The following is a 57671-nucleotide window of genomic DNA, read 5'->3' as shown; positions in this document are numbered from 1 at the left end:
TGGATGTGGGTTATCGGCGCTTTGAACGGTTCAAGGAATCGACCTTCAGGCTGAACAAGGTGGTGGCGCTGACGCCCGCCGATCTGGCCACGTTCAGTTTCCGTAACAAAGTTCACATCAAGGGCGTGAACTACCTGGTGGGATCGATCAAGCTGGCGCTGATGAAGGATCAGCGAGTGACGCCCGCCGAAGTGGAACTGTGGCGGGTGTGACTTGTATAATTGTCAACTTTTGTTTAAATATTGAGGGAAAATTGCTGCAGGAAAAAGAATTAAGCATTATTAATCAATATAAAACATATGAAAAAGCCGCGCAATTATTTGGTTAATTTCGAGGTTAATCCTGGGTCTGAGTTGCATCTGAGGTTTTCGAAAAAGAGCGGACTTTTGGAAATACGTGGGGTAAAGAATGGGAACAGAAAAGCCATAGAAAAAATACATATTATAGCTAGCTATTCCAGAGAGAAGAATGAAAAAATAATGAATTCTACTACTGTAGATATTAATAGTTTTGATATTAATATCAATGATGCATTAATCAAGTCATTTAACATGATTTTTGCATGTGATACAAATTCATTGATAATTGATCAAAAAAAAATTTGTGTTTCTTGCTTAAGTATATTGTCATTCTCAACAACTAATAATGAGTATTTTCACAATCCCGTAATGTCAATTGTGTTTTCATTAGAGCTTGATAATGCAAGCAATCCAGAAAGAATATCTTGGGCTTTCTTTATTAAGAAAATTTCGGCTATGAAAAGTTTGCCCTCTGATGCTATAATTGGTTTTATCGTTGATTCAGAATTAAACAAAATAAAACAAATAAACCAAAGGCAAGAACCAATATTTGCTGAAGATTACCTTCCAAAAAATGTTGTAATTATTTACGCAAGTTCCGATAATGGAAAGGAGTTTTTAGCAAATAAACTAATTAGTTCCGCTGATAAAGCGGCAAAGGATTTGATGACCGAATTAAAAAAAAATAATTCAGATCTTTCTGGGATTCCAGGTCCTGATTCTCCTATATTTTTACGGAAAAGTAGAAGGTAAATAAAAAGAGAGAAATGTAAATAAATAGGAGTGAAGGTGTTTAATAGTTTAATTTGGTGGGCTGAAAAAATAAGGTGGCCAGGAACCCCGGCCACCTTGATCATTCATCCTTTAAATAAAAACTAAGCTCCTAATGTAGCCACAAGCTGGTAATACCAACCCAACGACCTAGAAAACGGCAAAAATTTATATTAAGCGGCTCCCAGGGTATCTTCTTTGGCTGTTTTGAACAGCTTATCAAAGACGTGAATTTTTTCCTTCCTTCTTTTCTCACTCAGGTGAACGTATTTCATTGTGGTTTGGATGTTGGCATGTCCCATGTATTCTTTCAGGGTTACAACGTCGCCCCCCAATTCGATGAACAGCGTTCCGAAGGTATGGCGGGCGGTGTGGGTTGTAATCTTAAAATCCACTTCGGCGGCCTTGCCTATTTTATCCAGCAAACGATTGGTGTAGGGTTCTGAATAGGTTTCAAAAAGAACACCTAGTGACGTTGTGATCAGGGTTCGCGCCATCGGGTGTAGTGGGATCCGGACAACTTTCTGAAACCGCATGGTTTTTTTAGGCATGAGCACTAGCCAGTCACCTTTTATGTTTTCGTGGTTCACGGCTTTTGCGTCCGAAATGCGAAGCCCGGTAAAGCAACTGAACAGAAAATGGCGCAGAACCACCTGCCAGCTTTCGGGGGTAGTATTGCTCCGGAAAATAGCCATGAGAGCCTGAAGCTGTTCTTCCGTCAACACGTTGGGGTGAGTTTCCGGGTGGGCTACTTTTACCACCTTAAAGGGATCATCGAAGACATTCCCGGCCGCCAGCGCCCGCTTTACGTATGTCCGGATGTTTTTCATGTGGCCTTCGACGGTGCTGGGAATGTTGCCACGTTCGGCCTTCATCCAGGCCCGGAAATTTTCAAGAAGCTTTGGGGTAACGTCTTTGAAGGGGAGGTACAATTCTTTAGATGCAGGATCCGGCACCTGGTCACTTTTTATTTTTTTAATCTGCTTTGCCTGTTCCTGTTTCCAGAACTCTTTCAAGCTGTTCAGGCTGGCCATGTGGCCCTTCCGGCTGCCTAATTCAATCTTTTTACGCTTGTATCGCTCCAGGCAGTCATTTACGGCGAAGGTGAAAAAATCTTTCCTGGAGGTGAAGTTATTGTAGTCTTTGAGAAGCTGGGCAATTGTCAGAACTTTTCCCGACAGGCGGTATTCCTTAAAAATGTCGTTGATCTTCCCCACTTCCGTATCGATGATCATTCGGAAGTCGGAACAGTCTTTATCATCTTTTTTTCGGGGAAGAATCTTTCCGGCCTTTTTGTCGAAATAGGAGGGTGGCCAGGCCAGTTTTAGGGGAATTCGGTCTTTCTGGCCATCCACATTCACATAGATGTACAGTGGTGATGTACCGTCTTTTCTAACGTGGTCGTCCTTAATAATGATCTTTTTTACGTAGTTCTGAGTGGTTCCCATTCGGATCAAATTAGGAATAGAGAGGTGGGTGAAAACAATTCGGAACGGCTTTAGGAAACGCAAAACGCCCAATACGTAGCGTATTGGGCGTTTTTTGCTTGTTTCGTGCACTCGTAGGGATTCGAACCCCAAACCTCCTGATCCGTAGTCAGGTGCTCTATCCAATTGAGCTACGAATGCGTTTTCCCGTGTTGGGACTGCAAAAGTAAAACAAAATTGCTAAGAGTCAAACCAGCAACTGGAAAATTCTGCCTTATTTTCCCCGAAAAACCGGTTTTCGCTTTTCCAGGAAGGCCTGAATGCCCTCGGCAGTGTCATCCGAATAACCCAATTGATTCTGATACTGAGCTTCTTGCTCCAACTGGGTCGCCAGGTCGGACATCATGGATTGATTTAAGGCAATTTTCATCAAACCGATGGCCTGTGTTGGAGCTGTAGCATAATAAGCCACCGTTTCGGCTACAGCAGTGTCTAGTTGTGAAGCCGGAACCGAGCGAGTGACGAGTCCCAATTGGAGGGCTTCCGGCCCGAATACTTTCCGACCTGTGCTACACAATTCAAACGCTTTCTGAGCACCCACCATCCGGGGCAGAAAATAGGTCGAACCGGCATCCGGCATCAGGCCGATCCCGACAAACAGCAGGGCAAAATACGCTTCGTTGGCGGCCACGATCACATCACAGGCCAGCGCCAGCGAACAACCGGCTCCAGCCGCAACCCCATTCAGGCGGCAAACCACCGGTTTGGGCAGATTCCGGATGGCCTGCACCATCGGATGGTACGTTGTCCGGAGTAGTTCTCCCATCGAAAAACCGCCCGGAGCCTGAAACCGCCCGGCAGCTTCTTTCAGGTCAGCGCCGGAACAAAAAGCCTTGTCGCCCGCACCCGTCAGCACCACTACCCGCACACTTTCGTCGGCTCCCGCGGCTTCTATAGCCCGGGTAATTTCCCGGATAAGGGGTGGATTCAAGGCATTATGCACCTCGGGCCGGTTTAAGGTGATGCGGCAAACTCCGTCAGTAGTTGCGTAAAGAAGGTGCTCGAACATAGTAAGAGAAGACGGTTTTCAGTTTTCGATATTGAATCTTTTTTTTTTTAAATTCAATATCGAATATCGAATGATGAATAGCGAATAACGAAGTAAAAAACCGTGAACGGAGAAATGCCATCACACCAGCAATACGACCGTCGCCAGGCTGATGAGCAGCCCTAGGCTCATGCCACCGGCAATCTGGGCGGGGGTGTGGGCGTTCAGGTGGAGCCGGGCACTGGCCAGCAGACCGGCCAGCACAACCAGGGATAGCAATGGATACAAAAGAGAAGGTTCACCGGTCTTAACGGCAATGGCGAGGATCGTGCCAACCATGCCACTGACCCCAACGCTGTGCGCGCTGATCTTCCAGAACAGACTGATCAGACCGACAAGTGTTACCGATACAGTAATGCCTCCCATTACAATTCCAATTTTAGGAATCGCATTTGAAAACTGGTACGCAAAGAGAAGGGTTGTTGTGGTGTAAAGTAGGGCAGTCATGAAATACGGCACTCGCCGGTCATGTAACTCGTTCATGTGCAGGCTACTCACAAAGCCGGTGCGGTACAGGAAGTAAATCAGGAAAGCAGGGACCAAAAAGGTGCAAATGCAGATGAGGAACAGAAGACTCGGCCTGAAGTTGGGCCCGTATGCATCAACTCCCAGACTCGCCGGTGTACTATACAGTAAAATACTGAATAAAATTGTGGGCATCAGGAGCGGATGAAAAACCGCCGACAGGACACGGGCCAGCGTGACGCTCACGCTTTCAGTTTTCGATTTTCGGTTTTCGGTCAACCGTTGCTCTTCAATCATTGAACAAAATTAACAAAGCATACCGATATGAACGCACGATCGCGTCAAAACCGTATTGGAGGCCCGGCGTATGTTGAAAACCGAAAGTTGTCAAAGTTGTTTCCGCAAGCGGGCCACCGGAATGTTTAATTGCTCACGGTATTTGGCAACGGTTCGGCGGGCAATGTTGTAACCGCGTTCATTGAGCATCTTTTCCAGCTTATCGTCCGAAAGCGGATTGCCTTTGGGCTCATGATCGATGAACTCTTTCAGAATATTTTTCACCTCGCGGCTGCTGACATCCTCGCCCGAATCAGTGGCAATCCCCTCCGAGAAGAAGTATTTGAGTGGATAAATGCCAAACTCCGTTTGCACCGCCTTGCTATTCGCCACCCGCGAAACCGTCGAAACGTCCATGTCAATCAGGTTGGCAATGTCCTTCAGAATCATCGGTTTCAGTTTCGTTTCGTCGCCTTCCAGAAAAAAATCATACTGGAATTTTACAATGGCATTCATCGTCTTAAGCAGGGTTGCCTGGCGTTGCTTGATGGCATCGATGAACCACTTGGCGGCATCAAGCTTTTGCTTGACAAACGAGACGGTTTCTTTCAGTGAGCGGTTGTTCTTATTGCTTTTCTCATAGGTGTCGAGCATTTCGGCAAACGACCGGCTGATGCGGAGTTCGGGAGCGTTGCGCGAGTTGAGTGTCAATTCGAGTTTGCCACCGTTGTTGGTCAGGATAAAATCCGGAATCAGGTACTGGATGGCGGCATCTTCACCTTCGCCCGAACCCGGTTTCGGATTCAGCTTCGTAATCAGTGTAATGACTTTCTTGAGTTGTTCTTCGCCTATGTTCAGGCGCTTTTGGATCTTATCGTAGTGTTTTTTCGAAAACTCCTCAAACAGATCTTCGATGATCCGGATCGCCAGCGGAACGGTCGGGTCGGATGGATCCTTGCGTTGCAGTTGCAACAGCAGACATTCCTGGAGCGTCCGGGCTGCGATTCCGGGCGGGTCAAACGTCTGGATGCGTTTCAGAACGATTTCCAGCTCTTCCGTATCGGTGAAAATGCCGTGCGAAAAGGCCAGGTCGTTGACGATGGCCTGCATCGAGCGCCGGATGTAACCGTCATTTTCGATGCTGCCGATCAACTGCATTCCAATAGCTTCCTGCCGTTCATCCAGGTTCAGATACCCAAACTGCTGCATGAGCGTGTCGGTCAGCGTCGAGCGGTTGGCCACCGGCATTTCGCGCTCTTCTTCGTTGTAATTACCGTCGCCCTGCATTTTGTACCCGTTGTAGTCATCTTCATTCAGATAGCTACCCAGATCCACTTCGTCGTTACGCTCTTTGTAATCGTCTTCATAATCGTCGGAAAACGGGTCTTCGGCACTGGGTTCGTCATAGTCCGTATCAAGCCCCTCTTCCAGCGCCGGGTTAATTTCCAGCTCTTCTTCGATACGGGTTTCTAGTTCGGCCGTCGGAATCTGCAACAGTTTAATAAACTGAATCTGCTGCGGAGACAGCTTTTGCTGGAGGGATTGGGTAAGGCTAAGTCTTTGCATAACTAACTACGCTAAATTCGGGCACCATGGCCGCCAGATGCCGTCATAGGTTGGCCGGGCTATCAAATTCTAGACCAATGTTAAAAAAAAATGTTTTACAATTTGCGTTTTTTTGATAAAATCGATGTAAGTAATTGATAATCAGTGGTAAAATAAATATTATTTATCGGTTGCAAATGATTCAGTATAGAACAACTCGCGTCATTTTTCATTGAATGGCTTACCTTTGCGACCGTCTTTCACATTTGTTACCATTCGGAATGAGTCTTTTATCGGTTAAAAAATTACTTGCATCGGATACGACCGGTCATACCGTCACCGTCAAAGGGTGGGTTCGGACCAAGCGGGAAAGTAAAAACGCCATTTTCGTCGCCATCAACGATGGTTCGACCATTCACAACATCCAGGCCGTCGCTGAACCGGGTCAGTTCGGCGAGGAACTTATTCGGCTGGTGACCACTGGGGCCTGCGTGGCCGTGAGCGGCACCCTGGTCGAGTCGCTGGGGTCGGGTCAGAAAGTGGAAGTGAAAGCCACCGAAATCCGGGTGCTGGGCCCCGCCGATCCGGAAAAATACCCGTTGCAACCCAAGCGGCATTCGATGGAATTTTTGCGGGAAATCGCTCACCTGCGCCCGCGCACGAATACCTTTAGCGCCGTACTCCGCATCCGGCACGCGCTGGCGTTTGCCGTTCACAAGTATTTCAACGATCACGACTTTTTCTACCTGCATACCCCCATCATTACGGCTTCGGATGCCGAGGGCGCGGGCGAAATGTTCCGCGTCACGACGCTGGACCTGAACAACCTGCCACGGACGGAGGAAGGAGCGATCGACTTTAAGCAGGACTTTTTTGGCCGGGAAACCAACCTGACGGTTTCGGGACAACTCGAAGGCGAACTTGGGGCATTGGCTTTGTCGAAAATCTACACGTTCGGACCCACCTTCCGGGCCGAAAATTCCAACACCACGCGCCACCTGGCTGAGTTCTGGATGATCGAACCCGAAATGGCTTTCTACGAACTGGAAGACAACATGAATCTGGCCGAAGACTTCGTCAAAACCGTCATCGGCTACGCGATGGAACACTGCGCCGATGATCTGAAGTTTCTGGAAACCCGCCTGATTGACGAGGAAAAAAATAAACCACAGGCCGAACGCAGCCCGATGCCGCTGCTCGAAAAACTGTCGTTTGTGGTCAATAATGATTTCCAGCGGTTGACCTACACGGAAGCAATCGATATTCTGCTGCAATCAAAACCGCATAAAGAGAAGAAATTCCAGTTTCCGGTGGGGTGGGGCATCGACCTGCAATCCGAACACGAGCGCTATCTGGTCGAGAAGCATTTCAAAAAACCGGTGATTCTGACCAACTACCCGCGCGAAATCAAGTCCTTTTACATGAAGCAGGACGAACCTTCGCCGGCAACCCCCGGCCCCACGGTGCGGGCGATGGATGTGTTGTTCCCCGGCATCGGCGAAATCATTGGCGGTTCTCAGCGCGAAGACGACTACGAAAAGCTAATGGCTCGCGTACACGAAGTCGGTATCGATCCGGCCAACATCTGGTGGTTTCTCGAAACCCGGCAGTTTGGCTCGGCCCCGCACGCCGGTTTTGGCCTGGGCTTCGAACGGCTGGTGCTGTTTGTGACCGGCATGAGCAACATCCGTGATGTGATTCCGTTCCCCCGCACCCCCAAAAGCGCCGAGTTTTAACGGCTGGAAATTCTAAATCCAGGCTGCGATGAGTTGAAGGAAGCCCCTTCTGACTCATCGCAGTTTTTTTTTGCCATGCCTTCAATGGGCGGTTCTGCGGCTTCTTGTCAATACCGGTGTACGTACACGCCACCCCGTCTCCTGCACTTTTCCTGATTTTCCTGGCAACGACGTATTTCATTAGTGTATTATACCAACATAGTTGTTACTAACTATATGGCCATAGTGATTCAATAGATCATTCTTAAAAAAGGAAAATATTGAATCACTTAGGTTATAAAATAGAATAGATAAACTAATGAAAGTTGATTAATAAATTGTTAAAAGGCTCATTTAATTGATGATAATGCACAAACATATTGATGCGATAGTTTGCATTTATTCTTTATGTAAAAACCACAAAATGGTGAATATAAATTTATAAAGTTTAAATATAATTTGGCTATAACGTATGTTAAATCATTAATTTTCAACCTGTTTATATGTTTTTGATGTCAACTGATAGGATTTTATCAAAAATCAAATAAAATGCCTTGTCATTTGTTTTAATAAATTTTTAATAAATAAATTTAGTAGCGCTATTCACCGATAGCGTCTTGTCTTAACCAAACTAAATACATGATGAAAAAACATTTATTACTAAGCCTGATAATGGCTTGTATGACCTGGGTGTGTGCCCATGCTCAGGATCGAAAGGTCAGTGGGGTCGTTACGTCTACCGAAGACGGCTCTCCCTTGCCCGGTGTGTCGGTGGTCGCTAAAGGGACCACAATGGGAACCAACACCGACGCCAACGGGACGTATACACTCAATGTCTCGGGCAGTAATCCGGTTTTGGTGTTTAGTTTCGTCGGCATGCTGACGAAAGAGGTCGAAGTCGGTACACGGGCGACCATCAATGTTTCGCTCGAATCAGATGCCAAGCAACTCCAGGAAATCGTGGTAACCGCGCAAGGGATCGTCCGTGAGAAAAAGGCACTGGGCTATTCCGTCAGCACGGTGGAAAGCAAGCAGATTGCCGACCGGCCGCAGCCCGATGTAGCCCGGGTGTTGCAGGGAAAGATTCCCGGCGTCAACATCACCGCGACTTCGGGGGTGTCCGGTACGGGCACCAACATCAACATCCGGGGGTTTTCGTCCATCACCGGCTCCACGCAGCCCCTGTTTGTGGTCGATGGCGTTCCGTTTAACTCCAGCACCAACTCCCGGGGTGGCATCACCGGCGGTGGGGGTGGGTTTACGGGCGGGAGCCAGTCAGCTTCCAGCCGGTTTCTGGATCTGGACCCCAACAACATCGAGAACATCAGTGTGCTGAAAGGATTGGCCGCTACTGTGACCTACGGCGATCAGGGCCGCAACGGCGTTATTCTGGTGACCACCAAAAACGGCACCCGGAAGGCGCGGGCCACCCAAGTTTCGCTGACGCAGTCATTTTTTACCAACACCGCTCACCTGCCGCGCTATCAGAATGATTACGTCGGCGGTTTTCAGCAGAACCTAGGGTATTTCTTCAGCAACTGGGGGCCGACCCTGGAGGAAGCGGCAATTTATCCGTCGCAAAACACCAATACGGCCCTGACCAACCACCCGTACGCGTTTTTGAGCGTGGCTTCCCTGCGGTCGGCTATGGCGCCTTATGTCGCGTCGGTGAGCCCGTATACCATGAAGGTGTTTCCCAACAACGTGAAAGATTTCTTCCGGACTGGAAAAATTTACAACACCTCGGTGAACGTCTCGGGCGGGGGCGAGCGGGTTAGCTACAACGTTTCGGCCGGTTATAATAAGGAAGAAGGCTACATTCCGGAAAACGGGCTGACGAAGCTGAACTTTGGGTTTGGTCTGAATGCGCAGTTGAGCAAAAAACTTACCCTCATTTCGTCCTTCAACTTTGCCCAGACCGACCAGTTTTCCCCTCCTCTGAACGCCGGAACCGGCAACAACTCGCTGGGCGGTTTTCCGTCTATCCTGGCCAACGTACTCTACACGCCCCGGCAGGTGGATTTGATGGGTTGGCCGTTTGAGAGCCCGGTCGATGGCAGCACGGTATATTTTCGGAGCGGAAACGATATTCCGAACCCGCGCTGGATGCTGAAAAATTACAAAACGAACGGTGTCGTCAACCGGATTTTTGCCACGACCACGCTCAATTATGACATTGCCAAAGACCTGATGCTGGTCTACAAAATCGGTCTGGATACCTACACCGAAAATCAGGAGTACAAATTCAACAAGGGTGGGGTTGATTTTGTCAATGGATACTACAATACCTACGACGTACAGAATACCATCTGGGACAACAGCATGATTTTGTCCTACAACCGATCCCTGGGTGAAAAGGTTACGCTGTCGGGCCGGATTGGTGGTAACATGCGGAACGACGTAACGAATGCCATTTTTGTGGCTAGCCAGAACCAACTGGCCCGTAACCTGTTCCGGCACAATAACTTCATTGACAATACGTCCATTAACGGAACCGTTGAGCAAACTCGAATCGGTGTTTTCGGCGAGATTACGGCCGATGTCAACGACTTCCTGTTTTTAAACCTGGCGGGCCGCAACGACTGGACTTCGACGGTAGAACCGGAAAACCGCCGGATTTTCTACCCTTCGGCCAGTATTTCGTTCGTACCAACCTCGGTTTTTGAAGGCTTGCAGGCAGGCGGTTTTGTCAATTTCCTGAAACTGCGGGCCGGTATCGGAACCTCGGCCGGTTTTCCGAACCCCTACAGCACCCGGAACGTGCTGAACCAGAATGCCCGGGCCTGGCTGACGCCCGCCGGAACGACCGTACAGACACACTCGGTGGACAATACACTCGGCAACCCGAACCTGAAACCGGAACTGCACACCGAAACCGAAATCGGACTGGAAGGACGGCTGTTTAACAACGCCCTGACGTTCGATGTAACCGCCTACCAGCGCAATACCCGCGACCTGATTACGAGCACCCCGCTGGATGCCTCGACGGGTTACACGGCCACCACGATCAACATCGGGAAAATCCGCAATGAGGGGATTGAAATCAGTGTGTCTGGAACGCCCTTGAAAAACAGCAATTTTTCCTGGGATGTTACCGGTGTATTCTCACGAAACCGGCCTAAAGTGCTCGATCTGGGCGGAACGTTGCAGGAGGTGCAGGTCGCTGGTTTTGGTGGATCGCTGGGCAACTACGCCGTGGTGGGGCAGCCGTTCAACATCATCAAAGGAACCGGTTTTCGCCGGAACGAACAGGGGCAGTACCTGATCGACGGCGGGGGATACCTGCTGGCGACCACCTCACCCGTAGTACTGGGCGATCCGAATCCGGCTTTTACGACCAGTTTGATCAATGAAGTTACCTTCAAAGGTATTTCGCTGAGTGTGATGATGGCTTACCGGCACGGAGGGGCGATGTATTCATCCACGGCCGGGGCTTTGCTGGGCCGAGGGCTGACCATCGATACGGGCACAGAGACAGGTTACGACCGCGCCCAAACGCTTGTTGTTCCGGGGGTTAAACTATCTGATGGTACGCCGAACGACATTCAGATCACGGCTTCCGACTTTTATTTCAACAACTATTATTTCTTCGGCGACGAAGGCCGGATGTACGACGGTTCGACGATTCGTTTGCAGGAAGTTTCGTTGTCGTACCAGTTGCCCAAGAAAATTTTGGGCAAGATGTTCATCAAAGGAGCCTCGCTGGCACTGACGGGCAATAACCTCTGGTACCGGGCCATCCATTTCCCGAAAGGCCTCAATTTCGACACGGACAACCTGGGATTGGGGGTCGGCAACGGCCTGGGCTTCGAGTTCCTGACTGGCCCAAGCTCCCGTCGATTGGGCGGAACGCTGAAACTGACGTTCTGATCGCGGTAAAACCGCACTTTCGGTCTCACTCATTAACGAATCTATATCATGATTAAGAAACTAGGCACAATTCTGCTGGCGTTGTGTATGGTCGTCCTGAGTTCGTGCGAACTGGATCTGCTCGACAATCCGAACGCCGTCACGACCAGTAACACCGACATCAATTACCTGCTCAATCAAATCGAAATAAGCTACGCCGGGCATTTCAACTCCCTGAGTGACCCCGGTATGCGCCTGACCCGGATGCTGAACCAGGGATCGGCCATTTACGACAATGCCGTGTCGCCAGCCAATTACGACGGCGCCTGGAGTACGGCCTATGCCGGTATTCTGACGGATGTGAAAACACTCATTCCGCTGGCTGAAGCCGGAGAACTGTTTGTGCATGCCGGGATTGCCCGGACCCTGCGGGCTTCGGTACTCGTCAATCTGGTGGATGTGTTCGGTGATGTGCCGTATACGGAAGCCATCGACGCAGCCAACTTCAACCCGAAAGTGGATAATGGTGCCAGCATTTACAAGACGGCGCTGGAGGAACTTGACAAGGCCATTGCCAATTTTGCCGCTACCTCGAAAGCCGGTGCTTCAAACGACCTGATGTATGCGGGAAGTACCGATAGCTGGACGCGGTTTGCCAACACGCTGAAGCTCAAAATCTACCTGAACCAACGGCTGACCGATGCGGCCGGTTCGACGGCGGCCATCAATGCGCTGATTGCGGGCGGAAAGCTGATTTCGACGGCAACCCAGAACTTTGCGTATAAGTACGGGACCAACCTGACTAACCCCGACACGCGCCATCCCCGGTACGGCGGACAGTATTCGCCGACCGGCGGGGGCGACTACCAGTCGAACTCCTACATGGGTACAATGTATGCTGCGAAGGGATTTCCGGACCCGCGCATGCGGTTTTACTTCTACCGGCAGACCATCAAAAACCCGACCGATGTGAACGCCCTGCGGTGTATTACCAACTCAAAGCCGGCTCACTACTCCAGCACGGACGTGTATTGTCTGCCGACCACGGTGGGATACTGGGGCCGCGATCACCTGAGCAACGAGGGTATTCCACCGGATGGTTTGCTGCGGACGGCCTGGGGCGTTTATCCGGCGGGCGGTTTATATGATAACGACGCGGGTGTGCCGGTTTCGCTGGGTGCGGGCGGTGGAGGTGCCGGCATTCATCCCATCATGATGCGTTCGTTTGTCGATTTCATGCTGGCTGAATCCGCCCTGACGCTGGGCACCACCGGCGTAGCCAAAGACCTGCTCAAGTCAGCGATTGAAAAATCGATGGCCGACGTTCGGACGGTGGCGCTGGGGACCAACGAAAGCAGCAAAATTGCAACCTTCGAAGCCGCTAACAACATCGTCTGGGCCACTGAGGTCACCAAGTACGTTACGAAGGTACTGGCGGACTATGACGCAGCCACCACGACGGATGCTAAACTGAACATCATCGGTACGGAATACTGGCTGGCTCTGCATGGCAACGGTATCGAAGCCTATAACCTGTACCGGCGGACTGGGAAACCCGCGAACCAGCAACCCGCGCTCGATCCGAATCCGGGCGCTTTCCCGCGTTCGTTCTATTACCCGTCGTCGTTCATTACCCGGAACTCCAGTGCGGTGCAGAAAAAGGATTTGACGACACCGGTTTTCTGGGATAATAACCCGAGCGGTTTGCTGAAATAACCGGTTTTCAACAGAGAAAAAGTTTACAGTTTATAGTTTACAGTTTTTAGTTACCTGTATAAGTAGTTGACTTTTAGACTGTTAGGTTTGACTGCGAACCGTAAGCCAAAAACTGTAAACCATAAACTAAAAACCATTCACCACTTAAGACAACTAATTATGAAATATTTCACCATTCTTCTGGGCATGATCCTGTTGGTGGGAGCCTGCAAAACAGAAGTTGTTGACAAGATCGATGAACGGAATATGGAACAGGGCGGTTACATCCGGACCGTCACGCCTTACCCGGTCGTCAATTCGACGTTCAGTGTGAGCAAAGCCAACATGGGCGGCACCAAACTGGAACTGGTGGCCGAGGCCGTGACGCCCGACTATGGCGCCATGTTCGCTTCCTATGATTTGTCCATTGCGTTTGTCGATGCCACGCCTGCCAACGGCACCAAAACGACGACGGCCGTGGCGCTAAAGTCGCTCGCTGCATCGACGTTTGCGAAAGACGCCCAAACCGGCTATCCCCGGGCCACCATCACCGTAACGGGTACCGAAGCCCTGACGGCGACCAAGCTGGCGTTAACGGACATTTCGGCGGGTGACTATTTCACCATCACCGGCGTCATGAAACTGACCAACGGCAAATCGTACACGGCCAGCAATACCGGTGTTAACATCACGGGTGGAGCGTTTTACAGTTCCCCGTTCTCCTACCGGCTAAACGTAGCCAACTAGCGGTCGGAAAGCGGTAAAATAAGAAGGGGCTGCCGTTGCATAATGGCCGCCCCTTTTTTTGCCCCTGTCAGTGCCGGGCCGTCGCTACGGTCGCAGACCCTGACAGCGGGTAAGCTAACTTTTTCCTACCCCTGTCAGGGTTTGCAACCGGCACCCGACACCCAAACCGTCCCGGCCCGCGTACCCAGCGGGCTGCAGGTGAAGGGGAATGTAGAGTAGGCGGTTTTAATTCAACGTCTCCTTCAGCCAGCTAAAAAACTCCCGTTGCCAGACCAGCGCGTTCTGGGCCGTCAGCACCCAATGGTTTTCGTCGGGCAGGTAGAGCAACTTACTTTTAATGCCCCGCAACTGAGCCGCCTGAAACGCCTGCAGGCCCTGCTCGATCGGGACGCGGTAATCCCGACCACCCTGGATAATGAAAATCGGCGTGTCCCATTTGTCCACGAAATTACTCGGTGAGTGTTCGTAGGTCCGCTGGGCGGATTTGTTTTTCGTGTCCCAGTACGGCCCACCGAAATCCCAGTTGACGAAGAAGAGTTCTTCAGTTGTGCCGTACATGCTCCGGAAATCGAAAATACCGTCGTGCGAGATGAAGGACTTAAACCGCTTGTCGTGTTTTCCGGCCAGTGCATAAACCGAATAGCCACCAAAGCTCGGCCCGACGCAGCCCAGCCGGTTTTTATCCACGAACGGTTCTCTGGCCACATCGTCGATAGCGCTCAGGTAATCGTTCAACACCTGCCCGCCGTAATCCTTGCTCACCTGCTCGTTCCATTCGGTGCCGTGGCCCGGCATGCCCCGGCGGTTGGGTGCGACCACGATGTAGCCCTGCGACGCCATCAACTGAAAATTCCAGCGGTAGGAGTACGTCTGCGTCAGGGCCGACTGCGGACCGCCCTGGCAGTAAAGCAGGGCCGGGTATTTTTTGGCGGGATCAAAACCGGGTGGATAGATCACCCAGACCAGCATTTGCTTGTTATCGGTTGTGCGGACCATCCGGCGCTCGGTTTTGCAGATACCGGTATTTTTAACGCCCTCGTCGTTGACGTGCGTGAGTTGTTTGAGGGTTCCGCTCGCCAGATCGACCGTGTAGAGTTCGGTTGGGTGGTTGATGTCGTTGCGGGCCACCACCAGCGTATTGCCCGATTGGCCGACGATGGCCGTAATGTCGAAATCACCTTTGGTCACTTGCCGAATCACGGGCATCATTTTCGTCCGACCCGGATAGCGAACTTCAAACAGTTGAATCGTGCCGTCGATAGGTGCATTGAAAAACAGTGAACGGCCGTCGGTGCTCCATTTGAAACTATTGATGTGAAGGTCGTCCCGTTGCTGGGTCAGGTTCATTTTGGTGATGCCGTCCCAGACGATCAAATCCTGTTTGTCGGATTCGTAGCCGTCGCGTTTCATTTGCAGCCAGGCCAGTTCGCCCTTCGCGTTATACTCCGGGCTTACATCATAGCCCTTGTTCTCTTCGGTCAGATTTTTGGTCGTGCCGGTCGCCAGGTCGTATTCGTACAAATCCGTGTTGGTGCTGACGGCATAGTCGGTGCCGGATTTCTTTTTGGTGACGTACAGAATCCGTTTGCCGTCGGGATGCCAGATGAAATCCTCGTCACCCCCGAACGGTTTTTGCGGGCAGTCGAATTTTTCGCCGGGCATGATGTCTTTGGCTTTACCCGGTTTTCCGTCGACCAGGGGAGCCACAAACACGTGATCGTATTTCCCGTCTTCCCAGGTGTCCCAGTGCCGGTAATTCAGCGAGGTGTACATGTAGGCATTCGATTTTTTCAGGTCGGGGTATTTATCGGTGCTGGTAATGTCTTCAATCTTAACCGCTTCGCTGCTAATCAGGTGTTTGCCGTCTGACGAGATTTTGGAATTGGGCAGCAATTCTCCGGCATTCGGAATCTCGGTCGCCAGGCCACCCGCCAGCGGAATGCGGTACGTTTTGCGCACACTTTTATTTTCTTCTGCATTGGGCGTGCTGACGGCGTAGACCACGAACTGTTTGTCTTTGGAGATTCCCAGGCCCGATACCCGGCCCCATTTCCAGAGCTGTTCGGGGGTAAGTGGAGTCTGCGCCTGTACGCCGAGGCTCATGAGCAACAGCGCGCCGGTAAATCCTATTTTCATCATATTACTTTGAAGCGTTTACAGGGTTATTCGACCTTCAAACATACGGATATTCCCGGATTTTTGGTCTGCCTGATCGCAAAGACATGGGTGTTTAAGTAGCCGAAATCCGGAGTAAAAAACTCGCAAAAAATGCACTCGGTAAATTGTATATGCAATAAAAACAAGTTGTATGTTTACGTCCTTTTCATGGGAGAAGCGCACCGGATTTCGTATTTTTGAAAACGGAACCCGATTCGGCGGCATCCCGTAAATGGGTGTTAGACGCTTTTAACGGTTTTCCGCATGAAATACGTGCTGGGCATTCTATTTGGGGTTTGGGTAGGTGGAAAGGCGGTTTGGGCGCAGGGGTACCAGCAGGTAACTGGGCAGGTGGTTGATCAGAAAACCGGCAAACCGGTGGTATCGGCCTATATTAGTGTGGCCGGGAAAGCCTGGGGTACCCTGGCAAATGCCGACGGCTGGTTTTTGCTAAAATACCCAAAAATCGACGCCCAAAAGGAAGGAATAGTCGCAGCTCCGGGCTATCAGAACGGCTTCATTGCGTTTCGGAATCTGAAACCAGCCGATTCGGTGAGGGTGTCGCTGGAAGCCATCGAGCCCATTGTGCTGTCGTCGTCTTTTCGCAACCGCACCGATGCCCGCATGCTGGTGTTTGCAGCCCTAAAAGCGATTCCGGCGAATTTCCAGCCGACACCAACGGTGCTGACCGGTTTTTACCGCGAGACCTTGACGGCCGATACGGTTTGCTGGAATGTGCGGGAAGCGGTGTTGAAAGTCGAAAAGTTGCCGGACGCGAAAACCGAATTACCCGAGAAAGTGAAACTGGTGAAAGGCCGTCAACTCGTCCGCGAACCGCTACCGAAATGTCTCGAAGGGTACGCCTTTCCAAACGGTGCCGCTATTGTCACGCGCAGCATGGAGTTAGGACCACCTGATTATTGGACCGGGGACAATTTAACTGACTATGAATTTCGGCTGGATTCGCTCCTGACCGGTTTTGATGACCGACCGGTTTACCGGCTGACGTTTGCTCCGGTGGCGGGTCGGCGGGTGCGGGCGGCCCGGACCGGCGAGTTGCTGATCGATACCGTCAGCCGGGCCATTGTGCGAATAACCTACGAGTTTACGCCCGAAGCCGCCGGAGAAGTACTAAAAACCAGTTTGAAATCGGTTTTTGATAACCTGACTGGTCGCTCGAAAAAAGAAGTAAAACGAGTATCGAGCCACAGCCAGTATCGCCGTTGGAACAACAAATGGTATTTGCAGGATTCGCGGCTGGTGCTCGAAACGCAGTTTGTCGTGCCCCATGCTGACCCGGTTTTGGCGTCGATTTGCCTGCATTATGTGACGAATGAGTACGCGAAATCAAATGGACAGGCTGTGAAGGAAACGGAGCTATTGCTGACTACCGACCACCTGCCGAAGCAATCTGGGCAGTATGACGAGCGGTTTTGGGGAACATTCAACACGGTGTTGCCTACGGCCACCGAACAAAAAATAGGGAAATGATCGATACAACAAAGATGAGCGAGACGGAAACGCTGCAACCGGTGGAGGTGCTGAAGCAATATTACGGCTACGACCGGTTCCGGCCGATGCAGGAAGAGATTGTCCGGACGCTGCTGGAGGGTCGGGATACGCTGGTGCTGATGCCGACGGGTGGTGGAAAATCGGTCTGCTTTCAGGTTCCGGCGCTGATGAAACCGGGTGTCTGCGTGGTAGTTTCGCCCCTGATTGCACTCATGAAAGATCAGGTCGAGGCCCTGTTGCAGAACGGGATTCCGGCGGCTTATTTGAACAGCACCCAGAGCAGCCGTGAACAGCGCCAAATTGAGCAGGATTGTCAGGCCGGGCGGCTGAAGCTGCTGTATGTGTCGCCCGAAAAACTGCTCTCAGAGTCATTCTTTGTATTTCTGAATACCTTGCCCATTAGTTTCTTCGCGGTCGATGAAGCGCACTGCATCTCATCCTGGGGCCATGATTTTCGGCCGGAATACACCCAATTGGCCCTGCTGAAAAACCACTTTCCGGATGTGCCCGTGGTTGCTCTGACGGCTACGGCCGACAAGCTGACCCGGCAGGACATCGTGACCCAACTGCACCTGGACGATCCGGCGGTTTTTATTGCTTCCTTCAACCGGCCGAACCTGAGCCTACGGGTGTTGCCCGGTCTGAAACGGATGCAGCAGATCGAGCGATTTTTGGCCATACAACCCGACAATTCCGGAATCATCTACTGCCAGAGCCGGAAATCCACGGAAGCACTGGCGGCCAAGTTGCAGGAAAAAGGCTATCGGGCCGGTTTTTACCACGCCGGCATGAGCGCCGACGACCGTGCCCGTGCACAGGAGGAGTTTGTGCGCGACGATATTCGAATTATCTGCGCGACGATTGCCTTTGGGATGGGCATCGACAAATCCAATGTGCGCTGGGTGATTCATTACAATATGCCGAAAAACCTGGAGAGCTTTTACCAGGAAATCGGACGGGCCGGACGCGACGGTTCGGCGGCTGAGACGCTGTTGTTTTACAGCTTTGCCGACGTGGCGAACTGGAAGGAAATGCTGTCGGAAAATGCCCCGGTCAACCTGGGCCTGCAAATGGCGAAGCTGGAGCGAATGCAGCAATACGCCGAAGCCCACTCGTGCCGTCGGCAGATTTTGCTGAGTTATTTCTCGGAAGAACTGGCCGACGGCTGCAACAACTGTGACGTTTGCCAGAATCCGCGCGTGATGTTCGACGGGACCGTGTTGGCCCAGAAAGCCCTTTCGGCCCTGGTGCGGCTGAAAGAGCAGGTGCCGATGAACACGCTGATCGACGTGCTGCGGGGCTCGCGCAACCAGACCATTTTGCAGAACAACTACCATTTGATCAAAACCTACGGCGCGGGCAGCGACCTGAAGTTTGACGAATGGCGGAGTTATCTGCAGCAACTGATCAACATCGGCGTGATTGAGATTGCGTACGACAACCACTATTTTCTGCGAAAAGGCATCCTGGCCGATGCGGTTTTGTTCCAGAACCGGAAAATCGAGCTGATCAAACCGGAGGAAGCGGCCCAACGCAAAGCCGAGCAGAAGCCGAAGACCAAAACCGAGTCGGCTCGCGACGACCTCTTCGAGCGGCTGCGTCAACTGCGGAAACAACTGGCCGACGAACAGAACGTGCCGCCGTACGTGATCTTCACCGACTCCACGCTGGAAGAAATGAGTCGCCTGCGCCCGACGACGCCCGAAGCCTTCCGGAACGTCAGCGGGGTCGGCGACCGGAAGTTGCAGGTATTCGGAAAACGCTTCATGCAGGAAATTGCCAGCTTCCTGACGGGGCAGGCCCGCGAAGGCACGAACCTGAAAGGAGCCACCCACCTGATGACCTTCGAACTTTACGAGCGTGGCCTGACCGTTCACGAAATGGCGCAGGAACGAAACCTGTCACCATCGACCATTGTCATGCACCTGATCTACCTGTCGAACAACGGTTATGAGGTGGATTTGGCGTCGCTGATCGACACCGCCGAGCGGCTGGATATCGAACGCGCGCTGGCCCGTGTGGGCGTGGAAAACAACGCGTTAAAGCCGGTTTACGACTTCTTGCAAGGGCGCTATGATTACGCCAAAATCCGGATTGTGGCCGCCCTCCAGGGACGGATTCTCTGAGTGGTCTATGGCATTAGTAGAATGGCCGTTTAGTAATTTATATAGAACCGTAATTTGGTAAAGTCCAGAAAATCAACTAGCTTCGTGTTATTGTCTTTTTATTAAACCGTGACCGTCGTGTTGACGTAAACAACAACTAAGTCTGTTTTGATAAAAGAAGCTAGTATTTTACTCATGCTGTCGGCGCTCAAACCCATGGAGTTGGCGATGGCCAAAGACGTCAATTCAAGAGAGTTTACGTCCTATTCCAACGGCACCGTGAGTGTCCGATTACCCGGTCGATCCACCATCCAAAGTCTACAGCCGGTTCAATTCTGCGGGGAGGATGTGCCCCTTAAACAATCTAATGTTACCCGTCGCTGGGTAACGGTTTTATTGCAGCAATCCCGCCACCGGGATTACCTGCTCCGGCTTCGGAAACGGGCGGTCAAGTTCTTCCCGATTATCGAGCCGATTCTGGTGAAACATGGTATTCCCCGGGATTTTAAGTATTTGCCGTTGGTCGAAAGCGATCTGTCGGGTACCAGCACGTCGCCCAAAGGGGCTGGCGGGTACTGGCAGTTGATGCCCCAAACCGCCCGCGAATTTGGGCTAGTGGTTCGACCCGGCCACGATGAGCGTCGTGACCTGCGCCTGTCGACCATGGCCGCCTGCCGGTATTTGAAGGAGTTACACCGCGAACTGGGTTCCTGGACGTTGGTCGCAGCCGCTTACAACAGCGGGGTGACGCACGTACAGAAACGTATGGAACGGCAGGGTGTCCGGAGCTATTACAATCTTCGGCTCCACCGCGAAACCGGCACCTATCTGTACCGCGTATTAGCCTACAAGGAGTTGCTGACCCGACCCCGGATTTACAGCGATATGCTATCGCCCGCCGTTCTGGCTGATTTAATCCGGCCTTTACCGGGCGAGCGCTTCCAGCCGGGCGTGATGCCGTTTGTCAGCCCGGGCTCAGAACCTGGTGTTGAACCCGAACCGACCTGGGGGCCACGCAGCCGAAACCTGTTGGAAGAAGCGCTAGCACAAATCACCGGCGATGATGCGGAAGATTTTAGCGAAGAACCCGATGGTGCTTCTGGTTCAGCTTCGATGACGGCTTCGGCGGCTCCGGTCCCGGCGTCTGCTACGGTTCTGCTCGGCTTGCGCGTGTTGCGGTTCCGCCGTACGCGGCTGTACCAGGTTTTCCTGGCGGCCAAACGCCGGGTCCAACCTTTGTTCGACTGGGATTGGGTCTAGCCGTTGTAGACCAAAAATTTGAAAAGGGGCCATCGGCCCCTTTTTCGTTTTGAGGGTATTTGGCAATGGGCCAAATGATCAAATTACGCGATTCAATGAAACCGCAACCGTTGAATCTGGTTTAACCGGTAAAACGTACACCTGTAATCAACTCAACGAATGAAAGCGGAAGATCCAACTCAGAAAGTACGTGACTCCATTGCCGAAGCACCCCAGGGACACGTCGACGATACGAACCCCGAGCAGAAACGAAATGTGCCGGAAGATGGTCCCAGCGGTGAAAATACCCAAAATAGCGGGGAAAATGGCGGAGGTCTCTGGACCAGTGGGGGAGAAGTAACCTCGGGTACGCCTTACAAATACGACGAAGACGAGGAGTGACAAATCAATAGTTATCGATAGTTTGAAGTTTATGGTTTACGATAACATTCTGATGAAAATAGATGCTTGTCGATAACTATGAACTGAAAACGATAAACAAACTTCACTGACGAAACACAGTATGAAAAAGATCATGATGGCTCTTGGCGTGCTGCTACTGACCGGGAGCGCAGCCGTGCAGGCCCAAAGCACAAGTTCTGAAAATAATGCGAATAATTCGGCCCAGAGTAAATCCGGTACGTCCAACTCCGGCAGTACGAATGAGGCCAAATCCAAAACAACCGTGACGCGCACCGTTACGGGGGCACGTTCGGAAAATACAAGTCCGGAAAGTAATAGCACCGCCGATCGTTTCGGAAAAAATAAGCAGACCAGCCGTGAGAAACGCGACCTGCCCGCTTCCGATGCCGACGGTGGAACCAGCGTGATTAAAGGACGGCCCAAGGCAGACCCGAAAACCAAGGCGAAACGCGGCAGCGACCGTTCATTTGGGAATACGGGGAATAACTAGAAGGGCAGCGTCTGATAGTTATTTAAAACCCATTCCGGCCCGGCGCTGGGATGGGTTTTTGATACAATACGTCGACCCCTAACGTTCCGTAAGCCATGAAACTGAAAAATATCGTTGAGACTATCCGGCAGGGAATCGACCGGATGAAAGGCGAAGAAGCCGTTGATAAGACGTTTTGCAGCCAGAATGTTTTGGCAGACGAACTGGCCGCCCGGAATGCCTTCAACCAGGCCAGAGAGCGGTTGTTTGCCATAAACCGCTGGTCGAATCTATCGAGCCTGACGGCGGATTTTATGCTGCATGATTCGGATGGCAACCCGAAAACCGGTCAACCGGAGATTGGTGATTCAATCAGAATCGACTTGCCCGGTCCGGTGCCCGAAAACTGGGTGCGGGTGGTTGAACTCGTCGACGAAGAAAACAAGGCTGGCTTTACGGCTCGTCCCTGCGCCGATCCGCGTGAAACCGGTGTCGAAACCGAACACTTTTTTACGGACGAAGCCACCAGCACCTTCTGGCTGGAACGGCAGGGAACGGCTTTGGTGGCCTGTCAGATCGGTGAAAACGAGCAAACCAATAACCACGACGAACAGGCGGGAGGCCGGGCCGTCGTGAATACGGCCATCGCCGGAACGGGCTGGCTCTTTTATCAGAAAATTCAGTGGAAAACGCTGACCGATTACCTGGTAGGGATTTAACCGGGCTGGCCAATCAAAGCTGAATTGACTTATTTATCGAATCTGTTTGTATTATTACGGGTAAAAGTGCATTACCTGTCCTAATCATTGCCGGCATGTTTGCTATCCCTGTTACCACTTTGACCAGCCTAAACGCCTGGACTAATTTGCCTCGGGACCCGGATGCGATCCGGTTTCTGGAGAAAACGGTTTTGCCGCCTTACCTGAATGCCTGCCGGTGGTTTGCCGGGAAAGCCCGTCAGCAGGAGCAGTTCCGAATTCAACATAGTCACGAGGTTCCTTTTGCGTCCGGGGAGAACGCTTTCCTGCTAATCGTCGAAGTTACGTATGCCGAGGGCGAGTCGGAACATTATTTATTACCGCTGTCGTTTCTGGCTAACGGTCAGCCAGGTACCTCGGTTGTCCCTGAAAAGGGCATTCTGGCGCGCGCTGTGGTGGATCAAAAACCGGGTCTGCTGGTCGATGCCATTTACGACGAGCGGTTCCGATTGGCGTTGTATGCTGATCTGGTTACTCAGAACACTCTTTCGCAGGAGGCTGGGCAATTGACATTTCACCGGGGGCGCGGGCTGGCGACCGAGGATTGGGATGTTGACGTTACCAGCCGGGTGTTGCCGGTTGATTCGAGTAACTCCGCCTTAGTCTATGGCATTCCGGGGCAGGGCGAGAAATATTTTCTGAAATTATACCGAAAACTATTTCAGGAAACCAATCCGGAAGTCGATCTGGTCAGTTTTCTGACGGAAGAAAGCCATTTTACGCACATTCCGGCTTATGCGGGGAGCATCGTCTGGGAACAGACCACCATGCCGGATATGACGTTGGGGATGATGCAGTTGATGATTGATAACCAACAGGATAGCTGGAGCCAGACGGGCGATTACCTGAATGATTTCCTCTACGCGGTGCCAAACCGGCTGTTTACGATCCGGGAAGAGGTGTTTGATCGGGTGGAATTGCTCGGCCGGCGGACGGCCCAAATGCACCTGGCCCTGTACAGCCCGGACACGACCGACCCGGCTTTTGTGCCCGAACCGTTCACCGACGACTACCGGGACTTCATCATTCGGCGGTTTGAAAGTTTGCTCGAACGCCGGTATGCCATGCTGATCGATAAGTATACCGAACTCGATCCGCTGGCGCAGCGGCTGGCCTGGGTGTTTATGGAGGCTAAAGAGATGATTGATGAATTTGTCGATGATTTTCGGCACCGTCCCCTCGATTCGCTCCGCGTTCGGATTCACGGTGATTACCACCTGGGGCAGGTACTGGCAACGCCCGACGACTTCATCATTATCGACTTCGAGGGTGAACCGGAAAGCAGTATTTCGGAACGAAAAATTAAACACTCGCCCCTGAAGGATGTGGCCGGGATGATCCGGTCGTACCATTACGCAGTGAGCGCCAAACTGTTCGGAAGCCGGGAAACGGAACGCATCGATCCCGATCACTTGCAACGGGTTTCGGACCGTTGGTTCAAGCTGATTCGGGACACCTACATGGATGCCTATCTGGAAACCGTGGGCAATCCTCATCCGCTTTTCCGAAACAGCAATGAATTTAACTTTTTGTTACTGATCTACCTGCTTGAGAAAGCGGTTTATGAACTGGGTTATGAAATCAGTTACCGGCCAGCCTGGGTAAAAATTCCGTTGAAAGGCATCGTCGATGTCATTGGTGAAATTGAAAAAATCCGCATTGCCGATCCCGCCCGAAATTCGGATGTTCCATTGTTGCAGATGGGGTTGTTGCAGACGAAAAAAGAGTAAGTTTGTGGGAAACGAAATCGGTATGGAAATAACCAGTTTGGATCAGTTGGATTTAACCCGGCAGTATACCTACGCCGACTACCTGACCTGGCGGGTGCAGGAGCGGCTGGAGTTGATTCGAGGCTTTATCTGGAAAATGTCGCCCGCGCCTAATCGCCGGCATCAGGAAATTGTCAGTAATTTTCATGGACTGATTTGGTCCCACCTTAAAGGAAAACCGTGTCAGGTCTTCACGGCTCCGTTCGATGTGCGGTTGCCCCGGACCGACAAAGTCACAAACGAAACCATCACGACGGTCGTACAGCCGGATATATGCGTGATCTGCGATCCGGCAAAACTGGACGAAGCCGGGTGTCTTGGTGCGCCGGATCTGGTGATCGAAGTGTTGTCGAAAGGCAACACGAAGCGGGAAATGAAGGTGAAGTTTGAAGCGTACGAAGAGGCCGGGGTTCGAGAATACTGGGTCGTGCAGCCGGAATACGATAACGTGCTGGTCTATACGCTGAACGAACAGGGACGTTTCATCGGGCAGCATCCCTACGACGAAAGTGACTGGATTACGCCCACAATTTTCCCGGATTTGCAGATCGACCTCCACGAAGTCTTTGCCGAATAACACCATGCCGGACCAACTTTAGTCTTCTTAAAAAGAACAATTGATGGTGATTGAGGGTATGGTTTGTAAACCGTATGCGGCTGGCCAGGGTGAAAGCCCGGAAGGAAACGCAAACCGCTGGTGAAAATTTTTCTATCTTACACGCGCTAAACGAATGGCTTTTTATGGCAAAAAGGACCACCAAAACCAGCCCTATACCTGAAATGACACCGGAAACGCAGTCAGTGGCGACACCCGCTGCGGAGTTGGCACCGACGACCTATAGCCGGTTTACCGAATTTGATATTTACCTGTTCCGGGCCGGTAAACACACCCGACTGTACGACAAACTGGGTGCCCACGTTGTGGAATTCAACGGCGTGGTCGGGACGTATTTTGCCGTTTGGGCGCCGTCGGCCCGCTATGTGTCGGTGATCGGAAATTTCAACGGCTGGAACAAAGGAAGCCACCCGCTAAACGTCCGCTGGGACAGTTCGGGCATCTGGGAAGGCTTTATTCCGCACATTGGCCGGGGCGAGGTGTATAAATACGCCATCACGCACGACAGTGGCCGGGAGTTAGAGAAGGGCGATCCGTACGCACTCTGGTGGGAAATACCGCCCAAAACCGCATCGGTTGTCTGGGATACCTGGTACGAATGGAAAGACGACTACTGGATGCGAAACCGGGGCCGGTTCAATTCGCTCAATAAACCGATGTCGGTGTATGAAATCCACCTGAATTCGTGGCGACGCGATCCGGCGGACCCCACCCGTCAGCTTTCGTACGGAGAGATTGCCGATGCGCTCGTGCCGTACGTAAAGGAAATGGGGTTCACGCACGTCGAGTTCATGCCTGTTATGGAGCACCCATACGATCCGTCGTGGGGCTACCAGATAACCGGGTATTTTGCGCCGACGAGCCGGTTCGGAACGCCCCAGGATTTCATGCAGCTCATCGAACGACTGCACCAGGAAAACATTGGGGTTTTTCTGGACTGGGTGCCCTCACACTTCCCCGGCGATGCCCATGGTTTGTACGAGTTTGACGGCTCGCACCTCTACGAACATCCCGATCTCCGGAAAGGCTATCATCCGGACTGGAAAAGTTACATATTTAATTATAGCCGCAACGAAGTTCGCTCGTTTTTACTCAGCAACGCGCTCTTCTGGCTCGACCGGTTTCATGCCGATGGGCTGCGGGTCGATGCCGTAGCCTCCATGCTGTACCTGGATTATTCCCGGAATCACGGGGAGTGGGAGCCGAATATCTTTGGGGGGCGGGAGAACCTGGAGGCCATTTCCTTGTTCAAAGAACTAAACGAAGCTGTGTATCGCGAATACCCCGAAGCCCAGACGATTGCGGAAGAATCGACGGCGTTTCCGGGCGTTACTCGGCCAACCTACGCCGGTGGTCTGGGCTTTGGTATGAAGTGGATGATGGGCTGGATGAATGACACCCTGCGGTATTTCCAGCGGGACGCCTTTTACCGGCGTTGGCACCAGGACGAACTGACGTTCAGTACGGTTTACGCATTTTCGGAAAATTTCATGTTACCCTTCTCGCACGATGAAGTGGTTTATGGCAAAAAGTCGCTGATCAGTAAAATGCCGGGCGATGAGTGGCAGCGGTTTGCCAATCTGCGGTTGTTGTACGCTTACATGTTTACGCACCCTGGTACCAAACTGCTGTTCATGGGCAGCGAATTTGGGCAAACCTCGGAATGGAAATTTGAAGGGAGTCTCGACTGGCATTTGCTTGACTATGCTCCGCACCAGGGCATGAGCGAATGCCTAAAGGCGTTGAACAAATTGTACCGCAGCGAACCAGCTTTGTACGAGCAGAGTTTTGTGGCCGAGGGCTTCGAGTGGATCGACACGATGGACCGCGAAAACAGCATCCTGGTATATGCCCGGAAAGGAACAAGGACGAAGGAGCAGGTAATTATAGTGCTGAATATGACGCCCATCCCCCGAACCGACTACCGGGTGGGCGTTCCGGTGCCAGGTACCTGGGTCGAACTGTTCAACAGTGATGATAGAGCGTTTTTCGGAAGCGGTTTGCTGAATGGCGAACCGCTGGTGTCGACCCCCGATACCTGGCATGGCCGCCCGCAGTCCATTTTGGTGACAATTCCGCCCCTGGGTGCGGTGGTGCTGAAGGTTCAGAACAATTGACGAAGCGATCAGGCCATAAAACCGTCCTTGTGGTGCGGTTTTATGGCCTGATTACTGCTCAGGTTGTTGGGGATAGCTGCTCAGTTGGATAACTTGTTGCTGATGATGCTCCGCCAGCCGTTTGTGCATTCGGATCAACTTGTTTTTACTCCCGGTGCATTTAGCATCTACCTCGCCAGCGGCCTCGTACAGCGAATTTCGTTTTTTGCTGTCTTTTGCTTGCAAAAGCAATTTATTGATGTGTTCTAATTCCTCAAGAGTAGGTTGCTGAATTCCCGCCGTGAGGGTATGTTTAATCTTTTCGAGCGTGAGATCATCGGGTGTAAACTTGTCGTTTTCCAGTTGAGAAATCGCCGACTGAGTAATGCCGGTTTCAGCCGCCAGGGCGGCTTGCTTCATCTTGCATTGGGTCCGGATGCGTCGGAGCCATTGGCCGAACGTTTCTTGGGTGGACATACCGTGAGAGGGTTGGTGAACTTCTCCTACCTAGACGTGGGCCGAACAGAAAAGTAACGGCAAGAAAAAGGAATATAAGTAAAAAAAGCGGAAATTTTTTTGGTTGCTGATAAGAACTTGATTAGTAAGGGTTTTATGCCTGTCATACTGGATAAACGGCAATAAAATTTTCATAAAAATTACTTATAAAAAAAATGAGGATTACTTATATTTTTCCATTAAATTTGTTTGTTTATGCAATACAATCGCTCGAATTTTGAGCCGTCCGAAAACCCCGTATTGAAACGGTTCATACTGGTATCCTTTCGACAAATAAGCAATGAAACGTTTGTCAATTGACGAGTTAAAAGCGAAAACAAACAATGGATTATCGTCAAATTTAGAAGCTATCAAAGGCGGTAGTGCTTCTAATTGCCATTGTGATTGTATGGAAAAAGCTATTAAACAGAACCCTGATAATGCAAACAATGGATTAATTAGTCTCTTTTGTACTATTTATTGCTTATTTTAATCTTTAATCAACACATTAATTTGTTTGCATAAGTAACTAAACAGAATTAATTAAAAATATATTAAACACTCCTTTTGTGGTTTTTTTGATTAATGACTCATTAAGAGAATTTGACAGAAGAAAAATACCAAAAAGATTAAAGTAAAGGTCTGATTAATATTAATTTTTAATTCTGTTTGGTTACTTATTTCTTACAAATGATGTTAAAATCTTGTAAATATGGTAATGAACGGCATTCTTAAAAATTATTTAAATCCATTTATAAAATTTAAAATATATCCTAACTTTAAACTAATAATATATTATATATGCACTGTGTGTTTTTTCTATATTCTTGATTTATCTGTATATGAGTTAAATATTTATTTGTCAACTCTTTTAGATATAGGGTTTTACCTGAAAAGGACAAGCTCATATAGGGTATCTCCCGAAATAATAATTCTGACGTGTATTGTAGTGCCTTTAGCTGAAGAAATATTATTTAGGTTGGGATTGGTATTTACGCCTTTGAATTCGTCTTTCTTGATTATTGGAGTTTTTTTTTCAATTACCTCATTTTGGTTGACTGAAGAGAACTTGACTTTATACTTAGGATGGGTAAAGTCATATCTACTTTTTTCTTTTCTATTTTTTTGTGCTTCTTATATATTACTTAGACGTAATGCAAGTAACATGATTAATTATTGGAATAATAACTTTAAACGTATATATGTGTTTTCATTAATACTATTTGCTTGTGTACATATAAATAACTATGTTGTTGTTGATGTATATAAAGCCATTTTTTTTAGTCCTTTGATCTTGTTTCCACACGCTATTGCCGGTTACAGCTTCAGTTTAATTAGGCTTAGATTTGGATTGTTATGGAGCGTTTTTGCACATATTATTACAAATACTTTTTCTGCATTTTTGTATAGTCAAACTCTGTAGGTATTACGTAAATATGTCTTTATTCTTTGCATTGATGTTTGAAAAATGAATAGACTACTTGAGTTTGCTGTTGATAAGACCTTATGGCAAGCAAATCAGATCGAATTGGCGGATACCATTCGGCTGATGCTTTATCAGCACCATCCTGCCTGGTTTGAACGATTGGATTATGACGACGATCGTATCTTTCTGGAACCGGCTTTTTTTTACTTTTTTTCTGAAAAATCGTTCCTCCCATTACCGCTTGAGCAATTGATCTACGGCTATTTGCCGGAAGCCGATCGCCCGAAACGGATAAGCTGTTTAACGGACCCTTTTGGGTTTACCTACTTACCGAATGTTGGCGTACTTAAAACCGGAGTATCAGCTAAACGAATTGACCTTGAACTAAAAGGCCGACACGCTATTTGTCATGCGGCATCGGATAGAGTTCTCGATATCATGCCCATCGACTATTTGAAGGGTTCTGCTTTAGCTTTGTGCGATCATCTGCCTTTTATTCTGTATACTGAGAATGGAAAACCGCAGGACTTTGCCGAATCGGCTTCCAGTACAAAGGTTTCTCAACGGTTAAGTCTTGAACGCGCAGCCACCCTTCTGCAAAACCATGCGCCTTTTTTTTGGCACTTGGTTGAGCAGTCAACCCGTGAATTGGCGGTTTTTAATAGTCCAATGCTTCGATCGATGGGAGCGGTTTCCTACCTGGGAACGGCTTTTATAAACACGGAAGGTCAGCCGCATGATGAAGTATTTTTTATTGATGATCTGGCGCATCAAATTGGGCATATTTTGTTCTATTCGCTGACGCTAAAAGTGGATGATTATTTAACAGTGCCCAAGACAATTCTGTTGGCCGAATTGACAGGAGTCTCGTACGACAAGCGGGAGGTATACAGCGCTTTTCATGGCCTGTTTACCTATACCACCATCCTGCATTGCTTACAAGCTTGTCTAGCCGCCCAGGTCTGGTCTGAGCGCCACCAACTGGAAGCGGTGGCGCGCATGGGGTTCTATATGGCGAAATTCGCGCTGGATTTGAGCTATATGGACGACCCGCGCATTTTTACCCCAGTCGGTCGACGCTGGTATGAGGCTTTTCGGGAAGGGTTTAATCACATCGATCGGTTCTGGAAGTCAGCCTATCAGAGTTTTGATTACAGCTCCCAGCCCTATATTTTCAATTTTCAGGCATTTCTTAAAACCAATTTTCAAGGCGCTTTTGTATGAGACGAATCGTGTTACTGCTGCTATTCCTTGCTTACGGACAAAAATTGCTTGCGCAAGCAGATTATGGGTATACGAATCTGAAAAAGTCAACCGAAATCCTGACGAAAGCGATCCGGTATCTGGGCACCGAATCCGATACCCTGAATCTGTTGATTACGGCTTCCGGCTTGGCGCACGAAACCGGTCATTTTGCCAAACCGGATTTGCGGATGGACATGAAAGAAACTGACCGGATTCGGCTCTACAAAGGATCAACGGTTTTTTATGTCGAAAACGATCTCAACTACAAAGGCAAAGACTACCAGCGTCAGCTTTTTTACAACGCCCTTACCGACAGCCTCTACGCCAAAGACTACTTTAGCCGGGGGCGCGTTTACCGGGGCCCGCTGACCGACCGACACACGCCTTTTCTGGAAGCAGCCACCGCGCATCCGGCGGTTCTGCTCCAGATGGCCCGGAAAAACAGGGCGTCGCTCCGGTTTATTGGCAAAGAGGGCGCGGTGGATGTGATGACCGTCAGTTTGAACGGCGTTTCGATGGCGTTGTTCATTCAGCCCTCCGGCGAACTAAGCAAGGCTTCTTACCTCGATCACGATAACGTGTATGGCGACAATGTGCACCAATTCAATTACCAGGATTATCAGAAAACGGCGTCCTACCGATTTCCGACCCGGTTTGAGGAATACGAGTTTGGCGGACTACGCAAAGAATTGACCTATGCCTACGACTGGCAACCGTCGTATCAGTTACCGACCAATCAGGTCTGTCCGGCTTGTCAGGTGCCCCGCCCGGCGGACCCGCTACGTTCGTTCGCAGTAAAATTCATCGGGAAAAACCTGTATGCGATTGATCTCACGGATTTCAACAACCGGGTTTTGGTTCTCCAGACGGGAAAGTCCCTTGTAGTATTCGAGGCTCCCATTAGTTACGAAGTGGGAAAAAATGTTGTGCAATTGCTGCGGAAGCAGTTTCCGGGCAAACCGGTCTCGCACGTGTTCGTGACTCATCACCATCCTGATCATGCCGGGGCTATTCGGGCCTTTGCCGAAGAAGGCGCTACTATCCTGACCTCGTCGGGCAATAAAGCCTTTTTTGAAAAAATGGTCGGTTATCCGCATCTCCTGGCTGGCTCCGGCGAACCGTTCAATAAACCGAAGCAAACGCTCCGGTTCGAGTTGATTGACAATCAACGGGTTTTCACGATCGGCGACGGGTCGTTTTCGGTCTTTTTTACCGACAAAACGCAGCATACCGACGAGTATCTGATGGCGTATTTCCCGGCAGAGAAAGTCCTTTTTCAGGGCGATTTATGCTTTTTTGAACCCGGCGAAGAATCTCCGGCCTCGGTTCGGGAGATGGCGGTTTATCAGCTCATCAAAGAACATAACCTGGCAGTCGACAAGATCTACAGTTCGTGGCCCATTCACGGCTACAAGGAATTCGGAACCTGGAGTGATTTGATGCGCAAGGTAGCGTTGGCAGAAAAGAGCAAGTAAACCGAATTCTCCGATTAGTCCTGCATGGCCCGTAAATACCCTTTCTATAAACAGTTGGATCTGCGCGACTGCGGGCCAACCTGCCTGCGCATGGCTGCCAAATTTCACGGGCGGAACCACTCCATTGAAAAGCTGCGCGAACAGGCGCATCTGACGCGGGAAGGCACCAGCCTGGGAGGGCTCGCCGAAGCGGCTGAGCAGATCGGTTTTCAGAGCCTTGCACTGACCGTACCCTATGAGATGCTGACCACCGAAGTGCCCCTGCCTTGCATTGCTTACTGGCGGCAACGGCATTATGTGGTGGTCTACGAGGCAACTCCAACTCATGTGCTGGTAGCTGATCCGGGACATGGGTTAATTCGCTATACAAAAGCGGATTTCATGAAAGGGTGGATTCCTCAGAAACGGCTCCAGGACGATTCGGAAGGGGTTTTGTTGTTGCTGGAAACCACTCCGCAATTTTTTGAAACCGAGGATAGCCAAGAGGCAGACCGTCGGAAGGGATTCTATTTTTTGCGTCCCTACTTTCGGCCCTATAACCGGTATATCATGCAGTTGCTGCTGGGGCTGTTGATCAGTACCGGGTTGCAACTCGTTTTCCCATTCTTAACGCAATCGATTGTCGATCAGGGAATCAATACCAGCAATTTGCATTTTGTATACCTGATTCTGGCGGCCCAGTTGATGCTGTTCGTGTCGGAAACGGCCGTTCAGATTTTCCGAAACTGGATTTTGTTGCACGTCACGAGCCGAATCAATATCCGGTTGTTGTCCGATTTTCTGATCAAACTCATGCGACTACCGATTGCGTTTTTCGATGCCAAAAATATCGGCGATCTGCTTCAACGCATTCAGGACCACAACCGGGTACAGGCTTTTCTGTCGGCGACCACCTTGACCACCGTGTTTTCGGTGGTCAACTTACTGGTTTTTGGGGTGATTTTGGGCTGGTTCAGCCCGCAAATATTCCTCACATTCTTGGTTGGCTCAACCCTTTACATAACCTGGATCATGCTGTTTATGAAACGCCGGGCCGACATCGACTACCGGTATTTCGATCAGGCTTCGGGTAATCAGAGCAGCACGATTCAGTTGATCAACGGAATGCAGGAAATCAAGTTGAATGGGTCCGAGCGACGCCGTCGGTGGGAGTGGGAGGCTATTCAGGCGCGGTTGTTCAACCTGTCATTGCGAAGTCTCTCGCTCATGCAAATGCAGACCAGCGGGGCCGGTTTTATCAACGAAGTAAAGAACATTCTGATTAGTTTTCTGGCAGCAAAGGCCGTCATCGACGGACAAATTACATTGGGTATGATGCTGTCGGTGCAGTACATTCTCGGGCAGTTGAATGTTCCGATTACCAATTTCCTGGGCTTTATCCGATCCTATCAGGATGCCCGTCTAAGCCTCGAACGATTGGCCGAAATCCACCATAAAACCAACGAAGAAAACCCTTCGGCTGAACCCATCCGGGAGTTGCCTCGGTACAACCACCTGACGCTAAGGCAGGTTTCTTTCCGATATGGGAGTCGGTCTGCGGAAAATGTACTCGAAGACATCAGTCTCGATATCCCCGAGGGCAAGGTAACAGCCATTGTCGGAGCGAGTGGGAGCGGAAAAACCACCTTGCTAAAATTGCTCCTTAAATTTCATGACCCGCAATCCGGAACAATTCGGGTGGGAAACCGCCCGTTGGCTGATTTTAGCTACAACTTTTGGCGGAGCCAGTGTGGGGTGGTGATGCAGGAAGGGTTTTTATTTTCGGACAATATTGCCCGAAACATCAGCGAATCGGACCCGAACGGTGCGGTAAACAAAAACCGTCTGGAAGAGGCCGCCCAAATTGCCAACCTTGGTCAATGGATCGACGAACTTCCCAACGGCTACAACACCCGAATTGGGGCAAGCGGCATGGGCATCAGTGGCGGACAAAAACAGCGGATTCTGATTGCTAGGGCTGTCTACAAAAATCCAGCCTTTTTATTTTTCGATGAAGCGACCAGTGCGCTAGATGCCAACAATGAAGCGGTGATTATGGACAACCTGGAGCGTTTTTTTGTCGGACGAACGGTGGTGGTTGTTGCCCATCGGTTAAGTACCGTTCGGCAAGCTGATCAGATCATTGTGCTGGAAAAAGGCCGGATTGTGGAAGTCGGAACGCATGATGAACTGACGCATCAAAAAGGGTATTACTATACGCTGGTGAAAAATCAACTGGAATTAGGCGTATGATGGATCAATCGACCATTACTGAAGTTGATCCTGACTTGGATGATCGAAGTGAGGAGGTGCGCGATTTTATCCGTGTGATGCCCCATTGGATGATCCGGTGGGGAACGCTGGTCATTTTTCTAGTGCTAAGTTTTTTGTTAGCAGGCACTTACCTGATTCATTATCCGGATCTGGTTCAGGCTCCTTTGGTACTGACGACAACGAACGCGCCGAAAAGCATACTGGCTAAAAATGATGGCCGGTTGATGAATCTGTTCATAACCGATAAACAGAACGTAAGACAGGATCAGGTACTGGCTTTTCTGGAAAGCACCACCCAACCCGAAGAAGCCTTGTCGCTGGCGAACGAACTGGATAAACTTTTTCTTTATACACAGCAGAAACGGTGGGAGCAGGTCCTGGCGTTCCGGGCCGTAAAATACCAGCACCTGGGCGATTTGCAGGGAAGTTTTCAGCGCTTCGTTCAAAGCTTCATGCAGTTGGAAGCCGTATTGGGGAATGGAAGCAGCCTCAAGCGTCGGAAACTTTTGCTGGCAGATTGGCAAGATCTACGACATCTGTATAATAATTTGCTCGATCAACAGCAAATCCAGCAACAGGACTATGAACTGGCCCGAAAGGAACTGGGGGTTCAAAAGAAGTTACTGGACGATAAAGTCATTCCGCCCCTGGAATATCGACGCGAAGAAAGCCGTGTGTTAGCCAAACTGTTGCCGCTGAAACAGCTTCAGACCGCCTTGACACAAAACCATACTGCCCAATCGGCTAAGCAACGGGAACTGTTGGAGCTAGACCGAACCATTGCCGAACAGGGTGCTTTGTTTGTCCAGGAGTTGAATGCACTACGTAGCGCTATCGAGTCCTGGAAACAACGGTTTGTGGTGGTCAGTCCGATGGCCGGTATTCTCTATTTCAATTCAGATTTGCAGGAAAAACAGGCCATTACGGCCAATCAGGAACTGTTTGTAATTGCCACAAGTGATGCGGTGAAGTACACCGGGTTGCTTAATCTGCCACAAAATAACCTCGGAAAAGTCAAGATCGGCCATTGGGTGTTGATCAAGTTTGCGGGTTACCCTTTTCAGGAGTTTGGTATCGTAAGAGGGCAAATAAAGCAGATCGCCGATGTGCCGGATCGAAACGGTGTTTTCTTGGCAAAGGTGGCCCTGCCCGACGGGTTGCAGACGCAATATCATAAAACGATCCGGTACCGGACCGGCATGGTGGCAACGGCCGAAGTTATTACAGAAGATACCCGGTTGATCGAAAAATTATTCTTTGCGTTCAAACGGCTCATGACCCGGTAGAGAAAAATTGAAAAGTCAGTTAAAAACAAAATAGTGCCTTTTTCAATTATCCACTTAACTTTGCAATACAAAGTTATCCACCTCATGAGAAAAATAGTAACGTTTGTCTTCGTTCTCTTCTCCGTTACCACATTCGCTCAATCGCCGACCGCCAGCCGTCTTAGCAGCGGGGTCGACATCGGAGCAGCTTTCAAAAAAGACTATTGGGTGCCGTCCCTGACGTATTTCGAAATGCTGAACCTGGACGCTAACCAGATTTTCTCGATTGGCTGGACGGCTCGTCTGGGGGCTTTCTACGGCGATAACCTTAATTACACCACTGCTCCGTCTCGCTTAACCCGGGAGAAAACCGGTTTTGCCGCGTTAGGTGCCCCGCTGGTCGAAGCCAACATCGACACCATGCGGTTCGACTGGGTGACCGTCACGACCGTCAATTTTGGATTGCGGGCGCAGGTAAAACTGGGGCCGGTGGAAGTCGGAGCCGGAGCCGATCTGATCGGCTTTGGTTTTGGTAAAAACCGGGAAGGGCGTTACCGGTCGGCTACAGGCCAATTCAACGCGGCAAGCTCTGACCAGGATGTGGATTCGTTGCTGAACTTTGTGAATCATCCCCGGCAATACGCACAGCCCCAGCGAGTCAACGTCAGGCTCCTGGGTGACAATGACCTCGGCTCGCTTTCGACGGAAGTGTACGTGCGTTTGCGGCTGATGCGCCGGTTGGGCATTAAGGCGGGCTATCACTGGATTACGACCGAGATGCGGGCCAGCAACAAAAACGTTGTCGATAACAACCAACGCTTCCGTAACCGGGCAACGATGACGTACGTGGCGCTGACATTTCCGTTTTTCAAATAGAAAATTCGACTCGATAAATCAAAAAAGGTGCCTGAATTCAGGCACCTTTTTAGTTACGCTTCCACCGGTTTTAGGCTGAAATAAGTTTCATAGACGGCTTTGGCTGCTTCGTTGTTGCGGGTCTGGAAACGATCGAGGTACTGGTGCAGGCCGGTTTTGAATAACTCGGCAGTTTCCGTAAACTCGATTTCCGACCGCAGCTTGCTAAGTGCCTTTTCGGCTTCGTTTTTGTACCCGTTGGCAATCGGATTGCCCGAAATCTCGTATAGCGACAGTTCAGCCTGCCGGATGCAGTGAGCCACCGAACGCGGAAAAAGTTTGTCGAGAATCAAAAATTCCACAATCGGCGATGAGCTGATCATTTTGTACTGCTGCCGGTACATATTGTACGCACTAACTGACTTTAGCACGGCCGTCCAGATCATCAAATCCAGCGTCGAGCCAACCGAACTGGCGTCGGGCAATAACGTGAAGTACTTGACATCCAGAAACCGGGACGTTTTATCGGCCCGTTCCAGAAACCGCCCCACCCGCCCGAAGTGCCAGGCTTCGTTGCGCGTAATTGTACAGTCGATGACGCCGTAATAGTGCTGGCAGCCGTTTTTTACATCATTTAGAAACTCCTGCAACCGGTTCAGGTTCGACTGGCCTTTTGTCGCCGTGTCCCGCACGCGCAGGTAAAGCTCATTGATATTCTCCCACATCTCCTTCGAGATGCTTTCCCGAATGGTTCGGGCATTCTCGCGGGCGTTATTAAGGCAACTGACAATGGAATTCGGATTCCGTTTGTCGAACGTCATGAAATCGATGACGTTCTCGCGGGTCGGTTCCTGGTAGAAGTTGTAAAACAGGTAGTTATCGGCGGTCGCAATCAGCAGCGGTTCCCATTGCTCGTCTACGTTGGGCGGCAAATCCAGTGCGAGATTAAAATTAACACTCATAAAACGGGAGTAATTATCGGCCCGTTCGATGTAGCGGTTCATCCAATAAATAGAATCAGCAACGCGACTAAGCATACTTTCAGAATTAAATAGAGGTTGTACAGGCGTAAAGATAAATTTTTATCGGAAAAAACCGGCTTTCCCGAAATTATTATCAATCAATTTATTCTCACGTTCTCTCCCTATTTTTGTAAAAACTAACACCCAAATTTCAATGAAACCTATTCTGTTGACCTGTAGCCTTTTACTAACAACACTTGCCCTTTCCTACGCCGGTTCAAAATCCAACCCAACGGTTGCCGACCCCGGTCGGTTGTATGAAGTCCGGATTTATTACCCCACGCCCGGCAATTACGAAGCCATTGTAGACCGGTTTCGGAAATACACCCTAAAAATTTTTGAAAAACACGGCATGACCAATGTCGGCTATTGGGTACCAACGGATGCGTCGCAGGAAAAGCTGATTTATATTCTGTCGTATCCGAATCGGGAAGCCCGCGATGCCTCCTGGAAAGCCTTTGGAAGCGACCCGGAGTGGAAGGAAGTTGTTGCCAAAACGGAAGCTAACGGCAAAATCGTCGCAAAAGTCGACCAGATTTTTATGACCGAAGCCGAGATTTCGCCCAAACTAAAACTCTCCAAAGAACCGGGCCGGGTGTTTGAAATGCGGACGTATTCACCGGCTCCCGGTAAACTGAATGATCTGCTGGCCCGGTTTAAAAACCACACCATCAAGCTGTTTAAGCAACACGGCATGACCAACGTTGCTTACTGGCTGACGACGCAACCCGACGAAACCGGCCAGTCGAAACTAGTGTACATCCTGGCGCACCCCAGCGAAGCCGAAGGGAAGAAGCATTTCGAAGAGTTCCGAGCTGATCCGAAATGGGTAAAAGCCAAAGCCGAATCCGAAAAAAACGGCTCACTGACGACGAAAGTAGAATCGGTTTACATGAAGCCGACGGACTACTCGCCGATTCAATGAACTAAAGAGCGAAAGAGTAAAAGAGTGAAAGAGCGATTTGCTCCGCAAAAGTTAAAATCTGGCGGAGCATTTCGCTCTTTCACTCTTTTACTCTTTAGTTCTTCCGTTCACGTACGCTTTCTCCGACGGCAACCGATCCTGATCTGAGGAAGAGCGGGCTTTGGTGGCCAGGTTGGAAACGGAGAAAAAACCGTTGCGGAACTGGGTGTATTCTTCTTCGGTCATGGCCTGACGGGCCGCCAGTCCTTTTTCGTACCCATCGTTGAACGACGCAATCCGGCTGTCGGTGCGGGCCAGTTTACGGTCTTCCAGTAAACGGTCGATTTCGTTGATCAACTGCTGTTTCCGTTGCCGTAGTTCGTCGAGCGATGGCAGCACCTCCAACTCGTGGTCCATGATGTTCTTTTGCGTCAGGTGTTTGGCCACCTCTTCCTGAGCGAATTTGTGCTGTTTTTCCAGCCGCTTGCGCCGACGACGCAGCCGCCACAAACGCGGGTCGGCCTGGAGCCACCGAAACCAGAATTTCTGCAAAACCGGCAGGCCAATTCCCAGACAAACCGCCCCCGCCAGTGCAAAAAGCACCCCGCTCAACACGAACGACAGCAAGGCCCACGGGCTGTTGACCAGTTGCAGGTTCAACTCGTCGGACTGCTGTAATTGTTGCTCGATGCGCTGCAATACCCGCTGATCGGCCACCGGATTCGGGTTGGTGGGGTCGAGGGGCGTGGCGTTCAACTGGATGTTTTTGATACTTTTATTAATGGCCTCTTTCAGCTTGTCAGTGCGGTAGGCATCGTACCGGAACCAGCCGAGAATGATCAGCGTAACGATGGAAAGAATGGCTAGTCCCATCTTGAACCAGCCGTAGCGTCGGGCGGCTTCCGGCGAGGAGTTTGAAATGTACGGTTCTTCCACCAGACGGTCGTAGGCCGGTTTTAGCAGAATCGATACCATCGCCAGCCCGACGGCGAACATCCAGGCTTCGGTATTGTTCCGGATGTTCAGGGCGTAGGCTACAATCTCATGGGAAATAATCAGGTCCCCGGCGACGAACGAAATCCCGGCGGCTACGAAGATCAGGCCCGCAAACAGCGAATATTCGGATGCGGTTTTCTGCCGACGCTCCTTTAATTTTTCCCGCTCATGTTCAACCGACTGGAGTTCGGTTTCGAGCCGTTCCACCTCTTTCCCGGCCAGCGTTGTCTGCATGACATGCTCCTGCAACCGATCGTAGGCCGACCGGCGCAGAGCCGTTGTGTCGGCCAGTTGCTGATCCAGTTGCCGAATTTCGTCCCGCTTGGCTTCAACCCGTTCGTGGATCCATTCGTCGCTAACCTGGCTCGACAGGTACCCTTCATAGGTCTGGCGGTCGGTTCCTTCGACCCCGCTCGTGTATCCGTGCTGAAAATCCCGGTTGTTTGCCGGCTGTTGTTCATTCATGTTGTCTATCGTTTCTTTCACTTGTTAACCCAAAAATAGCCTTTCGCCGGTTTGAAAACCGGTTCTGTCATCGACGGTGGAAGAGGTTTGGTTTATTACTGCTTCTTGCATGAAAGCAGGCTGGCTACTTTATTCCCGCAAGTCTGATCGTCAGTAGATTAACCTCATGTTTCCGATTTTGTGTTTTTGATTTGTCTTTCTTGAGGGTTAACAGGGTCGAACTATAGCTAGTTCAGCCGGAAAGATACGCGTTTAGAGCTGTTTCTTCAGTCAGTTTGACCAATGGCTTTTTGAAAAAACCGGTCTTGAAGGCATATTATTGTCAAACAAGCCGGATTTATGAATGGTTCAGCCAATATTTGCGGTTCAGAAGGCGGGGGGCGTTCCTTTGTTTGTCTTCCGTTCGCCGTTTTTCGCTGCTCAGGCCGGTTTTTGCAGCAGAAAATACGTGTGCCCCTCGTTGCCTTCCGGAACAAAATAGTTCTCTATAAGAGTAAAACCGGTTTCGATAAACCATTGTTGGTACGAAACCGCATTGGTATGGCTCCAGAACATCGTTACATCCGGCCGAATCCAGCCATGGCTCAGGCCGGTCCAGTCGGTGGCTCCGGTAATACACAGAAAATAGCCGCACGGTTTCAACCAGTTAAACACCGATTGAATCACGGCAGGTTGTTCGGCCAGGGGAAGGTGAATCAGCGAATACAAGGCCAGAACGCCGTCGAACGAAGCTTCCGGGAAATCCAAACCGGCCATGTCGGCGACTTCGAAGCGGGTCGCTGGGATGTTCTGCCGGGCCAGCTCGATTTGGTAGGGCGAAAGATCGATGCCCCGGTAATTCGTCAACGGACTCAGAAAAAGGGCCGTCGGGATGCCGTCGCCACAGCCCAGTTCCAGTACATGGCTGTTGGGGGGCAGTCGGCCGACCAGGTCGGCCAGCCAGGGCTGGTAGCGGTTTTTAGTGTCATTTTCAAAAAAAGTACGATATGCGCCACCTAGCTGATCGTACCCGCGTCGAACGATTTCCTTAGGATTATCCATGCGCGCCAGCGGCCGGTTTTGTTTAAGGAGTAGTGGAAGAAGCAGGAACTCGCACGCCAATCAGCCGGAACGCCAGCAGCGAAACCGCCAGTAGAACCGCAAAAATCACGCTGAGCCAGATGTTGTAATAGATGATGGCGAGCAGACAGACTACGGACAGAATAAGGGCAATAGCGGGTACGTACGGATAGAAAGGAGCCAGGAAAGGCCGTTCGAGATTCGGTTCTTTTTTACGAAGCTGAAACAGGCTAACCATGCTGCTGATGTACATAAGCACGGCGCCAAGGGCCGAAAGGATGATGATGTCGCCGGTGGTGCCCGAAAACAACGCCACAAAACCGACAATCCCGCCCCCGATCAGTGCCCAGTGGGGGGTCTGAAACCGGCGGTTGACCTGCGCCAGAAAACCGGGCAGGTAGCCGCTGCGGGCCAGGGCGTAAATCTGGCGGGAATACCCGATCGTGTTGCAATGGAACGAGGCAATGAGGCCAAACAGGCCCAGGCTGGCGAAGATCTTCGACCACGGGCTGTTGCGCCCCAGCACCATCGCCAGCGTTTCGGGCAGCGGGTAGTCGATTTCACTCAGCAAACGCCAATCACCTGCACCCGCCGTCAGGATCATAGTACCCAGGGCCAGGATCACCAGCGTTCCGATGCTCAGCAGGTAGCCGCGCGGGATGGTTTTCTTCGGATTCTTCACCTCCTCGGCCACCATTGCGACGCCCTCAATAGCCAGGTAAAACCAGATGGCAAACGGCAGGGCGGCAAACACCCCGCTTAATCCAAACGACTCGTTATGCGCCACAACGTTTTTGGTTTCGTAAGCCGGGGTAACCAGTGCCATGTAAACGAGCAATTCCACCACGGCCAGCACGGTAACCAGCATCGAAAAATTGGCCGATTCCTTGATTCCCAAGATGTTGATGGTGATAAAAACGATATAGGTCACCACGGCTACGCCCAAAACCGGTAATGCCGGGTTGAGAAAGTGGGCATAGGCGCCCAGGGCCGCAGCAATGGCGGGTGGGGCCATCAAAAAGTCGACCAGGGTGGCAAAACCGGCAACGAAAGCCGCCGTCGGCCCGAAGGCCCGTCGGGCGTAGGAAAACGGCCCACCTGCATCGGGAATGGAAGTGGTCAGTTCGGTATAGCTGAAAATGAAGGCCAGGTACAGAATGGTCACCAGCACGGTGGCAACCAAAAAACCGAGTGTTCCGGCGACGGCCCAGCCGTAGTTCCAGCCGAAATATTCGCCCGAGATCACCATGCCGACGGCAATCGACCACAATTGGTCGGTGGTGATCACTTTGCGCAACGCCGGTTGCCCCGCCGATTCATCCGCCTGAATCGGAGCAGAGCCTGTAGAAGACTCGATCATTCAAGAATAAAAAAAGAAAAGGAAATAGTACAAGCCTGAAGGCCAGTACACTATCAATTTGGGATCGCCCTCTAAATAAAAGCCATTTTGAAGTTTAATCCAAAAATACCTGTTTCAGAACGGCCCATAATTTTCGCTTTAATTTTTGGTCAGCTTCGATGGCTGAAAGCGGATCGGCCAGCAGGAAGGTAATACCAAAAATGCGGATCGGCTCGTAGCGATCCATCTGGATGTTCAGGTGGATGGTTTTAAACGGTACGCCGAAGGAGATGAAGTGATGCAGCTTTTTGTTCTCCAAAACCGCATGAAAATCCACCAATCCCGACCCAGCCAGGTTCAGCATATCGATGTCATCGATGCTCAGCTTAATGGCTTTCAGGATATTTTCGAGGAAGATTAACTCACTGGGCGTTAGTTCCTCATCGATCAACACCAGCACTTTCGGTTTTTCCGCAACGGTTTTGGACGAAATCGGTTCCACGAGGGGCGGGGTCGCAGCCGGGGGAGTGGGTGTCGCGGTTTCGACCAGTGTAACCGGGGCGGGTACTGGCTCCGGTGTGATGATGGGCTGAGCAGGTTCTGGTTCAACTAAAATAGGTTCAGTCAGAACAGGTTCAGGTTGAATGGGGCCAGCCTGGATAGGTCCGGCCTGGATGGGTCCGGCCTGGATGGGTCCGGCCTGGATGGGTCCGGCCTGGATGGGCTCGGTCTGTATTTCAGCCACACTAGGCTCATCCACAACCGGTTCGGGTTGGACAATCGGAGCGTTAGCCGGTACGGTTTTCCGCACGACGGGCTCCGGTTCCGGCGACTGGAAAAGCGTATCCTGCTCAAACAGATAGTGGTAAGCACTTTTTTTCATTTGCCGGTTTCCAGTTTATACCATTGCACAGGCGTCAACGGTTTGCGCCGACCATCGAACGTCTTTTGTTCCGGGCCGTAGTATTTGACCAGGTAATCCAGCACCGCCGGTTCGGATTCGCCCAGGTCCCAAAGCTTCTGCGTGCGCTGCATCCAGCGAATTTTTTCCTTCCAGCCGTCTCGCGTAAACCGGTTTTGCAGAATCAGTTTGCTCGAATGGCAGGCCGTGCAGTGGCCCACAATAAGGTTCAGCCGTTCGTCGACGACCAGGCCGGTATTCGGATCATGTTTCAACGAATCGGTGGCGGTGAACCCGGTTTTTCCAGTGACCGGCTTTTCCGAGGGCGTCGTCAGGGCCGAGAGCGTCAGCCACCCGGCTAGTACAACCGCTATTCCCGTGAGGATTTTTTGTATTTTCATATAATCTTACCCTTTTGCGGCACCCATCAGCAGCAGGGCCCAGCCCGCCAGCATCAGCAAGCCGCCGATGGGGGCTACCGCGCCGAATTTCGTAATGCCGGTAAAGCAGATCGCATACAACGAACCACTGAAGATTAGAACACCGAATAGGTATGCATAGCCTGCCCAGCCGTAGAATTTTGCCGAAGCCGCCGAAGTAGCCGGAAGTTGCAGCAAAATTCCAATGGCAACCAGCGCCAGGGCGTGGTAAAACTGGTATTTGACGGCTGTTTCGAAGGTGTCGGTGCGTTTGGATAGTTCGAGCGCGGCTCGGAGGGCATGGGCGCCGAAGGCCCCAAGCGCAACGCCAAGGAATCCCAGAATGGCTCCCGATTGCAGAAAGAATTTATGCATGATAGCGATTTTCAGTTTCGTGACCCAAATATCGCACTTCCGACCCGTACCATCGTACTTCCTTCCGCAATTGCGATCAAATAATCGCTACTCATGCCCATCGAAAGCTCCTGAAACCGGACGTTGGGGCGCTGCACGAGACTCAGCCGGTCAAAAAGTTGTTTGAGCGACTGAAATTCCCGGCGAACCTGCGCTTCGTCGTCGGTGTTGGTTGCCATGCCCATCAGGCCCACGATCCGAACGTTTGCAAGCGTTTCCAGTTCCGGACTTTGGAGCAGCGACTCGGCTTCGGCTTCGTCAAAACCGAACTTGGTTTCTTCCTGCGCGATGTGAATCTGAAGCAGGCAGTCGATCACGCGGGCATGTTTGGCAGCCTGTTTGTTGATTTCCTGTAACAGCTTCAGGCTATCGACCGAATGAATCAGGCTGACGAACGCAGCAATGTACTTGACCTTGTTGGTTTGCAAATGACCGATCAGGTGCCATTCCAGGTCGGCGGGCAACTGGGGCTGTTTCTCGACCATCTCCTGTACCTTGTTTTCGCCGAAACGTCGGCAGCCAGCTTCGTAGGCTTCCTGAAGCAGAGCGACGGGCTTGGTTTTCGTAACAGCAATCAGCTTGGTGGCTTCCGGCAATCGGGCTTCGATGGTTCGAATGTTATCGGCTAAAGTCATGTTTCCACAATTTAATTGCAAAGATAGAATCATCTTGGCAGGGGAGAAAAGGAGGAATAAAACGGAAATCAATCTTTCCGTCTCACTTCTTTCCTTTGGCTCCTAATAATAAAGAAACATGGGTCGTTGTATGGAAAAACTAGTGGAATCATGTACTTTACGCCCACAATGCTTATTCCATTAAGTACTACTATTCATGGAGTCGTATAACCAGGACCGACGTAATAACCGTAAAAATTACTTATTGGTGGCCTTAGGCATTCTGGCCGCCCTGAACTTGCTATTGCTTTACTTTTATTACCAGGAAAGACAGACCAACAAGCTTCAACAAACGACGCTGGCCGACAAAACGCAGGAAATGTTGATTACCAAGGCCCGGCTGGACTCGATTTCGACGCAACTAGATGCCAAGATTTCCGAGATTCAGTCGTTGGGCGGTCAGGTCGATTCGTTGCTGAAAGTGAAGGAGCAATTGGAAGCTGATAAACGCAACCTGCGGAATGTGGCGTCTTTTGATGCAAAAAAATACGAAGGTAAAATCCGGGAATACCTGGCCTTGCTGGGCGAAAAAGACAAGGAGATTGAACAATTGAAGGAGGAAAACAGCATCCTGACTTCGCAAAACCAGACCTTGACGGAGGAAAATACCAGCCTGAAAAACGAACGACAGGCACTGGCAGATACCGTCAGCCGCTACTCCGAGCAAAACCGGGAGTTATCCGAAAAGGTAACCCTGGCTTCGGCCCTGAAAGCGGAAAACCTGGTTGTAAACGCCATCAACCGGCGGGGTAAGGAGAGCGACGGGGGCGAATACCGCGCCCGGCGGATTGAAAAAGTGAAAATTTCGTTTCGGCTGGCGACCAATCCGTTGGCCCAGGAAAACGAGAAAGAGATCGTTCTGCGTATCCTGGATCCCAGTGGTTCGGTGATTTCGGATATGGCCACCGGTTCCGGACAGTTTATTTTCAACGGACAGGAAATGGTCTACACCGCCAAACAGACCATTACTTACGACAACAGCAGCCAGCAGGTGACGTTTATCTACGGCCGGGGCAACATCCCGTTTAAGGAAGGTGCGCACCAGATTGAGCTGTATTCAGAAGGCTTTAAAATTGGTCAGGGTGAGTTTACGGTAAAATAAACCGAGGTAACTATAAAGCACGAATGGCGAAAGACGGAAGCGGTTTACAAAAAAACCGGCTTACCTCTTTCGCCTTTCGTGCTTTATAGTTACCTTTGCGTCCTCATTTTGAAATCTTTATCCATTTAACACAATTATCATGCAGTTCACAAAGAACTATGAGACGGTGTTCATTTTGACTCCCGTTTTATCTGAAACCCAGATAAAGGACACCGTCGACAAGTTCCGCAAAGTGTTGACCGACAACGGCGCGGAAATTGTAAATGAAGAAAGCATGGGTTTGCGCAAGCTTGCCTACCCGATCCAGCACAAAAACACGGGGTATTATTTCCTGTTTGAATTTACGGCGGAAACGAAAGTGCCCGAAGCCCTGGACGTGGAATACCGTCGGGATGAGCGCATCATTCGTTACCTGACTACGGTGCTCGACAAACACGCGGTTGCGTATAACGAGCGTCGCCGGAAAGGACAACTGGGTAAAAACAAACAAACCGAAAAAGCAGGAGAGGAGGCCAAATAATCATGAGTCTGCAGAACGAACCCGTTAGCAAAAACGAAAACCGCAAGAAATACTGCCGTTTCAAAAAGTCCGGTATCAAGTATATCGACTACAAAGATCCCAACTTCCTGTTGAAGTTGCTGAACGAACAAGGCAAAATCCTGCCCCGCCGGATCACCGGTACGAGCCTGAAATACCAACGCAAAGTGGGTCAGGCCGTCAAACGGGCGCGTCACCTGGCCTTGTTACCCTACGTAGGCGATTCACTGAAATAAGTTTATGGTTTACGGTTTATTGTTTATAGTTGATTCAAGCAAGAAACTAGGAACAATAAACCATAAACTAAAAACCATAAACTGCCAACTCATTTACCATTATGCAAATCATACTGAAAACCGACATCGCCGGACTGGGTTTCAAGAACGATACCGTTGACGTAAAACCCGGCTACGGCCGTAACTACCTGATTCCGCAAGGATATGCCGTCATGGCCACGGAATCAAATAAAAAAGTGGTGGCCGAAAACATCCGGCAAGCTGCCCACAAAGCCGAAAAAATCAAGAACGACGCCCTGGCAACAGCCGACGCCCTGAGCCAACTGACGCTCAGCATTCCGGCCAAAGCGGGTGAAAGCGGCAAGATTTTCGGACGCGTGACCAACACGCAGGTAGCCGATGCCCTGAAAGAAAAAGGCTTCGATATTGACCGTAAGAAAATCACCATCGACGAGGTAAAAGTGCTGGGTTCGTACAACGCGACGATCAACTTGCACAAAGACGTCAAACAAGCCGTCAAATTTGAGGTTGTTGCTGAGTAATCGTATTGATAACCAGAAGGTTATCAGGTGAAATAAATTGGAGCGGTTCGGAGTTTTTCGGACCGCTTTTTTGTTAGTGTAGTATGGACTTTCGTACTGAACTGACACCGGAAAAACTACCGGTTTTGATCGGGCCCGATGCCCGGATTGTGACCCTTGGATCCTGCTTTGCCGAGGTGCTGGGGCGGCAATTGACCGACAACAAAGTCGAGGTGCTGAACAATCCGTTCGGCACGTTGTTCAACCCCGTATCCGTCGACAAATTGCTGCGGGCGGCCATTCAGCAAACCGAACCCGACCCGGAACTGTACGTCGAACGCGACGGCTTGTGGTTCCATTACGATTTTCATTCCTCCTTTTGGGGTCATACCCGCGAGGAGTTACAACGTCGGTTGGCCGTCTGCCTGACCCAAACCGGCGAAGCGCTGCAAAACGCTGACTGGTTTGTGCTGACGCTCGGCACCGCTTTCGTCTATCGCCATCAGGAAACCGGTAAGGTCGTGGCGAATTGCCATAAAATGCCCGGTTTTCTGTTCGAAAAGTATTTGTATGCCTATGAACATGTTCAAAGCACACTGACCGGGTTGGTGAAATTTCTGAAACGAACTAACCCGAACCTGCAAATTCTGCTGACGGTTAGCCCGGTGCGGCATACAAAAGATTCCTTACCGATGAATCAGGTGAGCAAGTCGATCCTGCGGGCGGTGAGCCACGAACTGACGGTTTGGCACGAGCCGGTTCATTATTTCCCGGCTTACGAAATCATGATGGACGATCTGCGGGATTACCGGTTCTACGAAGCCGATCTCATTCACCCGAACGCGGTGGCCGAACGCTATATTTTTGAAAAATTTGCCGATTGTGCCTTTGATGCCGAACTTCGCCGGTTCATCACCGACTGGCAGCAGTTGAAAAAGGCACTGGCGCACCGGCCTTTCCATGAGAGAACCGACTCACACCGCCGGTTTCTAGAAAATTTATTGAAACAACTGGATGCGTTTGCCCACCGGGCCGATATTTCGCAGGAACGGCACGAGGTGGAGCGCCGTCTGCGATCTTTCCAGACGATTGACCCCGGCGCGAACCAGGCAGCCTGATTTGCTGTTCACCCAACAGAACCAAGACGTTATGTCGACTTACAGACTGACCAAAGAAACCGTATTGAACGCCCTCGGGCACGTCGAAGAACCGGATTTGAAGCGTGATCTGGTCACGCTCAATATGGTGAAAGACATTGAATTAGGGATCGATCAGGTCCGGTTTACGGTGGTCCTGACCACCCCGGCCTGTCCGCTGAAAGAGTTGATCCGGAAGCGTTGCGTCGATGCGATTCACACTTACATCAGCCCGGATATCGAAGTGACGGTCAACCTGACGGCGGATGTGAGTTCGACGCGCTACAACGCCCCGGTTTTACCGGGTGTTAAAAATATTATTGCCATTGCCTCCGGGAAAGGCGGAGTTGGTAAATCGACCGTAACGGCCAATCTGGCGGTGGCGCTGTACAAATCTGGGGCGAAAGTGGGCATCATCGATGCGGATATTTTCGGGCCGTCGGTACCGGTGATGTTCGGAGCTGAAGACATGCGTCCGGCCGTGATTCAGGTTGAGGGCAAGAACATGCTGCAACCGATCCGGCAATACGGCATTAAACTGATGTCGATCGGTTTTCTGACGCCCGCCGACAACGCCATTGTCTGGCGCGGCCCGATGGCGAGCCAGGCCCTGCGGCAGTTTTTTGCCGATACCAACTGGGAAGAACTGGATTACCTGCTGATCGACCTGCCGCCGGGCACGAGCGACATTCATTTGACCCTCGTACAAACCGTACCGGTAACGGGGGCCGTGATCGTCACGACTCCGCAGAAAGTGGCGCTGGCCGATGCCACAAAGGGGCTGGCAATGTTCCGGCAACCGCAGATTAATGTGCCGGTTTTGGGCGTTGTCGAAAACATGGCGTATTTTACCCCCGCCGAATTGCCCGATTCGAAATACCATATTTTCGGAAAAGGTGGAGGGCAGGAACTGGCCGACAAATTCGATGTGCCATTGCTGGGCCAGATTCCGCTGGTGCAAAGCATCCGGGAAGCGGGCGACGACGGAAAACCGGTCGTGACGGAAAATGACCCGGTGACTTCCGGCGCGTTCCGGGCGGCTGCCGAAGCCCTGGCGCAGCAGATTTCGGTCCGCAATGCGACGCTGGAGAAAACGCAGCGCGTGGAGATTGCCCGGTAATCGGCCGGTTTCATTGGATTTAACGGCGAAAAAACGTATTTTTACCATCAGTCATTTGACCACCTTTTGTGAACCTAAGCATGGGAACTGAATTGGAAAACGAATTATTACTTGATCGTGTCGAAACGGCTTTGAACACCATTCGGCCCTACCTGGAAGCAGACGGTGGCAATGTGAAGGTGCTCGAAGTGACGAACGATAAAGTAGTCCGGCTGGAACTGGTCGGCGCGTGCGGCTCCTGCCCGATGTCGGCGATGACGTTCAAAGCCGGGCTGGAAGAAGCCATTCTGAAAGCCGTCCCGGAAGTGTCGCGAGTCGAAGCCACGAACCTGACTCCGGCGTTTTAACTGTGTAAGAGCTATGGCAGCGTTATCCGAAGTGATCGTCTCCAATCCGAATATCATGGGAGGAATACCAGTTTTTTCCGGGACGCGTGTGCCGATTCAATCTTTATTTGACCACCTGGAATTGGGTATCTCCCTGGATGATTTTCCGGCTGTAACGAAAGAACAAACCGTTGCGGTGATTGCTTCCTGGCTGTTTCGCTAAATCAATACCACTTTTGAGGATAGAAGGCTGCTCTTTTACGAAAGAGCGGCCTTTTTTGTTACTTTGCGCCATCGTACCCACGGACTTTAGTCCGTGTGAGTTGATATTACCAATTAGATAGAATAAACTCCCAAAACACGGACTAAAGTCCGTGGGTACTTGTAATGAGAATTGGTATCTTCTTCGGTGGCCCGTCGCGTGAGCGGGAGGTTTCCTTTGCCGGCGGTCGCACGGCCCTGACCCATATTGACAAAGCCCTGTTTGAACCCGTGATGGTGTTTGTCGACGGGCTGGGCAATTTTATCCTGATTCGGGAAGAGTTGTTGGCTCAACCCTCGATCCGGTCGTTTTATCCGCAGCAAACCGACCGTCGGTTCAGCGTGTACATCGAGTCGTTGGCCGGTTTGTCGGCTGAGGAACTGGAGGAACAAATCAACGCGATCGGGCTGCGGATTCAGCCGCAGGAGTTCAGCCGGTTTTTCGATTTTGCCTTTCTGGCGATGCACGGCCCCGATTGTGAGGACGGCGGCATTCAGGGTTTGCTCGAATGGTACAAGATTCCGTACAGCGGGCCGGGCTTGATGGGTTCGGCGGTCGGCATCAATAAAATCCTGCAAAACGAACTGATTGCACTGGTCAACGGGCAGGAAAAGAAAACCGCCGTCATCAGCCGCCCGGCCTGGGACGAAGCCGACAAAGCCAGTTTCTTTGAATCGCTGCAAAGCCAGCTTGGGCTGCCCATCGTTGTGAAAGCCCCGCACCAGGGCTCGTCCATCGGCGTGGTGATCGTTCGCAACAACGATTTAACGACGTTCATCAAGGCCGTCAATCAGTGCTTTTTCCGACAAGAGATTGATCTGGAAAGCTGGAAAACGTTCTCGGACGAGCAAAAAACCGCCCTGGTGCAGGCGATTACCGAATTGGACTCCGGCATCGGTTATCCGGTGATTCTGGAAGAAACCGGCGAAGCGATTCACCACCCGGCGGACTTGCTGGCGAAAGCCGATTCCTGGGCCCAGGCCGGAAACGGGTCGCTGGTCATTGCGTCGGTCAATTCCGAAGACGATGTACTGTTTGAAGAGTTTATCAGCGGTCAGGAATTTTCGTGCGGGGTGATTCAGGACGACGACGGAACCGCCGTGGCCCTGCCGCCGACGGAAATTTACAACGTCACGAGCTTCGATTTTAAATCCAAATACCAGTCGGGCAGCACCACCCGCAAACGGATTCCGGTGCAGACGACGCTCGAACACAACCGCGAAATCCAGGTGAACGTCGCTAGTGTCTTTACCAAACTGGGTATGAACGTCTGCGCCCGCATCGACGGTTTTCTGACGCCCGACGGCCCGAATGCGCCGGGTCGCGTGTTGCTCCACGATCCGAATACGATTCCCGGCATGTCGCCTACCTCGCTCATCTTCAAGCAGATGGCCGAAATTGGGTTGAATGTAACGCAGGCCATCACCTATTTCATCCGTCAATCGTTACGCGAACGCATCCGAACCGGCAAGAATACCGTCCGCTTGCGGCAGCAACTGGCGGACCTTGATCAACGCATGGCCGACCGGCAATTGCTGCACGTGCCGACGGAGGAGTTTGTCGTGGATGGGGCCCATGAAGACCTGGAAGCGACCTGGGCGGAAGCCAAAGCCTGGTACGGCTTGCACGCGGCTCAGGGCCAGACCCGGCCGGTGGTTATGCTAAAAACCAGCCAGGCCCGGCACGAATTATCCGTGAATTTGTTGTTTAAGGACTCGGTGGCCGACGTGCTCGAAGCGCTCGCCCAGCCGGTGCATCCGTTGATTCTGGAAACCCGTGAACGGGCCAAAGCGATCACGGAGCGGTATTCGTAAACAAACACTTTAGCAATGAATTTAGAAATAAGCGGAAAAACCGCCTTGGTGACCGGCTCGACGGCCGGCATCGGGCTGGCCATTGCCCGAACGCTGGCGCAGGAAGGAGCCGAAGTGATTCTGAACGGCCGGAACAAGGAACGAACCGACGCTCTGGCCCGGAAGATGATGGACGAATTGCCCGGCACCCGGTTTCGGGCCGTCGCGGCTGATTTTAGCAAGGTGGACGACATCAACGCGCTGCTGGCCGACGTTTCCGAAGTGGATATACTGGTGAACAACGTCGGCATTTTTGAGCCGAAGGAGTTTGCCGACATCCCGGATGAAGACTGGTTCCGGTTTTTTGAGGTTAACGTGATGAGTGGCGTTCGGCTTTCGAGGCACTATTTTCCGGCGATGCTGGCGAAAGGCTGGGGGCGGATCATCTTCGTATCGAGCGAATCAGGCCTGCAAATTCCGACCGAAATGATTCATTACGGTATGACAAAAACCGCGCAACTGGCCGTTTCACGCGGTTTGGCCGAATTGACAACCGGCACCGAAGTGACCGTGAACACCATTCTGCCCGGGCCAACGTTCTCGGAAGGCGTTGGTGATTTCATTGGTAACATGGCGGCCATGAACAAGGTGACCGTGGAAGAGATGGAAAAAGACTTCTTCAAACACGCACGGCCCACGTCGATCATCAAGCGGTTTGCCACCACGCAGGAAGTGGCCAATCTGGTGGCCTACCTCGTCAGCCCGCTGGCATCCGCGACCAATGGCGCGGCCATTCGTGTCGACGGGGGGGTGACGAAGACGATTGCCTGAGGGTTTTCAGTTTATGGTTTACAGTATACAGTTGGATTCGCTGCATGAGAAATGCGTTTCCGCCCGGAAAACCGTAAACTGAAAACCGTATACCGGTCATGGTTTATGCCCGTTCTTCCCAAACCTGGCAGAGATTGACAATCACTTCCACGGCTTTTTCCATGTCCTGCACCGAGACCCATTCGAGCCGTGAGTGAAAGGCGTGTTCGCCCGCGAAGAGGTTGGGGCAGGGCAGACCCATGAACGACAGCCGTGAGCCATCGGTGCCGCCCCGGATGCTCCGGCGTTCGGGCTGCAGGTCGCTCCGGCGGATGGCTTCGAGCGCGTTTTCGACCACGGCGGGGTGCTGGTCGAGCACTTCTTTCATGTTCCGGTATTGCTCCCGAACGTCGAACGTCGCGCTGGAGTTGGGATACATGGCCAAAACCGTCTGCAACTGCTTCTGTAGGTAATGCTCTTTTTCCTGTAAACCGCTCACGCTAAAGTCGCGGATGATGAATTCCAAAACCGCCTGATCCTGATTGCCTTCCAGGTGGCCCGGATGAATAAAGCCTTCGTGGCCTTCGGTGGTTTCGGGCGAAAGCGAATCTTTGGGCAGGGAAGCCAGCAGATCGGCGGCAATCTTCAGCGCATTTTCAAGCTTGCCTTTCGCAAAACCGGGGTGCGTGCTGACCCCCTGAATCGTGATTTTGACCGCATCGGCCGAAAACGTTTCGTCTTCCAGCGTGCCCCGCATCTCGCCGTCGATCGTGTAGCCAATGGCCGCGCCGAGTCTTGCCAGATCGACTTTTTCGGTGCCGCGACCGACTTCTTCATCCGGCGTAAACAGCAGCCGGATCGTGCCGTGTTTAATTACGGGCTCGTTGAGCAGCAGTTCGGCAGCGGCCATGATCTCGGCTACGCCCGCCTTGTTGTCGGCGCCGAGCAGCGTGGTGCCACTGGCCGTGATGATGTCGTGGCCGATCTGGTCGTTCAAATCCGGGTGGTCGGCCAGTCGGATGACCTGCGTCGGGTCGTCGGGCAGCACGATGTCCGTGCCGTCCCAATCGTGGTGGATGAGCGGTTTGACGCCCGCGCCGGTCACGTCCGGCGAGGTGTCCATGTGGGCGCAGAGGCACAAAACCGGCACGTTCGGCTTGCCAGTATTGGCCGGAATCGTGGCATAGACGTACCCAAATTCGTCCAGTTCGGCATCCGAAACGCCCAGTTCGTGGAGTTCGTCCACCAGCAGACGGCCCAGATCTTTCTGTTTTTCGGTCGAGGGATTGGTGGTGGAACGCGGGTCGGATTGGGTATCAATCTGGACGTACCGTAAAAACCGGTCGACAACGGAGGTATTTTGCATAGGGTGTGGTTTTTCGCCGTGGCGTTTAATTCATGAATTCCTGTAAAATGGTCAGGGCAGGGGTTGTGCTGAAAAACGCTTCCGCAGGAAGCTGAAAGCCTTTTACAACCTCACTTTTGAGCAGCCCCTCACCACCCTGAAACCGGAGATGAAAAACACCATTAATGAGGACAAACTGTTCGACGGTTTTTTTAGTGGGATCAACCAGCCAGTATTCCCCTACGCCGTGTGCTTCGTAATCGGTGAATTTAATCGTACGGTCAATTTTTGCCGTTTTGGGCAACAGGACTTCGACGGCCAAATTCGTTGGTTCATACCGTCGCCAGTTTAGATTATACCTCCAGGGCCAGTTTGAATTCCGACGTCATATGGAATTTGATATCCGGGTTGTTCTGCATGTTCATGCGCAGAATCCAATCGGATTCGGCCAGAAAAACCGGGTTCTCGTCTTTGTCGTAGGCAATCGCCAGCCCTTTCAGCCGGATGAATTCGTCGAGCTTCTTCCGGTCGTCGGAGGTGAGCCAGCAGGCTTTCGAGATCGGCAGCGACACCCAGCGGCATTTGGCCCCGTATTCGTGTTCGAGCCGGTACTGAATCACATCAAACTGAAGTTCGCCGACCGTGCCGACGATCTTCCGGTTTCCGCTCGTCATCGTAAACAACTGCGCCACGCCCTCGTCGGTCAATTGCTGAATGCCTTTCTCCAACTGCTTGGATTTCATCGGGTCGGCGTTGATCAACTCCTTGAAAATCTCGGGCGAAAAACTCGGAATACCGGTGTACTGGAGGTCTTCGCCTTCCGTCAGCGTGTCGCCGATCTTGAACGATCCCGTGTCGTAGAGGCCCACCACGTCGCCGGGGAAGCCTTCTTCGACAATGCTCTTGCTGTCGGCCATGAAGCTGAACGGACTCGAAAACCGTACGTCTTTGTCCAGCCGCGTGTGGTGGTAGAATTTTCCGCGTTCGAACGTGCCCGAACAAATGCGCAGGAACGCAATCCGGTCGCGGTGGCGCGGGTCAAGGTTGGCGTGAATCTTGAAGACAAAACCGGTAAACTTCGGCTCGTCGGGCTGTACCACGCGCTTGTCGGTGGCGCGGGCAATCGGTTCCGGCGAAATCGTGCAGAACGTGTCCAGCAATTCTTTGACCCCGAAGTTGTTGACGGCCGAGCCGAAGAAAACCGGGGCTACTTTGCCTTCCAGGTAGGTCTGGCGGTCGAACGGATCATAAACGCCTTCGATCAGTTCGGCATCTTCGCGCAGTTGTTCGGCGTCGCGTTGGCCTACTTTTTGATCCAAAACCGGCGTATTAATGTCGATTTCCAGGATGTCTTCTTCCACCTTCGTTTTGTTGACGCGGAAGAAATTCATGGTTTTGTCGTAGAGGCTGTACACGCCCTTGAAATCCGACCCCATGTTGACCGGCCAGGTCAGCGGCCGAACCCGGATGTTCAGCTTGGCTTCCAGTTCGTCGAGCAAATCGAATGGATTCTGGCCTTCGCGGTCGAGTTTGTTGATGAAAATAATCACTGGCGTATCGCGCATCCGGCAGACTTCCATCAGACGCTCGGTTTGCTCCTCGACGCCCTTGACGCAGTCGATGACCAGAATCACGCTGTCGACAGCGGTGAGCGTCCGGTAGGTGTCTTCCGCAAAATCCTTGTGACCCGGCGTATCGAGGATGTTGATTTTCAGATCCCGGTATTCAAACGTCATTACGGACGTAGCTACCGAAATACCGCGCTGTTTCTCGATCTCCATAAAGTCGGAGGTGGCCGACTTCTTGATTTTGTTCGACTTCACGGCTCCGGCGGTTTGGATGGCCCCGCCGAAAAGCAGCAGTTTTTCGGTCAATGTGGTCTTACCGGCATCCGGGTGGCTGATGATGGCGAACGTCCGGCGACGGCTGATTTCCTGTAGCGTACTCATTGTATGGCTGACCGGCCCGGTTTAGGGCGGTTATGACTTCTATTAATGTATGGGAAGGCAAAGATACGAATTTTCAGGGGCATTGGAGGAACATTCCGGGGAGTCGGCGGGTTGACGCATGGTCTTTTGAGCAGAATTAGTAGTTTTGGAAAAAAACGCCTTTCTTAACCCAAACAATGAAGAAAATTCTTTACCTCGTCCGGCACGCCAAGGCGGAAGACCGGGCCAGTTTCCAGCGTGACCACGACCGTGATCTGGTGCCGGAGGGCATTATGGCTGCCGCCCGTGTGGGCCGTCATTTGGCTAAGATGGGCATCAAGCCCGACTGCCTGATCAGCAGCACGGCCAACCGGGCCAAAGATACCGGCAAAGTGATAGCCGAACAGTTACACCTGGACCCGGAAGCGATGGGGCTGGAGCCGAAACTGTTCGACGGTGGACCCAAGGCGTATCTGGCCGCCATCAACAATACCGGTGCGAGTTGTCAGTCGCTGATGTTGTTTGGGCACAACCCGGATATTTCGTACGTGGCCGAATACCTGACCCATGCCGATGTGGGTTCGATGAGCAAAGGGGCAGTGGTGATTATCGAGTTCGATGGGTTGGAGTGGGCGGAAGTTTCGGGCCGGACGGGAACGTTGATTGACCTGATTTCGCCCAAAAAATTAACCGAATCATGAATCGAAACCGGCGTATCCTGTTTGTGGTAGCCCTTGTTTTTACCCTGATCGTGGCCCTGCTGGCGGTCGATATGGCCCGGCGGACCACGGCGCCCTGGAACAAAAAACGGCAACTGGAACGGGCATTGCCCACCGAACCGGACGGAACGGCCATCGACACTTCGTTGCTGGATGCCTCCGATACGCTGTTTGTCGAGGACAGCACCGCCCGTTAAGTCTCCATTTACCAACCAAGCCACATGGGTTCCCTGACTTCATTTATCAAACGTAAAATCTTTCGGATCAACCGCGATCGCTGGAACTATCAGTACGACAAGGGGTTATGGGAAGGACTGAAAGGGCTGGACGAACTGGCCCGGTTCAGCGTCATCGTTGGGTATGTGAAATACCTGAAACCGGGTCAGCCCGAACTGCTGGAAATCGGCTGCGGGGAAGGCCTGTTGCAACAACGGCTCCAGCCGCACAACTACGGCCGGTACGTCGGCCTGGACATCTCCGACAGCGCCATCCGGAACGCCCAGGCGCAGGCCGATGAAAAATGCACCTACCTGGTGGCCGACATGGACAAGTATCAGCCCGTTGGCGCGTTCGACATGATTATGTTTAACGAGTCTATTTACTACAGTCGCCACCCACTCGAAACCTTGCAAAGGTATGCGACTCACCTCAAGCCCAACGGTTTACTGCTCGTCACGATCAACGATCACAAGCACAGCGACGAACTCTGGGCCAGCCTCAAAGACGGTTTCGACCTCCTCGACGAAGCCACCACTGTCACCAAAACCACCTGCGTCTGCAAAATCCTGCTTCCCAAGGGAGTTAAGAATTAAGAGTTAAGAGTTATGAGTTGGCTCCGCCACATTATTGGAAACGGCGGAGCCAACTCATAACTCTTAACTCTTAATTCTTAACTGATTTTGGTATGTGGTTTGTGTTTTTGCAAGCAAACAAATGGACGATTTATGGAGACACTATTAGGCATTGGGTCGCAGGTGCGGCATAGCGAATTTGGGGTTGGCGTAATTATTTCAGTAAAATCGAACGGGTATGTTGTGACTTTTCTTGAAACCGGCGTCAAAACAGTAAAGTTGAGTACACCGCTGGAGGTGATTGATGCCATCGAACCAGATCGTGATCTGGTGAGTCTGCTCGATGTGGAGCAGGCGCTGTCGCGGATTCTGCAAAAATGGGCGGATGTGACCGAGGTGGTGCCGTTGGGCGATAAGTGGAAAGGGGGCAAACTCATCCTAAAACCGGGTCGGACCGATCTGGCATCGAAGGAACTACCGATTGAGGTATTTTTCCACAAAATCGTCATGATGCGTGATCGGTTGCGGGTGCTGGAACAACGGGTGAACGCCAGTTCGATGGAGGATGAGGAGAAGGTCAACATCCAACAGTACATTACCCGGATTTACGGAAGTATGACTTCCTTTAACGTATTATTTAAACAGCCAGAGCATTATTTCACCGGCGAAAAAACGACGGCCGAAGTATAACAGATCTTACAGTGAAAAATGTGATTTGGGTTAGGGTTAACCGACGAGACGAGTCCCCGCTATTCCTGATGGCGGGGACTTTTGTTTGCTACGAACGGGGGTGAAA

Annotated in this window: 52 protein-coding genes and 1 tRNA gene (1 of these 53 running past the window's edge); 35 read left to right on the top strand and 18 right to left on the bottom strand. The window is 51.4% G+C overall.

Features of this window, described 5'->3' with window-relative positions; genetic code table 11:
• Nucleotides 1-212, top strand: the end of a protein-coding gene (locus tag ACO2Q8_RS16550) for a hypothetical protein (protein ID WP_423345952.1). Its footprint begins 1198 nt before the window's first position; the window shows 212 of its 1410 coding nt (coding positions 1199-1410); the start codon falls outside the window, past its left edge; the stop codon is at nt 210-212.
• A gap of 87 nt (nt 213-299) precedes the next feature.
• On the top strand, nt 300-1052 hold the full coding sequence (locus tag ACO2Q8_RS16545) for a hypothetical protein (protein ID WP_423345951.1): 753 nt from the start codon (nt 300-302) through the stop codon (nt 1050-1052).
• 191 nt (nt 1053-1243) lie between these two features.
• On the opposite strand, the gene ACO2Q8_RS16540 is transcribed toward ACO2Q8_RS16545, so the two are convergent.
• The 5 genes from ACO2Q8_RS16540 to rpoN all read right to left on the bottom strand — a co-directional run bounded on the left by ACO2Q8_RS16540 (nt 1244) and on the right by rpoN (nt 5912).
• Nucleotides 1244-2518 carry a tyrosine-type recombinase/integrase gene (locus ACO2Q8_RS16540; RefSeq protein WP_423345950.1) on the bottom strand — a complete coding sequence of 425 codons (1275 nt, stop codon included), beginning with the start codon at nt 2516-2518 and terminating at the stop codon, nt 1244-1246.
• 106 nt (nt 2519-2624) lie between these two features.
• Nucleotides 2625-2698, bottom strand: a tRNA-Arg gene (locus tag ACO2Q8_RS16535).
• 73 nt (nt 2699-2771) lie between these two features.
• A complete protein-coding gene (locus tag ACO2Q8_RS16530) occupies nt 2772-3566 on the bottom strand; it encodes an enoyl-CoA hydratase/isomerase family protein (RefSeq protein WP_423345949.1) in 795 nt (264 codons plus the stop codon).
• A gap of 120 nt (nt 3567-3686) precedes the next feature.
• Entirely contained in the window at nt 3687-4367 is a 681-nt protein-coding gene (locus ACO2Q8_RS16525; protein WP_423345948.1) for a hypothetical protein, read from the bottom strand.
• A 90-nt stretch (nt 4368-4457) separates the two neighbouring features.
• Nucleotides 4458-5912 (bottom strand): RNA polymerase factor sigma-54, encoded by a 1455-nt coding sequence (gene rpoN / locus ACO2Q8_RS16520; protein WP_423345947.1) that lies wholly within the window; start codon nt 5910-5912, stop codon nt 4458-4460.
• A 260-nt stretch (nt 5913-6172) separates the two neighbouring features.
• Here rpoN and asnS point away from each other — a divergent pair, with 260 nt between their 5' ends.
• The 4 genes from asnS to ACO2Q8_RS16500 all read left to right on the top strand — a co-directional run bounded on the left by asnS (nt 6173) and on the right by ACO2Q8_RS16500 (nt 13897).
• Complete coding sequence (gene asnS, locus ACO2Q8_RS16515) at nt 6173-7627, top strand: asparagine--tRNA ligase (protein WP_423345946.1); 1455 nt, start codon at nt 6173-6175, stop codon at nt 7625-7627.
• Between the two features lie 621 nt (nt 7628-8248).
• The gene (locus ACO2Q8_RS16510; protein WP_423345945.1) at nt 8249-11476 is read left to right on the top strand and encodes a SusC/RagA family TonB-linked outer membrane protein; all 3228 of its coding nucleotides are present in this window, start codon (nt 8249-8251) and stop codon (nt 11474-11476) included.
• A gap of 48 nt (nt 11477-11524) precedes the next feature.
• Nucleotides 11525-13171, top strand: a complete 1647-nt coding sequence (locus tag ACO2Q8_RS16505) for a SusD/RagB family nutrient-binding outer membrane lipoprotein (RefSeq protein WP_423345944.1) — start codon at nt 11525-11527, stop codon at nt 13169-13171.
• A 159-nt stretch (nt 13172-13330) separates the two neighbouring features.
• On the top strand, nt 13331-13897 hold the full coding sequence (locus tag ACO2Q8_RS16500; protein WP_423345943.1) for a hypothetical protein: 567 nt from the start codon (nt 13331-13333) through the stop codon (nt 13895-13897).
• A gap of 225 nt (nt 13898-14122) precedes the next feature.
• Here ACO2Q8_RS16500 and ACO2Q8_RS16495 read toward each other — a convergent pair whose 3' ends face one another.
• Entirely contained in the window at nt 14123-16036 is a 1914-nt protein-coding gene (locus ACO2Q8_RS16495; RefSeq protein WP_423345942.1) for an alpha/beta fold hydrolase, read from the bottom strand.
• A gap of 282 nt (nt 16037-16318) precedes the next feature.
• Between ACO2Q8_RS16495 and ACO2Q8_RS16490 the strand changes: the two genes are divergently transcribed.
• From ACO2Q8_RS16490 to glgB, 9 genes are all read left to right on the top strand, one after another.
• Nucleotides 16319-17545 carry a hypothetical protein gene (locus tag ACO2Q8_RS16490; protein WP_423345941.1) on the top strand — a complete coding sequence of 409 codons (1227 nt, stop codon included), beginning with the start codon at nt 16319-16321 and terminating at the stop codon, nt 17543-17545.
• A complete protein-coding gene (gene recQ / locus ACO2Q8_RS16485; protein ID WP_423345940.1) occupies nt 17542-19692 on the top strand; it encodes a DNA helicase RecQ in 2151 nt (716 codons plus the stop codon). The genes ACO2Q8_RS16490 and recQ overlap by 4 nt, the downstream gene beginning before the upstream one ends.
• A gap of 147 nt (nt 19693-19839) precedes the next feature.
• Nucleotides 19840-20931 (top strand): lytic transglycosylase domain-containing protein, encoded by a 1092-nt coding sequence (locus ACO2Q8_RS16480; protein WP_423345939.1) that lies wholly within the window; start codon nt 19840-19842, stop codon nt 20929-20931.
• A gap of 159 nt (nt 20932-21090) precedes the next feature.
• Nucleotides 21091-21312: a hypothetical protein gene (locus ACO2Q8_RS16475; RefSeq protein WP_423345938.1), complete on the top strand. Its 222-nt coding sequence runs from the start codon at nt 21091-21093 to the stop codon at nt 21310-21312.
• A gap of 121 nt (nt 21313-21433) precedes the next feature.
• Nucleotides 21434-21823, top strand: a complete 390-nt coding sequence (locus ACO2Q8_RS16470) for a hypothetical protein (protein WP_423345937.1) — start codon at nt 21434-21436, stop codon at nt 21821-21823.
• A 95-nt stretch (nt 21824-21918) separates the two neighbouring features.
• The gene (locus ACO2Q8_RS16465; protein WP_423345936.1) at nt 21919-22521 is read left to right on the top strand and encodes a hypothetical protein; all 603 of its coding nucleotides are present in this window, start codon (nt 21919-21921) and stop codon (nt 22519-22521) included.
• A 95-nt stretch (nt 22522-22616) separates the two neighbouring features.
• Nucleotides 22617-24290 carry a putative maltokinase gene (locus ACO2Q8_RS16460; protein ID WP_423345935.1) on the top strand — a complete coding sequence of 558 codons (1674 nt, stop codon included), beginning with the start codon at nt 22617-22619 and terminating at the stop codon, nt 24288-24290.
• Between the two features lie 22 nt (nt 24291-24312).
• Nucleotides 24313-24906, top strand: a complete 594-nt coding sequence (locus ACO2Q8_RS16455; RefSeq protein WP_423345934.1) for a Uma2 family endonuclease — start codon at nt 24313-24315, stop codon at nt 24904-24906.
• A 164-nt stretch (nt 24907-25070) separates the two neighbouring features.
• Nucleotides 25071-27062: a 1,4-alpha-glucan branching protein GlgB gene (glgB, locus tag ACO2Q8_RS16450; RefSeq protein WP_423345933.1), complete on the top strand. Its 1992-nt coding sequence runs from the start codon at nt 25071-25073 to the stop codon at nt 27060-27062.
• 51 nt (nt 27063-27113) lie between these two features.
• Here glgB and ACO2Q8_RS16445 read toward each other — a convergent pair whose 3' ends face one another.
• Nucleotides 27114-27518 (bottom strand): helix-turn-helix domain-containing protein, encoded by a 405-nt coding sequence (locus tag ACO2Q8_RS16445; RefSeq protein WP_423345932.1) that lies wholly within the window; start codon nt 27516-27518, stop codon nt 27114-27116.
• A gap of 1486 nt (nt 27519-29004) precedes the next feature.
• On the opposite strand from ACO2Q8_RS16445, the gene ACO2Q8_RS16440 reads away from it, so the two are divergent.
• The 5 genes from ACO2Q8_RS16440 (at nt 29005) to ACO2Q8_RS16420 (ending at nt 36076) form a co-directional block, all read left to right on the top strand.
• A complete protein-coding gene (locus ACO2Q8_RS16440) occupies nt 29005-30186 on the top strand; it encodes a hypothetical protein (RefSeq protein ID WP_423345931.1) in 1182 nt (393 codons plus the stop codon).
• Entirely contained in the window at nt 30183-31682 is a 1500-nt protein-coding gene (locus ACO2Q8_RS16435) for an MBL fold metallo-hydrolase (RefSeq protein WP_423345930.1), read from the top strand. The genes ACO2Q8_RS16440 and ACO2Q8_RS16435 overlap by 4 nt, the downstream gene beginning before the upstream one ends.
• Before the next feature lie 24 nt (nt 31683-31706).
• A complete protein-coding gene (locus tag ACO2Q8_RS16430; protein ID WP_423345929.1) occupies nt 31707-33914 on the top strand; it encodes a peptidase domain-containing ABC transporter in 2208 nt (735 codons plus the stop codon).
• Complete coding sequence (locus ACO2Q8_RS16425) at nt 33911-35221, top strand: HlyD family efflux transporter periplasmic adaptor subunit (RefSeq protein ID WP_423345928.1); 1311 nt, start codon at nt 33911-33913, stop codon at nt 35219-35221. Before ACO2Q8_RS16430 ends, ACO2Q8_RS16425 begins: the two co-directional genes overlap by 4 nt.
• An 84-nt stretch (nt 35222-35305) precedes the next feature.
• Entirely contained in the window at nt 35306-36076 is a 771-nt protein-coding gene (locus tag ACO2Q8_RS16420) for a hypothetical protein (RefSeq protein ID WP_423345927.1), read from the top strand.
• Nucleotides 36077-36129: 53 nt separating this feature from the next.
• Here ACO2Q8_RS16420 and ACO2Q8_RS16415 read toward each other — a convergent pair whose 3' ends face one another.
• Nucleotides 36130-37092, bottom strand: coding sequence for an alpha-E domain-containing protein (locus tag ACO2Q8_RS16415; protein ID WP_423345926.1), 963 nt, complete (start codon nt 37090-37092; stop codon nt 36130-36132).
• Nucleotides 37093-37231: 139 nt separating this feature from the next.
• On the opposite strand from ACO2Q8_RS16415, the gene ACO2Q8_RS16410 reads away from it, so the two are divergent.
• Nucleotides 37232-38002 carry an NIPSNAP family protein gene (locus ACO2Q8_RS16410; protein ID WP_423345925.1) on the top strand — a complete coding sequence of 257 codons (771 nt, stop codon included), beginning with the start codon at nt 37232-37234 and terminating at the stop codon, nt 38000-38002.
• Nucleotides 38003-38089: 87 nt separating this feature from the next.
• On the opposite strand, the gene ACO2Q8_RS16405 is transcribed toward ACO2Q8_RS16410, so the two are convergent.
• From ACO2Q8_RS16405 to ACO2Q8_RS16375, 7 genes are all read right to left on the bottom strand, one after another.
• Nucleotides 38090-39442, bottom strand: a complete 1353-nt coding sequence (locus ACO2Q8_RS16405) for a hypothetical protein (RefSeq protein WP_423345924.1) — start codon at nt 39440-39442, stop codon at nt 38090-38092.
• Nucleotides 39443-39862: 420 nt separating this feature from the next.
• Nucleotides 39863-40483, bottom strand: coding sequence for a class I SAM-dependent methyltransferase (locus ACO2Q8_RS16400; protein ID WP_423345923.1), 621 nt, complete (start codon nt 40481-40483; stop codon nt 39863-39865).
• A gap of 22 nt (nt 40484-40505) precedes the next feature.
• The gene (gene eat / locus ACO2Q8_RS16395; RefSeq protein WP_423345922.1) at nt 40506-41861 is read right to left on the bottom strand and encodes an ethanolamine permease; all 1356 of its coding nucleotides are present in this window, start codon (nt 41859-41861) and stop codon (nt 40506-40508) included.
• Between the two features lie 94 nt (nt 41862-41955).
• Nucleotides 41956-42723 (bottom strand): hypothetical protein, encoded by a 768-nt coding sequence (locus tag ACO2Q8_RS16390; RefSeq protein WP_423345921.1) that lies wholly within the window; start codon nt 42721-42723, stop codon nt 41956-41958.
• Nucleotides 42720-43142, bottom strand: coding sequence for a hypothetical protein (locus ACO2Q8_RS16385; protein WP_423345920.1), 423 nt, complete (start codon nt 43140-43142; stop codon nt 42720-42722). Before ACO2Q8_RS16385 ends, ACO2Q8_RS16390 begins: the two co-directional genes overlap by 4 nt.
• Before the next feature lie 6 nt (nt 43143-43148).
• Entirely contained in the window at nt 43149-43535 is a 387-nt protein-coding gene (locus ACO2Q8_RS16380) for a DUF423 domain-containing protein (protein WP_423345919.1), read from the bottom strand.
• Between the two features lie 11 nt (nt 43536-43546).
• Nucleotides 43547-44209: a YggS family pyridoxal phosphate-dependent enzyme gene (locus ACO2Q8_RS16375; RefSeq protein ID WP_423345918.1), complete on the bottom strand. Its 663-nt coding sequence runs from the start codon at nt 44207-44209 to the stop codon at nt 43547-43549.
• 196 nt (nt 44210-44405) lie between these two features.
• On the opposite strand from ACO2Q8_RS16375, the gene ACO2Q8_RS16370 reads away from it, so the two are divergent.
• The 10 genes from ACO2Q8_RS16370 (at nt 44406) to ACO2Q8_RS16325 (ending at nt 52113) form a co-directional block, all read left to right on the top strand.
• Complete coding sequence (locus ACO2Q8_RS16370; RefSeq protein ID WP_423345917.1) at nt 44406-45350, top strand: hypothetical protein; 945 nt, start codon at nt 44406-44408, stop codon at nt 45348-45350.
• Between the two features lie 139 nt (nt 45351-45489).
• Nucleotides 45490-45870, top strand: a complete 381-nt coding sequence (gene rpsF / locus ACO2Q8_RS16365) for a 30S ribosomal protein S6 (protein ID WP_423345916.1) — start codon at nt 45490-45492, stop codon at nt 45868-45870.
• Between the two features lie 2 nt (nt 45871-45872).
• On the top strand, nt 45873-46124 hold the full coding sequence (gene rpsR / locus ACO2Q8_RS16360; protein WP_038117645.1) for a 30S ribosomal protein S18: 252 nt from the start codon (nt 45873-45875) through the stop codon (nt 46122-46124).
• 101 nt (nt 46125-46225) lie between these two features.
• Entirely contained in the window at nt 46226-46666 is a 441-nt protein-coding gene (rplI, locus tag ACO2Q8_RS16355; protein WP_423345915.1) for a 50S ribosomal protein L9, read from the top strand.
• Between the two features lie 83 nt (nt 46667-46749).
• On the top strand, nt 46750-47763 hold the full coding sequence (locus tag ACO2Q8_RS16350) for a GSCFA domain-containing protein (RefSeq protein WP_423345914.1): 1014 nt from the start codon (nt 46750-46752) through the stop codon (nt 47761-47763).
• 31 nt (nt 47764-47794) lie between these two features.
• Nucleotides 47795-48901, top strand: coding sequence for an Mrp/NBP35 family ATP-binding protein (locus ACO2Q8_RS16345; RefSeq protein ID WP_423345913.1), 1107 nt, complete (start codon nt 47795-47797; stop codon nt 48899-48901).
• Between the two features lie 80 nt (nt 48902-48981).
• Entirely contained in the window at nt 48982-49248 is a 267-nt protein-coding gene (locus ACO2Q8_RS16340; protein WP_423345912.1) for a NifU family protein, read from the top strand.
• A gap of 13 nt (nt 49249-49261) precedes the next feature.
• Nucleotides 49262-49450: a DUF433 domain-containing protein gene (locus ACO2Q8_RS16335; RefSeq protein ID WP_423345911.1), complete on the top strand. Its 189-nt coding sequence runs from the start codon at nt 49262-49264 to the stop codon at nt 49448-49450.
• Between the two features lie 164 nt (nt 49451-49614).
• Nucleotides 49615-51303, top strand: a complete 1689-nt coding sequence (locus ACO2Q8_RS16330) for a D-alanine--D-alanine ligase family protein (RefSeq protein WP_423345910.1) — start codon at nt 49615-49617, stop codon at nt 51301-51303.
• A gap of 15 nt (nt 51304-51318) precedes the next feature.
• Nucleotides 51319-52113, top strand: coding sequence for an SDR family NAD(P)-dependent oxidoreductase (locus ACO2Q8_RS16325; protein WP_423345909.1), 795 nt, complete (start codon nt 51319-51321; stop codon nt 52111-52113).
• A 103-nt stretch (nt 52114-52216) separates the two neighbouring features.
• On the opposite strand, the gene pepT is transcribed toward ACO2Q8_RS16325, so the two are convergent.
• From pepT to ACO2Q8_RS16310, 3 genes are read right to left on the bottom strand one after another with little or no spacing between them, the layout of a single operon-like run.
• A complete protein-coding gene (gene pepT, locus ACO2Q8_RS16320; protein ID WP_423345908.1) occupies nt 52217-53458 on the bottom strand; it encodes a peptidase T in 1242 nt (413 codons plus the stop codon).
• A 25-nt stretch (nt 53459-53483) separates the two neighbouring features.
• Nucleotides 53484-53759, bottom strand: coding sequence for a Uma2 family endonuclease (locus tag ACO2Q8_RS16315; RefSeq protein ID WP_423345907.1), 276 nt, complete (start codon nt 53757-53759; stop codon nt 53484-53486).
• 31 nt (nt 53760-53790) lie between these two features.
• Nucleotides 53791-55386, bottom strand: coding sequence for a peptide chain release factor 3 (locus ACO2Q8_RS16310; protein ID WP_423345906.1), 1596 nt, complete (start codon nt 55384-55386; stop codon nt 53791-53793).
• 176 nt (nt 55387-55562) lie between these two features.
• On the opposite strand from ACO2Q8_RS16310, the gene ACO2Q8_RS16305 reads away from it, so the two are divergent.
• The 4 genes from ACO2Q8_RS16305 (at nt 55563) to ACO2Q8_RS16290 (ending at nt 57565) form a co-directional block, all read left to right on the top strand.
• On the top strand, nt 55563-56066 hold the full coding sequence (locus ACO2Q8_RS16305; RefSeq protein ID WP_423345905.1) for a SixA phosphatase family protein: 504 nt from the start codon (nt 55563-55565) through the stop codon (nt 56064-56066).
• The gene (locus tag ACO2Q8_RS16300; RefSeq protein ID WP_423345904.1) at nt 56063-56281 is read left to right on the top strand and encodes a hypothetical protein; all 219 of its coding nucleotides are present in this window, start codon (nt 56063-56065) and stop codon (nt 56279-56281) included. Before ACO2Q8_RS16305 ends, ACO2Q8_RS16300 begins: the two co-directional genes overlap by 4 nt.
• A 24-nt stretch (nt 56282-56305) precedes the next feature.
• Nucleotides 56306-56896 carry a class I SAM-dependent methyltransferase gene (locus ACO2Q8_RS16295; RefSeq protein WP_423345903.1) on the top strand — a complete coding sequence of 197 codons (591 nt, stop codon included), beginning with the start codon at nt 56306-56308 and terminating at the stop codon, nt 56894-56896.
• Nucleotides 56897-57028: 132 nt separating this feature from the next.
• Entirely contained in the window at nt 57029-57565 is a 537-nt protein-coding gene (locus tag ACO2Q8_RS16290; protein WP_423345902.1) for a hypothetical protein, read from the top strand.
• Nucleotides 57566-57671: the final 106 nt, after the last annotated feature.

It is taken from the genome of Larkinella sp. VNQ87, assembly GCF_049445795.1.
In the GTDB taxonomy this organism is placed as follows: domain Bacteria; phylum Bacteroidota; class Bacteroidia; order Cytophagales; family Spirosomataceae; genus Larkinella.
The sequence above is the reverse complement of the archived record's forward strand: the minus strand, read 5'-3'. Positions and strand labels throughout refer to the sequence as shown.

Excerpts from the sequence above, each read along its gene's own strand:
- ACO2Q8_RS16545 (WP_423345951.1), top strand. The coding sequence starts at position 300 with ATGAAAAAGCCGCGCAATTATTTGGTTAATTTCGAGGTTAATCCTGGG.
- ACO2Q8_RS16540 (WP_423345950.1), bottom strand. The coding sequence starts at position 2,518 with ATGGGAACCACTCAGAACTACGTAAAAAAGATCATTATTAAGGACGAC.
- ACO2Q8_RS16530 (WP_423345949.1), bottom strand. The coding sequence starts at position 3,566 with ATGTTCGAGCACCTTCTTTACGCAACTACTGACGGAGTTTGCCGCATC.
- ACO2Q8_RS16525 (WP_423345948.1), bottom strand. The coding sequence starts at position 4,367 with ATGATTGAAGAGCAACGGTTGACCGAAAACCGAAAATCGAAAACTGAA.
- rpoN (WP_423345947.1), bottom strand. The coding sequence starts at position 5,912 with ATGCAAAGACTTAGCCTTACCCAATCCCTCCAGCAAAAGCTGTCTCCG.
- asnS (WP_423345946.1), top strand. The coding sequence starts at position 6,173 with ATGAGTCTTTTATCGGTTAAAAAATTACTTGCATCGGATACGACCGGT.
- ACO2Q8_RS16510 (WP_423345945.1), top strand. The coding sequence starts at position 8,249 with ATGAAAAAACATTTATTACTAAGCCTGATAATGGCTTGTATGACCTGG.
- ACO2Q8_RS16505 (WP_423345944.1), top strand. The coding sequence starts at position 11,525 with ATGATTAAGAAACTAGGCACAATTCTGCTGGCGTTGTGTATGGTCGTC.
- ACO2Q8_RS16500 (WP_423345943.1), top strand. The coding sequence starts at position 13,331 with ATGAAATATTTCACCATTCTTCTGGGCATGATCCTGTTGGTGGGAGCC.
- ACO2Q8_RS16495 (WP_423345942.1), bottom strand. The coding sequence starts at position 16,036 with ATGATGAAAATAGGATTTACCGGCGCGCTGTTGCTCATGAGCCTCGGC.
- ACO2Q8_RS16490 (WP_423345941.1), top strand. The coding sequence starts at position 16,319 with ATGAAATACGTGCTGGGCATTCTATTTGGGGTTTGGGTAGGTGGAAAG.
- recQ (WP_423345940.1), top strand. The coding sequence starts at position 17,542 with ATGATCGATACAACAAAGATGAGCGAGACGGAAACGCTGCAACCGGTG.
- ACO2Q8_RS16475 (WP_423345938.1), top strand. The coding sequence starts at position 21,091 with ATGAAAGCGGAAGATCCAACTCAGAAAGTACGTGACTCCATTGCCGAA.
- ACO2Q8_RS16470 (WP_423345937.1), top strand. The coding sequence starts at position 21,434 with ATGAAAAAGATCATGATGGCTCTTGGCGTGCTGCTACTGACCGGGAGC.
- ACO2Q8_RS16465 (WP_423345936.1), top strand. The coding sequence starts at position 21,919 with ATGAAACTGAAAAATATCGTTGAGACTATCCGGCAGGGAATCGACCGG.
- ACO2Q8_RS16460 (WP_423345935.1), top strand. The coding sequence starts at position 22,617 with ATGTTTGCTATCCCTGTTACCACTTTGACCAGCCTAAACGCCTGGACT.
- ACO2Q8_RS16455 (WP_423345934.1), top strand. The coding sequence starts at position 24,313 with ATGGAAATAACCAGTTTGGATCAGTTGGATTTAACCCGGCAGTATACC.
- glgB (WP_423345933.1), top strand. The coding sequence starts at position 25,071 with ATGGCAAAAAGGACCACCAAAACCAGCCCTATACCTGAAATGACACCG.
- ACO2Q8_RS16445 (WP_423345932.1), bottom strand. The coding sequence starts at position 27,518 with ATGTCCACCCAAGAAACGTTCGGCCAATGGCTCCGACGCATCCGGACC.
- ACO2Q8_RS16440 (WP_423345931.1), top strand. The coding sequence starts at position 29,005 with ATGAATAGACTACTTGAGTTTGCTGTTGATAAGACCTTATGGCAAGCA.
- ACO2Q8_RS16435 (WP_423345930.1), top strand. The coding sequence starts at position 30,183 with ATGAGACGAATCGTGTTACTGCTGCTATTCCTTGCTTACGGACAAAAA.
- ACO2Q8_RS16430 (WP_423345929.1), top strand. The coding sequence starts at position 31,707 with ATGGCCCGTAAATACCCTTTCTATAAACAGTTGGATCTGCGCGACTGC.
- ACO2Q8_RS16425 (WP_423345928.1), top strand. The coding sequence starts at position 33,911 with ATGATGGATCAATCGACCATTACTGAAGTTGATCCTGACTTGGATGAT.
- ACO2Q8_RS16420 (WP_423345927.1), top strand. The coding sequence starts at position 35,306 with ATGAGAAAAATAGTAACGTTTGTCTTCGTTCTCTTCTCCGTTACCACA.
- ACO2Q8_RS16415 (WP_423345926.1), bottom strand. The coding sequence starts at position 37,092 with ATGCTTAGTCGCGTTGCTGATTCTATTTATTGGATGAACCGCTACATC.
- ACO2Q8_RS16410 (WP_423345925.1), top strand. The coding sequence starts at position 37,232 with ATGAAACCTATTCTGTTGACCTGTAGCCTTTTACTAACAACACTTGCC.
- ACO2Q8_RS16405 (WP_423345924.1), bottom strand. The coding sequence starts at position 39,442 with ATGAATGAACAACAGCCGGCAAACAACCGGGATTTTCAGCACGGATAC.
- ACO2Q8_RS16400 (WP_423345923.1), bottom strand. The coding sequence starts at position 40,483 with ATGGATAATCCTAAGGAAATCGTTCGACGCGGGTACGATCAGCTAGGT.
- eat (WP_423345922.1), bottom strand. The coding sequence starts at position 41,861 with ATGATCGAGTCTTCTACAGGCTCTGCTCCGATTCAGGCGGATGAATCG.
- ACO2Q8_RS16390 (WP_423345921.1), bottom strand. The coding sequence starts at position 42,723 with ATGAAAAAAAGTGCTTACCACTATCTGTTTGAGCAGGATACGCTTTTC.
- ACO2Q8_RS16385 (WP_423345920.1), bottom strand. The coding sequence starts at position 43,142 with ATGAAAATACAAAAAATCCTCACGGGAATAGCGGTTGTACTAGCCGGG.
- ACO2Q8_RS16380 (WP_423345919.1), bottom strand. The coding sequence starts at position 43,535 with ATGCATAAATTCTTTCTGCAATCGGGAGCCATTCTGGGATTCCTTGGC.
- ACO2Q8_RS16375 (WP_423345918.1), bottom strand. The coding sequence starts at position 44,209 with ATGACTTTAGCCGATAACATTCGAACCATCGAAGCCCGATTGCCGGAA.
- ACO2Q8_RS16370 (WP_423345917.1), top strand. The coding sequence starts at position 44,406 with ATGGAGTCGTATAACCAGGACCGACGTAATAACCGTAAAAATTACTTA.
- rpsF (WP_423345916.1), top strand. The coding sequence starts at position 45,490 with ATGCAGTTCACAAAGAACTATGAGACGGTGTTCATTTTGACTCCCGTT.
- rpsR (WP_038117645.1), top strand. The coding sequence starts at position 45,873 with ATGAGTCTGCAGAACGAACCCGTTAGCAAAAACGAAAACCGCAAGAAA.
- rplI (WP_423345915.1), top strand. The coding sequence starts at position 46,226 with ATGCAAATCATACTGAAAACCGACATCGCCGGACTGGGTTTCAAGAAC.
- ACO2Q8_RS16350 (WP_423345914.1), top strand. The coding sequence starts at position 46,750 with ATGGACTTTCGTACTGAACTGACACCGGAAAAACTACCGGTTTTGATC.
- ACO2Q8_RS16345 (WP_423345913.1), top strand. The coding sequence starts at position 47,795 with ATGTCGACTTACAGACTGACCAAAGAAACCGTATTGAACGCCCTCGGG.
- ACO2Q8_RS16340 (WP_423345912.1), top strand. The coding sequence starts at position 48,982 with ATGGGAACTGAATTGGAAAACGAATTATTACTTGATCGTGTCGAAACG.
- ACO2Q8_RS16335 (WP_423345911.1), top strand. The coding sequence starts at position 49,262 with ATGGCAGCGTTATCCGAAGTGATCGTCTCCAATCCGAATATCATGGGA.
- ACO2Q8_RS16330 (WP_423345910.1), top strand. The coding sequence starts at position 49,615 with ATGAGAATTGGTATCTTCTTCGGTGGCCCGTCGCGTGAGCGGGAGGTT.
- ACO2Q8_RS16325 (WP_423345909.1), top strand. The coding sequence starts at position 51,319 with ATGAATTTAGAAATAAGCGGAAAAACCGCCTTGGTGACCGGCTCGACG.
- pepT (WP_423345908.1), bottom strand. The coding sequence starts at position 53,458 with ATGCAAAATACCTCCGTTGTCGACCGGTTTTTACGGTACGTCCAGATT.
- ACO2Q8_RS16310 (WP_423345906.1), bottom strand. The coding sequence starts at position 55,386 with ATGAGTACGCTACAGGAAATCAGCCGTCGCCGGACGTTCGCCATCATC.
- ACO2Q8_RS16305 (WP_423345905.1), top strand. The coding sequence starts at position 55,563 with ATGAAGAAAATTCTTTACCTCGTCCGGCACGCCAAGGCGGAAGACCGG.
- ACO2Q8_RS16300 (WP_423345904.1), top strand. The coding sequence starts at position 56,063 with ATGAATCGAAACCGGCGTATCCTGTTTGTGGTAGCCCTTGTTTTTACC.
- ACO2Q8_RS16295 (WP_423345903.1), top strand. The coding sequence starts at position 56,306 with ATGGGTTCCCTGACTTCATTTATCAAACGTAAAATCTTTCGGATCAAC.
- ACO2Q8_RS16290 (WP_423345902.1), top strand. The coding sequence starts at position 57,029 with ATGGAGACACTATTAGGCATTGGGTCGCAGGTGCGGCATAGCGAATTT.